Origin of the sequence: Congregibacter sp. (assembly GCF_965662665.1) — a bacterium.
Taxonomy (GTDB): domain Bacteria; phylum Pseudomonadota; class Gammaproteobacteria; order Pseudomonadales; family Halieaceae; genus Congregibacter.
Window position 1 is genome coordinate 1 of record NZ_CBFIIF010000016.1, and the last position, 56591, is coordinate 56591.

Genomic DNA, 56591 nt, shown 5'->3' on the forward strand with positions numbered 1-56591 from the left:
CATACTCAACGTGTGAGGTCGCAATCGTAATGCCGCGCTCTTTTTCTTCCGGTGCGTTATCGATACCGTCAAACGCTACCAGATCGCCGCCCCATACTTCTGAGCATACCCGTGTAAGCGCCGCCGTCAGCGTCGTCTTACCATGGTCAACGTGTCCAATCGTTCCCACGTTAACGTGGGGCTTATCGCGCTCAAATGCTGCTTTTGCCATTACAACTACTCTCCTTGCACCGGTGACGACTATCCGCCACGCATCATCTTTGATTCTTTTAAGGTGTCACGCGTAAATCGCGCCCACCACGCACAACTCTTACAACCAAGCCAAACCACTTACAGCTAACTACAACAACAGCTAAAGCAATGGAGCTCATAACCGGACTTGAACCGGTGACCTCTTCCTTACCAAGGAAGTGCTCTACCGACTGAGCTATATGAGCCTGTAGACTGCTTATGCACTACTTTGGCGTCCAAACTTTGTACGCCTACCGACTCCCGTCGGCCCCTGCCTACTGACTCACACTCACCCTCTCAAGCGAGCACATCGTCAGATGCCATTGCTGGAGCGGGTAGCGGGAATCGAACCCGCATCATCAGCTTGGAAGGCTGAGGTTCTACCTTTGAACTATACCCGCGGTATTTCTCTTGCCTTGCCAGCACAAGCCGCAGAGCGCCTAGCACGGCCACCTTTCCTGTGGTCGCGCGGCGCTCTTTTACGTCGACCCATGTTTATCGCCAACGCCTAATTTTCTTTCTTTTCAAATACTTATGGTGGAGGGAGGTGGATTCGAACCACCGAAGCTCGCGCGTCAGATTTACAGTCTGATCCCTTTGGCCACTCGGGAACCCCTCCGAAAGGCGGCACATTGTCCAGATGGGGCTTACTAATGTCAACTGATTTCTGGGTAGAAACAGCCACTTAGCGCAGTCTTATGCACACTCGGGCAGTCGGCCTTGCCAGGCGTCAGCACCGTGCGCCATTTCGGCGTCGATTTGTACGCACTGCGCGATAAAATTTGGCGTATTTATTTAACACAACGACACCGCGCCTGCGCTTGTCGAGCAAAATCCTGTGCTTGAGTATTCGGGAAGCACTTAACCCGAATTGAGAGACTGAAAAAGTGAGAAATGGAGCTGGCGAGAGGAATCGAACCCCCGACCGGCTGATTACAAATCAGCTGCTCTACCTACTGAGCTACGCCAGCCAAAAACGCGAGGGGCGCGAGTTTAGTCAAAAGGTGGGTTGCTTTCAATCACTCTAGGGGAAAGTGGTGTAAATAGTTTTCAGCCCGCCGACAATGCAGACAGAACGATGACATGGCGACACGTTCTGGGCCCTAGGTACTATTCCCAAACAACTGAACCTTGTCTCAGACGGCAAGCGCAGCTGCAGCTGCTGCCACTTGCTTACCGCGTTGATCGAGAGAACCCGCGGCCGCTGCGCCGTAGCGCTCCACGATGCCCTCGGCGGTATTGCCAGGTACTCCCCCAACAAACGGCGGCGCTGGATCGTATTCAAGGGCAAGCATCGTCAATGCGGCGGCATCGCGTCCCAGTACCTCATCGAGCACAGTAAAAGCAAAATCGATCCCCGCGGTGACTCCACCATTCGCAGCGGCTTAGGTAGCGACATTGATTACGAACTTACCTCTCTCACAGGCCTGAACTATCTTCCAATCAACGATAAGTAGCGCGCTGCGCTCCGTTTAAACGCAGAATATGCCGATGCAGACGGACTCCTTCCTCAATACGCTACTCCCGCCGTCGTACTGCGCGGTATCCCGGCAGCGCGCTATCAGGGTAATGCGGTCGCTGTTGTTGAGGGCGAAATTACCCGTCAGATTGATCCGCGCTGGTCGGTCAATGTTTTCGCGGGTGTCGGACGCGCCGACGGCGCATTCAGCGACCTATCAGATAGCTCGAGTCGAGTAACGCGGGGGGTCGGCTTTCGCTACCTAATCGCGCGGCGTTATGGTTTTGAAATGGGCGCTGACATAGCCAAAGGCCCCGAGGACTCCATCTTTTACATTCAGGCGGGGACATCCTGGTAAACCTGCCAGATCGCGGCGTAATCCAGCAGTTCGGGGCGCTCCAGTCCAGCCTGATGAAGCAGCCCCTCGAACACCAACCTTGATGCGTTCGTGTAGCCAAGCTCCAACGCCATGCCCAATTGGATCGCGCCACCCCCACAAAGAAGCAAATGAGGTAATTCACCCTGAGCCGTTGCGCGGGCCATCGCCAGATTTACCGCACCCGCCTGTGCGAGGAGCAAGCCATGACTCACGGCCTCGGCGGTAGAACGGCCGGGGGCCAGAGAACTGGCCGTAGCACTGTCACGTACCCGATCCGTATCCGCAAACAGCGCTCGCTCCATAAGCGCGGTTCCGGGAATGATATAGCCACCTTCGTGGTTGCCGTTAGCATCCACCAAATCAATCGTCAGTGCAGACCCGGCATCAACAACGCAGAGACGGCCCTCTACGCGATGTCGCGCAGCTAACATCGCCAACCAGCGATCCACCCCCATGCGTTCAGGATCTGCATAAGAGTTCGCGAGTCCATCCAGAGAACCCCGGGACTGAGCAAACCACAGAGAGCATGCGAGCGACTCCAGCTGTAAAGACAACTCTTGTTGACGATCTGGCGCCGCAACGCTGGACACCAGTACCACTGCATCTTGAATCTTGTCACGGAGTTTGGCGGCAATCGCTCCGCTCTCTACCCGGCCTTCATCAACAGAGCCGTGCTCAGTCAGGAACATCCACTTTGTCGAACTGTTACCAATATCCAAAAGCAAAGCGCGGCTCATGCGGTCGTCTCCCGAAGGCGCAAGGAAACTTCACCGCCATGAATACTTTGCAGCCCAAGGCTCGTTTTCAGCACAAGCGCCCCCCGTTCATCGACACCAGCGGCCTCCCCGGCCAGACGCTGGCCGTTGTTATCCACTACGACAGCGCGACCGGCAAAAGCGTCCAGAGCCTGCCAGCGCTCTCGCCACACCGCAAAGCCCTCTCGTTCATAAGTCGCCAACGTTGGGAGAATTCGATTTAGCAGCGCCGCCACCAAAAGACTGCGAGAAAAGTCGCCTGACGCTACGGTACGTAAGTCAGACCACGGTTGCTCGATAGCTTCGACCACAGAGTCAGGCAGCTGCACATTGATTCCAATTCCAATCACCACATCGCAGGGGCCCGAAAAGTCTCCGCTCATTTCCACAAGAATGCCGGCTAACTTCCGTCCGTGTAAATAGATATCGTTGGGCCACTTTAATGAAAGCCCTTCAACGCCAAGGCCCTCGAGCGCATCACAGACCATAACGCCCACAGCAAGGGACAGGCCCTCGAGTACTTCAGCACCACCGTGAAAGCGCCAAGCCGTTGAAAGATAGATACTGCTTGCAAAGGGACTCACCCAGGCTCGCCCTCGGCGACCGCGACCCGCGCTCTGACTTTCGGCCAAACAGACCGTCGCTCCCTCGGCCGTCGGAGTTTGCCGTCGAAGCTCTGCGTTAGTTGAATCAATACGATGATGAATATCCATCTGAGCCAGGTGACGTGCCGCGTTGCTCTCAAGGGATGCGCGAATCAACGATTCATCGAGCAAGTCCACGCCCCCTTCTATCTGATACCCCTGCCCACGCACACGCTGTACCTCCAGGCCCAGCTTTTCGAGGGAAGCCACCTGCTTCCAAATAGCTGTGCGACTAAGGCCATACTGTCGGGCAAGGTCCTCGCCAGAATGAAAGGCGCCATCAGCCAGCTGTGCTAATAAATCGGTAGCAGACATGGAATAAGAGACTTAACTGAAAACGGCTGCCGATCATAGCAAAGTCGCCTTTGGCGAACCGCTGGCTAGCGCTGTTACTTGGCTTTGACGCTACTCGCCTAAAAAACTTTACGTTAACGTAAACGTAAGCTATGCTTTTGTGATGACCAACTCTACGAAACAGTACAGCATCTCGGAGCTCTCTAAAGAGTTCGACATCTCGACGCGCACCATTCGCTTTTACGAAGAAAAAGGCTTTATCAAACCCCTTCGATCGGGCCAGCGCCGCATCTACACCTCCGCTGACCGGGCCCGTATCCGTCTGATTCTCCGTGGCAAGCGCATCGGACTGAGCCTCGCCGAGAGTGTAGAAATCATCGATATGTATAAGCCCAGTGAGAGTGATTCCTCACAGCTGGCGTCACTACTTTTACGCATCGGCAAGCGACGCGAGGCGCTAGAACAACAGCGCAAAGATCTCGATGACATGCTCTCGGCGCTGGATGAAGTCGAAGAACTATGCCGCAAAGCCCAACACAAGCACCCGACCGAACAATCACAAAAATCACTGACTGCATAAAGCGCAAGGAGCACAGCGTATGAACACCGGATACCCTACCCTCAATTTTGGGCTTGGCGAAGATATCGACATGCTCAGGGATGCGGTGCATCAAATGTGCGAGAAGGAAATCAAGCCTCGCGCTGCGCAGATAGATCAGGACAATGACTTCCCCGCAGACCTTTGGCCAAAGCTGGGCGCCATGGGTCTCCTGGGAATCACCGTCGATGAGGAATATGGCGGCAGCGGCATGGGCTATCTCGCCCACTCGATTGTGATGGAGGAGATCAGTCGTGCTTCTGGCTCAGTAGGGCTCTCCTATGGCGCTATGTCCAATCTCTGCCTAAATCAAATTCAACGCCACGGCAACGATGCACAACGCGCTCACTATCTACCCAAGCTCTGCACGGGAGAGCACGTCGGTGCGCTGGCGATGTCCGAAGCCAACGCCGGCTCTGATGTGGTGAGTATGAAACTCAATGCACGCCGCGAGGGCGATCACTACGTTCTCAACGGTACAAAGATGTGGATCACCAATGGCCCCGATGCTGATGTCTACGTCATCTACGCCAAAACCGATATACAGGCGGGCTCGCGCGGTATCACGGCCTTTATTGTTGAGCGAGACTATCCGGGATTTTCGCGCTCGCCAAAGCTCGACAAGCTCGGTATGCGAGGCTCCAACACCTGCGAACTGGTATTTGAGGACTGCAAGGTTCCCGCCGAAAACATCCTGCGCGAAGAAGGCAAAGGTGTAGAGATTCTCATGTCAGGTCTGGACTACGAGCGCACGGTACTCTCGGGCGGTCCTGTAGGGATCATGCAAGCCTGCATTGATGAGGTCCTCCCCTATCTGCACACGCGCCAGCAGTTTGGCCAGGCTATTGGCGAGTTCCAGCTCATGCAGGGCAAGCTCGCCGACATGTACGCGGACCTGAACGCCTGTCGCTCCTATCTCTATACGGTCGCAGCGGCCTGCGACCGCGGTGAGGAGACCCGTCAGGATTGCGCAGCGGTCATTCTTTATACCGCGGAAAAAGCGACCCAACTGGCATTGCAAACTATTCAAGCCCTCGGTGGTTATGGCTACACCAATGAAGCGAACGCGGGGCGCCTGCTGCGCGACGCCAAGCTTTATGAAATTGGTGCGGGAACTTCGGAAATTCGGCGTATGCTCATTGGCCGGGAACTGTTTAAGGCTTCGGCCTGAGTATTAAGTTATGACAATTCTTCAAACTCGATACAACGCGAACGACCCCGCAGCGCTCGAAAACCAGCGTGCGATGCGCGGACAGGTAAAAGCACTTCGGGAACTGGTCGCAAAAGTGAGTGAAGGTGGCGGCGAAGTGGCCCGGGAACGCCATGTATCCCGCGGCAAGTTGTTACCGCGACAGCGTCTCGACGCTCTCTTGGACCCGGGAACACCCTTTCTGGAGCTTTCCCAGCTGGCAGCTCACGACGTCTACGAAGATGACGTGCCCGGCGCCGGCATTATCACCGGCATAGGTCGCGTCAGCGGACACGAGTGCATGGTGTTCATCAACGATGCCACGGTCAAAGGCGGCACTTACTATCCGTTGACAGTCAAAAAACAGGCCCGCGCTCAAACTATTGCAGAGCAAAATCATTTGCCTTGCCTCTATCTTGTGGATTCGGGTGGCGCATTCTTACCGATGCAGGACGAGGTGTTTCCTGATCGCGAGCACTTCGGTCGCGCGTTCTACAACCAGGCGCGCATGTCTGCTCAGGGTATTCCACAGCTTGCCGCAGTCCTTGGCAGCTGTACCGCCGGGGGAGCTTACATCCCGGCCATGGCGGATGAATCCATCATCGTTCGCGAGCAGGGCACTATCTTTCTGGGCGGACCACCATTAGTGAAAGCCGCCACCGGCGAGGTTGTGACTGCCGAAGAACTCGGCGGCGCAGATGTTCACTGCCGCCAGTCAGGCGTTACCGATCACTATGCCAACGACGATCGCCACGCCATCGCCCTCCTTCGTCAGTCCGTCGCCAATCTCAATCGCGTCAAACATACCAACATCGAAATCCGGGAGCCCAAAGAACCCCGTTACCCGGCAAGCGACTTGTACGGCATCATTCCCGCGGACAGACGACAGCCCTTTGATGTGCGAGAAGTCATTGCACGCTTGGTGGACGACTCGGCATTTGACGAATTCAAGGCACTCTTTGGCGACACTTTGGTCTGTGGTTTTGCGCGACTTCACGGTTACCCCGTTGGCATCGTTGCCAACAATGGCATTCTGTTTTCTCAATCAGCGGTAAAGGGAGCGCACTTTGTCGAGCTCTGTGCCCAACGCAAGATTCCTCTTTTGTTTCTCCAGAACATCACCGGATTCATGGTGGGTCGCGACTACGAGGCAGAAGGCATAGCGAGGCATGGCGCCAAGATGGTTCACGCCGTGGCCTGTGCCGATGTCCCCAAGCTCACGGTCATTATTGGAGGCTCCTTTGGCGCAGGAAACTACGCCATGTGCGGTCGATCCTATGACCCCAGATTCATGTTCATGTGGCCCAATGCGCGTATCTCAGTGATGGGTGGCGAGCAGGCAGCGAGTGTTCTCGCTACGGTCAAACAAGATCAACTCGCCAGACGCAATGAAAATATGAGTGACGAGGAAGAGGCCGCGTTTAAGCAGCCTATTCTTGATCGCTATGAATCCCAGGGGCACCCCTTCTATGCCTCGGCACGCTTGTGGGATGACGGCGTTATCGACCCCATAGACACGCGTCAGGTATTGGCTCTGGCTTTGTCAGCGTCGCTCAACACGCCTGTTACGGAATCACGCTTTGGCGTGTTCCGAATGTAGGGAGAGCGCCTTATGAACCAGGACACCCAGCCCCTAGTAAGCTGCAGTATGGATGCCCAGGGCATTGCCCGGGTGAGTCTTAACCGCCCGGAAAAACATAACGCCTTTGACGACTCGATGATTGCACTCATGCAGTCGCATTTTGACGAGCTAGCGGGACGAGAGGACGTGCGCGTCGTCGTCTTACAGGCAGAGGGTAAAAGCTTTTCTGCGGGAGCCGACCTTGCCTACATGAAGCGCATGGCGGACTTTGACTACGGCCGCAATCTCGACGATGCCCGCGCTCTGGCGACCATGCTACAAACCCTAAAGACACTACCGCATCCCACGATTGCGCGCGTTCAGGGCAACGCTTTTGGGGGTGCTATCGGACTGATCAGCTGCTGCGACATTGCTATAGCCAGCGACACAGCGCTTTTTGGGCTTACCGAGACCCGTATCGGTCTCATTCCATCGACCATCGGCCCGCACGTCATCGAGGCTATCGGAGCCCGGTGGGCACGACGCCTGTTCCTCAGCGCCGAGCGTTTTGACGCGGCTCGCGCCGAAGAAATACAGCTTATTCACCAACACTGCGATGCCAGCGCGCTGGATGCACAGGTCGATCAGATCGTGGCAACGCTATTGCAAAATGGGCCAGAGGCCATGCGAGCGGCGAAAGTACTTGTCTGCGACATTGCGGGCAAAGCTGTTGACGCACAGATGATTGACGACACCAGCGCGCGCATTGCCCATCTTCGCGTTTCCAGCGAGGGGCAGGAAGGCTTGCAGGCATTTCTCCAAAAGCGTCCACCGAGCTGGACCCCAGGGAGCAACAACTAATGTTTAACCGAATCCTTATTGCCAACCGCGGAGAAATAGCCTGTCGCGTGATTCACACAGCCAGAGCGCTGGGTATACGCACCGTTGCGGTCTACTCCGATGCGGATCGCAATGCGCTGCATGTTCAGCTCGCGGATCAAGCAGTGCACATCGGTGAATCCGCGGCCACGTTGTCCTATCTGGATCAGGACAAAATTCTCAAAGCGGCGCAAGAGACAGCCAGCGAGGCAATCCACCCCGGATATGGTTTCCTTTCAGAAAACGCTGGCTTTGCACGCGCCTGCGAAGCGGCGGGCATCGTCTTCATCGGACCCAGCGCAGCCGCCATCGAATCCATGGGGTCGAAGTCCCAGGCCAAGAGCATCATGGCAGATGCCGGGGTTCCTCTGATTCCCGGCTATCACGGCGATGACCAAAGTGACGAAGTTCTTCGTCAGCGAGCCGATGCAATGGACTATCCCGTGTTACTGAAGGCGACGGCAGGCGGCGGTGGCAAAGGGATGCGCGCCGTTCATGCGGCCGAAGAATTCGACGAGGCCCTGGCCGCTGCACGGCGCGAGTCAAGCGCCAGCTTCGGTGATGACCGCATGCTCATCGAAAAACTCATTCAACGCCCCCGACATGTAGAAGTGCAGGTTTTTTGCGACAGCCAGGGCAACGGTGTCTATTTGGCCGAACGAGACTGCTCCATCCAGCGCCGCCACCAAAAAGTCATTGAAGAAGCACCCGCACCGGGACTGAGCGATGAGCTTCGTCGCGCCATGGGTGAAGCGGCTGTCGAGGCCGCGCGCGCCATCAACTATCTTGGCGCGGGTACGGTGGAGTTTCTGCTGGATGCTTCTCAGCAGTTCTTCTTTATGGAGATGAACACGCGTTTGCAAGTGGAACATCCGGTAACCGAGATGGTTACCGGGCAAGACCTGGTCGAGTGGCAGCTCCGCGTGGCGGCAGGCGAGCCACTTCCCCTCAGTCAGCAAGAAATTCGCGTGGATGGCCATGCGATGGAAGCACGGATCTACGCAGAAGACACAGAGCAGGACTTCCTGCCATCGACCGGCGTTATCAACTATCTGCGATTACCGCCGGAAGGCCCCTCTCTGCGTATCGATACGGGGGTCATCGAGGGCAGCGAAATCAGTCCCTACTACGATCCGATGATCGCCAAGCTGATTGTCCACGGCGACTCTCGCGAAGAGGCCCGCCGTAGACTCACCAGTGCACTGAGCGCATTTCGCGTTGCCGGCCCGGCCAGCAATATCGCCTTTCTTTACAACATCGCTTCGCTCCCGGCTTTTGCGCACTGCGATCTGGATACGCACTTTATCGAGCGGTACAACGAAGACCTGTTCCGCGCGCCCCCCGCGCAAAAGAACCGAGATCTCGCTGCTGCAGCTCTGGCGCTCCTTTCCTTGCGTCGACGAGCGAACCAAAGTCCAGGCAATGATCGATTCTCTCCCTGGGCGGACAGTCGAGGCTGGCGTATGAACACGCCGCACAGCCAGCGCTTTGATGTGCTGTGCCACGGTGAGGAGTGTCTCGTAGAGCTGGTGGACCGCGGGGATTACCTCGAACTGCTTCTGGACGATGAAACCGCCACCATCCGCGGAGACTTGCAGGATGATGTCCTCATGCTGGAACTGGACGGCCACCGTTACAGGGGTAGTTTTGCAAGGGAAGACGGCGAATTCACCGTGTTCTGGGACGACGGTGCGTTTCACTTCGCTGAAAAACAACTTAGCGTTTCGAACTCCAACACCGCAGCCGCCGGCGACAGTGAATTCGGTGCTCCTATGCATGGCACCGTTGTCGCGCTGCTCGTAGAGCCGGGCACCGATGTAAGCGCGGGCGACCCCGTTGTGGTTATCGAAGCCATGAAGATGGAGCAGACCCTCCGCGCCCCGTCCGCAGGCAGGGTTCAGGGATACCGCTTTAATCCGGGTGATCTTGTAGATCGCGGCGCAAGTCTTGTGGACTTTGAATCCCAGAGTACCCAGTGACAAGTTCGTTTAATTATCCAAAGGCTGTCTCCCTCGTCGAGGTGGGGCCTCGCGATGGCCTGCAAAACGAGAGCACTCCACTCTCGACCACAGATAAGGTAGCGCTTGTCGAGGGATTGGCTGATGCAGGACTCAGATATATAGAGACTGGCAGTTTTGTAAACCCTCGCTGGATACCCCAGATGGCCGACAGCGGCGACGTGTTTGCGCAAATCAGCCGCTCATCCGATGTTACCTATGCGGCACTGACACCAAATCTCAAAGGCTTTGAGCGGGCGATGGAAGCGGGTGCCAATGAAGTAGCGGTGTTCGCTGCAGCCTCGGAATCCTTCTCCCAGCGCAACATTAATTGCTCCATCAGCGAAAGTATTGAGCGATTTCAGCCCGTCATGAAAGCCGCCGCCGATGCGGGCATTGCGGTTCGAGGCTATGTCTCCTGCGTTTTAGGTTGCCCTTATGAGGGCCACATTCAGCCGGACGCTGTGCTCGCTGTATCTAAGGCGCTCTTGGATCTTGGCTGTTACGAAGTCTCTTTGGGAGACACCATAGGCACAGGCACTCCCGGCTCCATGGACAAACTGCTCAACACCCTGATCCCCAAGCTCGGCGCTGAAAAACTCGCTCTGCACTGCCACGACAGCTACGGTCAGGCCCTGGCTAACATTCTGGTAGGCCTGCAACATGGCATTGCGCGCATCGATAGCTCAGTTGCCGGGCTCGGTGGCTGCCCGTATGCCACAGGCGCAAGCGGAAATGTCGCAACAGAAGACGTGGTGTACATGCTTCAGGGCCTGGGGATAGAGACAGGGGTTAACCTTGATGCATTGGTCGCGGTGGGGGCATCCAGCTGCGAGAAACTGGGTCGTGAAACGCAGTCCGCGGTGGCCAAAGCGCGAAGCGACTAGTCGCAGAAATACTGCTTCTTCACCTCTCTGTGGTAACGTTTCCTCTGTGATCAAACACCCTGACACAGACCCGCTAAAGCTCCGCAATCTTGCGGCAATACTCGCGACGCTCTCTGGCGCCGGCCAGTGTCTCTCGCTTTGGCTACTGCCCACCACCAGCACGCTGTTACTGACCGCGCTTGTGGGCACGTTTTATTTAGTTCTTGGCCTTGGCCTGTTTGGAATCTCTCGTTTTTCGCTGTTTTTGGCCATCACGATACCGCCCTTACGCGGATGGTTTGGGGTCTATCCCTTAGATATTTCTGCCTGGGAGCTGCTGCGGGTCGCCGCTGATCTGACGATCGCCCTGCTCTGCATCTCACCCCTGTGGGCATCGCTGCATCCCGAGCATCAAAAAATAGAGCCGGGACTGCGACAAACAGCGACAACACTTACAGACGGAGATACACCCGAACTTGGAGCGGACAATGCCTGATCCACTGCTCATCATAGTCGCTCTGCTGTGCGGCATGGCAAGCCGTGCCATTGGCATGCCAGCGCTCATAGGGTATCTGGCCGCGGGTTTTGTATTGCACGAACTAAATACAGGCGGCGGCGAAATGCTGGCGACACTGTCAGAGATGGGCATCACGCTGCTGCTATTCAGCATTGGCCTAAAACTGCAGATACGTGACCTGTTGATGCCGCGTATTTGGGGCACAACGGTGCTGCATATGCTGGTCACACAGTTAGCGGTACTCGCGATCCTTAGCGTTGCCGGACAGTTGATGCCGGAACTGGGTTTATCGGTGAGCACGAACCTGGTCATCGGTTTTGCGTTCAGCTTTTCGAGCACGGTGTTTGTCATTCAAATCATGCAAGAGCGGGGAGAAATGGCGTCTCGTCACGCCAACCTCGCCATTGGCGTGCTGATTATTCAGGATCTTGCAGCCGTTCTGTTTCTTGCCGCCTCAACCGGAAAAATGCCTGAGCTATCTGCGCTCTGGCTGCTGCTGCTGATACCAGCGCGGCGGCCTATCCTGCGTATGCTCAGTCTTGCCGGTCACGGAGAACTCTTCACTCTCGCTGGATTTGCCCTGGCTATTCTGGGAGCCCAGCTGTTTGACAGCTTGGGTATTAAAGGCGACCTGGGCGCATTGTTAATCGGCGCTCTACTCGCGGGAGAGCAAAAAGCCAAAGAACTCGCGCGCAACCTTTTGTATTTCAAGGATCTCTTTCTGGTGGGCTTCTTTTTGTCTATCGGACTGGGGGGCTGGCCCCCAACAAGTCTGATGATCCTGGCGCTCCTGATCGGAGGGATGGCTTTGCTAAAGCCGCTTCTATACTTCCCGCTGTTTACAAGATTTCACGTGGCCCCGCGCACAGCCTTGCTCGCATCCAACAGTCTGGCGAATCACAGTGAATTTGGCCTTATAGTCATCGCTGTTGCGGCAACACAGGGCTGGGTTGATCCGGACTGGAGCGGTGCAATGTCCATCGCAATTGCAACAAGCTTCGTCGTGGCGTCTCCCCTTAACCGCCTGTCGCACTCACTGTACCGTCGTCATCGGATGCACTTCCTGCGCCACGAATCGTCCATGGTTCGTGCCCAACGACCTGACACCGGAGACGTGCGCGTACTGATATTGGGGATGGGTAATATAGGAACCGGTGCCTATGAAGCCATAGCGCGCAGCTATGGTCGTGAAGTGCTGGGTATTGATGACAATGACCGCAAACTCGCCCAGCATCTTGCCATGCATCGTCGTGTGGCCGCCGCCGATGCGAGCGACCCGGACTTTTGGCACCGCATCGCCCTGGATGACCTGGAGCTGGTGATGCTCGCGCTCACCAACCATCAGGAAAACATGCTGGTAGCCGATCTTCTCCACCAAATGGGCTACAAAGGCCGCATCGCTGCCGTTGTGCGATTTGAGGAAGAAGCCGACGCCCTAAAAGCCAAAGGTATCTCAGCTTTCAATCTCTATGCCCAAGCGGGCGAGGGGTTTGCAGCACACGCGGCGCGAGGCCTAAGGGAGCGCAGACGTGACGACGACCCCGAGGAAACGCCGCAAGCTCGCGACTAAACCGTGCTGAAGGTCTCCTCTAGCTCAACAGGGCTTTGGTTACGATCGAGCCAAAACAGTGCCGCAACAAACAGCGCATTCACAACAAGGTAGATAAACGCAACGCTAGTGAAGCTGCCCATTGAGGGCGCCGCGAAAAGCCCCAGCGCGAACACTCCAAGCCTCAGACCGTCCAGACCAACACTCAGCGCAAGCGATTGGGCTTCCATCCATAACGCAGTAGTAATCGTGGTCCACAGCATAGCGAGCACCAGAACGCTCGCTGATGTGTAACTATCAATGACACCGGCTTGCAGGTATCCCAGTAGTGCGACCACCGCTACCAACTGAAACATTGCATAGGCGCGCAGGGTCGGGCTCATGGGAGGATCAAAACGCTCAAAGTCATCCAGAGCTGGTTTAGAGCGAGGATCCACCGCCTCCACATCGGTAGGCCGCCAGCCGTTGGGGGCCACCCAGACGTACAATTTGTCGCGCCAACGCGCGGCCCGCCAGCTATCCCGAATCATATCCGTATAGATATGCGTCAAGGCACGGAGCGGATTAAAACTGCGCAGTGGCCCTCGAATTCCGTAAATTGGGGGATCAGACTCCAACTCCTCCTGAAAGGTGCCAAAGAGGCGATCCCAGAGGATAAACAAGCCCCCATAGTTGCGGTCAAGATAACGTTCGTTTTGTGCGTGGTGAACGCGGTGATTTGAGGGCGTTACAAATATCCACTCGTACCAGCCTAATTTTCCGACATGCTCTGTGTGCACCCAGAATTGATAGATGAGATTGATTGATCCCACGGTCACAACAACTTCTGCAGGCACACCCAGAGCAAACATAGGGATATAAAAAATCCAGCCCAAGAGAAATCCGGTACTGGTTTGTCGCAGGGCGGTGGAAAGGTTGTAGTCCTCGCTCTGGTGATGTGCAACATGTGCCGCCCATAAAATTGTTCGCTCATGGCCCAAGCGATGAAGCCAGTAGTAACAAAAATCATAGAGCACCGTCGCCAGAATCCAGGTCCAGACACTCTGGGCGCTCATTAGGGGCAAAGAGAAATACTCAGTAGTGAGATAGTAGAAGTAGCCACCCACCCCAAGGGTGATGAATTTTCGCCCCTGACTGAGCGTTCCTAGGAAAAGACTACTCACGGCGTCATTGACCCGATAAGTATTGCGGCCCACACGCAGGCCCCAGATCAGCTCGAGGATCATGGCGAGAATAAAAAACGGGACTGCGTAAACAACAAGATCCATAACGTTACAACCGAATCAACAAAAACGCCTAAGCGTCCAGGTCCGGAATCATGTCATCCTTAAGAAGAGCAATAGTGTCTTTCAGGCGCAGCTTTTCTTTCTTTAAACGCTGCAAAAGTATCTGGTTCTGATAAGGATAAAGCTGCATTTCGGTAATTCGCGTATCCAGTGCCCGGTGGCGTGTTTGTAGCTGAAGCAGACGCATAGCTGGCGTCAAAACCTCGTTTGCGGCCTCAGCGTCAGTACCTGGTTCTTTGTCCGGTGGCCAGTTCATTTACAGGGACTCTCGCCTTCGGTCACTTTGTAAGAAGATAAGCAACGATAACCGTGCCCTCGCTCCCAGACAAGGCCTCTATGACAGGCTGGCGGGCTCAGCTCAGACACTGTAATAAGTCACTCCACAGCGAAGCTGAACCATCGCCCACGGCGACGAAGTGGGGACTGAGTAGATTGTCCCGGGCATTGTACTGGAGGGGCTCGCCATCAAGACCGTAAATCGCGCCCCCGGCGGCCGCTACCAAAGCATCACCTGCGGCGACGTCCCATTCGCTACAGAGTGAAAAACGGGGATAGCAATCGCCGCGTCCTGCCGCCAAGTCGCAAAACTTTAAGGCGCTCCCGCTATTCAGGCGCGACAACTCACGCTTGGAGCCCAAAAAGGACAAACAGCTATCCAATCGAGGATTGCTGTGCCGTTTACTGGCTAACACCACCAGACTCTCTTCAGGCAATCTGCGGGTACTTAGCGGCTGTGACTGCCAGATGCCAGAGTCTCGCTGCACTTGCCAGGCACCCTCACCCACAACCCCAAGGCTTCCCGTCTCTGACATCGGCATATAGATCAGCCCAAGAGTAGGCCGCTGCTTTTCTATGAGAGCGATGTTAATTGTGAACTCGCCGGTTCTCTCAAGAAACTCACGAGTGCCATCCAGGGGATCAACCATCCAAAACACGTCCCACTCATGCCGCCCAGCGATTTCGCTTTCACTGCACTCTTCAGACAGCACGGGTATTTCTGGTCGCAAGGCTCTCAAGCCCGCACTCAGAATTTCATGGGACTCGAGATCGGCTTGAGTCAGGGGGGTTCGATCTTCTTTACTTCGCAAGAGACCGGCACTCGCGGCGTCGTTGTAATGCGCGAGTATGCTCTGTGACGCTTCATGGCAAAGATTCAGGAGTGCCCAAATGTCTTTTGAGGATAAGATTGGGTGCCCACAGAATTGCATAGGCGCTACTATAACACCCAGCGATGATTGACTGGCCTAACATTCGCACGGTGCTGTTAGATATGGACGGCACCCTGCTGGACCTCCATTACGATAACCATTTTTGGATGGAGTATCTTCCGCGCGCCTATGCGGCTAAACGGGATATTCCAGAGGCTGACGCCATCGCGCAGATTCATGGCGGCTTTGCATCAGTTCGCGGCTCTCTACCCTGGTACTGTCTGGACCACTGGTCTCGGGAACTGGAGATGGACATTCCACAGCTCAAGCGGGAACTCAAGCACATGATCCGCATGAGGCCTTACTCGCTGGACTTTCTGCGCTGGCTGCACACCCAACCCATGGACGTGCTCTTGGTGACCAATGCTCATCGAGAGACCCTGAACATTAAAATGGCCGAAGTCGATATTACGGAATGGTTTGATCATATTGTGGTGTCCCACGACCTTGATGCGCCAAAGGAACATCAGGTTTTCTGGGAGCGCTTACAAAAGCTGCACCCCTTCGATCCAGAAACCACGCTGTTTATTGATGATACCGAGTCGGTCCTCGACGCTGCCAAAACCTACGGCATAAGACACCTACTCACGCTGCTGCAGCCTGATAGCTCACAACAAAAGCGCATGGATACGCGCTTTCCGGGCATTCATCACTTTGACGAAATAATGCCTCCCGCACTGTCATGAACAGCAAAGCTATAGACAAACTGCGAGTGGACAAATGGCTCTGGGCGGCGCGTTTTTTTAAGACGCGAAGCCTGGCAAAGGCGGCCATCGAGGGAGGCAAGGTGCAGCTCGAAGGGCAACGGGTCAAAGTGTCCCGCGAGATCGCTGTGGGTGACCAGCTTCGTATTCGGCAAGGTTGGGATGAGCGAGATGTAGTGATACGAGTGCTCAGTGACCAGCGTCGCGGAGCGCCAGAAGCCCAGGCACTCTATGTCGAGACTGAAGAAAGTATCGCCCGACGGGAGCAATCAGCGCAGGCACGAAAACTCGCAGGGGGCATGGTCGGGCGCCCTGCGGGCAAACCTGACAAGCGCGCTCGGCGGCAGATTCATCGGTTTCAGAATATGAATGATGGCTAGCTAAGTTTTTTGAGCGAAGCAGCAATACGCAGCGCGCGAAGCGGTCTATGCGGTGCCGCAAATTCACCAGACGCTAAGGCGCGGACCCTTGTCCTAAGAGAAGGCGAGCCCACGCAATGGAGATATTCGTCCAGCTGATAAGGATGTTGGATACCACGCTCGCTAAGGCGCTCCCGCAGGCTCTCCAAAGCAATCAAGTTTGAGTGCAAGACTCGGCGTTGGCGCGAGAGGAGCTGCCGCACACTTCCCAATTGGCGTAGTGGCCTATACGCCCCCACGACATTAGCGTCGTGTTGCCGATAGTTAACTAAGGCCTGGTCATCACAAAACAAGGGGCCTTCGCATAGCGCGCATAAGGCAATCCACCAATCATGATTTTGAAGATTCTCTGGAAAAGGCAGCGCTAACTCCAGCACTGCAGGCGTCATAGCGAGCGTACAACCCACCACAGGATTCTGCGCGAGCAATGAACTAATCCCCGGTTCCTTATCCGCGTTCAACTGGCTAAGCAGTTGAATTCCTAGGGGCTCCCCAGCCGCATTGGTCAGCGTGGGATTACTACAACACGCCCGAGCGTTTTCGAGTTGGGCTCGCTGCAGCGCGACTTTATCCGGTCGCCAAACATCATCTTGATCACAGAGCATCACAAAATCAGCATCACCGCTCATTGCCTCGCTCAAAAGATACTCAAAATTGGCTACAACGCCTGGCTCCGAGTCCCGTTGCTTCAACAATGTTATCCGTGAATCTCGCTCCGCATACTCGCGAACAATCTCAGCTGTGCCATCAGTGGATCCGTCATCGCTAACCAGTAGTCGCCAGTTTTCGTCTGTCTGTTTCAGAAGGCTATCAATTTGCTCCCCAAGCCAGCGAGCCCCGTTGTAGGTTGCCATGCAGATAATTGCAGTCATGAACTCTGTATCGCCTCAGCTATCTCTAATTTGGCCGAAACAATCGCCGCAGCAAGCCTCTCTCTGATCACCGTGTTTCCAAGATTTTCATCGTACAAGATGCGGGGGCGAGGAGCCCATCCATCACGAAGCCGAGCAGCTGTGTCTTCAATCAGGGCTGCTAGCGCTATCGGATCTCCGGGAGGGCACAAGATCAAACCCTGCCTCTCACTGCCGAGTGATGCCATCGCAGGCCCTTCTCGCGTGATAGTCGGTCGTCCCGATGCGAGTGATTGATGCACCTTGTAGGGGATAACTGAGGCCGACTTCGCTGACTCGCCAAAGATACCCAAGACTATATGTGCGTTGGTAACGGCCTCTCTAAGCGTGGCTGTATCCACCAATCGTCGCTCCCATCTCAAGGAACGTAGCATCGACTCGGAAAGCATCGAGCTGATCTTCTGCGCCTCCTGCCCATCACCGATGAGCTGAAAGTCCACATCAACGCCTCTGCTTTCCAGAATACGTGCAGCAGCGACGATGTGCTCGACGCCGTGTAGAGGGATAAAAGTACCCCAAAAAAGAACACTTAGGCGATCGGTAACATCTGGGCATGGAATCTCGGTCCAAATAGATTCATCAATACCTACGGGAACCGCCGCCACATGGGTGCCCGTACCTGACAACTGCTTACTCATCAAAGCGGCCTGCTCCGAGGTATCGATGAGCACAAGATCAGCCTTCCCCAGAGTGAATTTCTGGAAACTCTTGAGTAGCCGCGCGCGCAGCGATCTCGATGGAATGAGTTTTCGATCTTCAACAACAGTGCTGTGTAGCTCCAGAAACGCATCTACGATCACCAGCTTCTCACGAGAGTAACCGGAGACCCAAAGCGCGAGAACGTCTAGATACGCGGGATAAGGAACAAAAACCGTATCGCAATTTCGCAGCAAGGACCGTTGCTTCCACAGCGCGAAGACATCACTCAGGATTTCCTTTAACCGGGTGAAAGCGCTCTTGCCAGAAGAGAACCCGTGACCAGATCCCTGACTTGCCGGGCGTAGGTAAATCGTCTCTTGACTAAGTTCGGCGAAAATTTTGACTAGAGTGCGATTACGCTGATAGAGATCGTCATCGCTGTAAGCACCAAAAACGGCAAGGCGTCGCGGCATGTTCCGCGTTTCAGTCAACTGTCACACCACAGCGATTTTGTCTCGTCCATCTCGCTTTGCCTCGTAGAGCGCGGCGTCAGCCCTGTCTACAAGCACTCCAGGGTCCACATCTTCATCAGGCATTATTGAAAGAACACCCTGGGATATGCTGATGCGATCCGATACATCGGATGCGCTATGAGGAATATTCTCCTCTGATACCAATCGCTGGAGACGCTCGGCCGTGCGAATCGCATCTGCAGCTTTAGCGCCCGGTAAAACCAAAATAAACTCCTCTCCTCCGTAACGCGCAGCAACCTCACCCGCTCTCGCGGTCGCTCGCTGCATAATGTCACCTATGCGACGCAGCACCTCGTCGCCGGCGGGATGCCCATAGGTATCGTTGTATTTTTTGAAAAAATCGACATCGATAAGAATCACAGACAGCCAGCCGTGACTACGCCTTGCCCGGTTAACCTCCTCGCGTAAGGTTTGATTCACGAGTCGCCGATTACCCAAACCGGTCAGCTCGTCGATATTAGCGAGATCAGTCAACTGCCGCCGTGCCTCCTGAAGCTGCACGTTGCGATCGCGCAAGGAATTTGTAATCTGACCTAACTCGCGGGCCATCGCTTCCTGCTGCCAGTTAAGACTAAGCATGTGGCGAAAAGTGTCGTGAATCCCGTTGCTCGCTGCCACTAGCAATCCGGTCAGTGCAAGCAGCAACAAGCCCAGCAGTAAGTTGTGGGGCTGATCCCAGAAATGCGCAAGGCACCACCAGGCGATAGGCCAGAGCGCAGAGAATACAAAAACCAAAAAATACTCCCTGACAACGACCATTACAGCCAGAGAGATCGCAGCAATCATTACAACAATAAGAAGGAGTAGATACTGGAGCGTCACCGGCAAATGGGGACCCACAAATATGTAGGTCCCTGACCACACAAAACCAGTGGCAGCTGAACCCAAAAGAAGCAGCCAAAACACGCGCTTTGGTCGCCTGATGTACCGCCGATCGGCCAAGGCACCACTCATGTAGAGGGAGCGCAGTAGCAACAAAATCATCAGCCCGAATCCCCACAGCAACAGGACCTGGGTATCAAAGTACGGCCACAGCAGCGCCATAGCCGCTACAGCACCGATAAGATTGGCCATCATCGATGCGACGCGCCCATGCTGCATGAGGAGCTCAAGCTGGGCCGAAAACAGCTCCTCTTCCGGTATGTTACGAAGATATATCATGAGCAAAAGTGTACACCCAGCAGCTGTTACGGGTAAGCAGTTATGCGTGGGTTGAGATGTTGGTTACAGGGTCTCGTATGGGTCATTGCCCCGAATCACCGGCTAAGACACACTTAGTCGCGAATAAGGGGGTACTCAATGTATCAATGGACTACTTTAAGGACTGTGGCGGGGCTCTTGCTCTGCCTGCCCATTATTCACTTTACCTTCCTCCTATCGAGGGATTTGACCCGGTATTTTGATCCATCTCCTATGGTTTGGAATAAAGAGATTGCTGAGCTGGCGCGCAGTGATCTGGATGCCAAAATACCCAAAGATCCGATTGTGGTCATCGGAGGCCACCGTGTCCGGCTTTGGAAGAATTTGCCCGCAAGCCTATTGCCCAGGGAGACCCTGCTGCGTCCTTTGGGTGACGCCACTCTAGAAGATCTCACATACCACTACGACCGCCTGGCGGCTTTCTATCGTCCGGATATTCTCGTTGTTTTTCCAGGATACGCGGACCTTCACCTGCGCGATGAGAAGTCGCCGGAAGACTTTGAGGCTAGCACGCGCGCTCTTTTAAACCTTAATGAGGAGTACGGCGCCAGCAGTTGGCGTTATGTGATTGCGCCGGTTCAAATGCCCCTGCACCCCGATGACAATGCGCGTATCAGAAGAATTGGTGAAGTACTGAGCACCATGGCTGCTGACATTCCGGATCTCACCATCATTAACCCCAATCCAACGCTGAAGGGTCTAGACGGCCTTCCCAATCCCGAGTACTACCGAGGTGACGGCGTCAATCTAAGTCCAGCTGGCTACGCACGGATTTCCCTGCTTCTGGCTACCGAAATTAAGGCTCGCGACAATTTATTGCCCTAAACAGCCGCACACAAGAGCCACCAAAAGCCCCTGATTTAAGCTACACTTTCGCGATGTTCAACGAACTTCCCACAGCGCGCCCCCCTACCCCTGCACTCGACAAGATTGATCAGGGACTCAAGCTGTCAGACCTCTCCGAAGTAGAGTTACAGGCACTTCCCGATGAATTGCGGGCATATCTGCTATTCAGCGCAGGACAATCCGGCGGTCACTTTGGTGCCGGCCTCGGTGTAGTTGAATTAACAATTGCTCTACATAAAGTCTTCGATACGCCGCGAGATAGAGTGGTTTGGGATGTAGGACATCAGGCCTACCCGCATAAAATCCTCACTGGGCGTATGCAACGAATGCATACCATACGACAGGCAGGCGGATTGGCCGGATTTCCAAAGCGCAGCGAAAGCGACTACGACACCTTTGGCGTCGGACATTCATCAACCAGTATCTCGGCGGCCATGGGCATGGCGCTGGCAGCCGCGCGCGAGGATGACCCCCGTCGAGTAGTAGCGGTAATTGGCGACGGCGCAATTACCGGAGGCATGGCCTTCGAGGCATTGGCGCATGCGGGCGATGTGCGGCCCAACATGCTTGTCGTTCTCAACGACAATCAGATGTCTATTGGAAGGAACACCGGTGGTCTGGCCAAGTATTTTGCAAAAATCTGGGCCAGTAAAACCTATATCAGCATGCGCGAAGGCGGTAAGCGCGCACTTAAAAAGATTAAGCCCGCTTGGGACCTGGCCAAGCGTACAGAGGAACACATGAAGGGCATGGTCGCGCCGGGCACGCTATTTGAAGAGCTCGGCTGGCACTATATTGGCCCCATTGACGGACACGACCTTCCCCAACTTGTACAAACTCTAGAGAACATGCGCGATCTGGAGGGCCCTCAGTTTTTGCATGTACTTACCATGAAAGGTAAAGGCTACTCCCCTGCTGAAGCGGACCCCATTGGCTTTCACGCTATCAATAAACTGGAAGTAAAACCGAATACGGAAGCGGGAGATCCGCCGCCTGCGGCACCGCAACCCACCCTTAAGAAGGTCAAGTACCAAGACGTTTTCGGGCAGTGGCTGTGCGATATGGCCGCTGCTGACGATAGGCTGATGGCGATCACACCGGCGATGTGCGAAGGCTCAGGAATGGTGCCCTACGCCGCACAATACCCGGATCGTTTTTTTGACGTGGCCATCGCCGAACAACATGCTGTGACGCTTGCTGCAGGTATGGCCTGCGAAGGTGCAAAACCCGTTGTCGCCATCTACTCAACTTTTTTACAGCGCGCATACGATCAGCTTGTGCACGATGTCGCACTTCAAAAGCTAGATGTCACCTTCGCCATTGATCGCGCCGGCCTTGTAGGCCAGGACGGCCCCACTCATCATGGTGCCTTCGATATCAGCTATCTTCGCTGTATCCCCAATATGGTGATCGGTGCACCATCCGATGAGAACGAGTGTCGCCAGATGCTGTATACCGCCTACCGGCACCCAGGACCAGCCGCTATTCGCTATCCCAGAGGGACGGGACCTGGGTCTCTGATTGAAGAATCGATGACCGAAGTACCTATTGGCAAAGCAGTGTTGGTACGGCCAGGACAAGGTTTAGCAATTCTGAATTTTGGCGCGCTCTTTGGTGAAGCCATGAAAGCCGGAGAAGAATTGGACGCGACTGTGGTCGATATGCGCTGGGTAAAACCACTGGATGAAGATCTCATTCTGGAGCTCGCAGATAGTCACGACCTTTTAATCACCCTTGAGGAGAACGCTACAACTGGCGGAGCGGGATCTGCGGTGCTGGAACTACTTTCCTCGCATTCAAAGAGTGTAGATGTTCAAGTCATAGGAATCGACGATCAGTGGGTGGAACATGGGGAGCAATCGCTGCTTAGAGACAGCAGTGGACTAACAGCGGGCGCAATTATTGATCGCGCACACACGTTTGCTAGAGGGAAGCATTCTGAGACAGCGCAAGAGAGCGCCTTTAAGGTTAAGACCCTAACTTCTTTTACTGGTTAAACTCGGAGAAGCGTTGATAGCTCGGGTAAAGGTAAGCAATCGCACTGAGCATCGCACATGAACTCAGAGAGTCTCTCCGCTCGCATCTTAAGACGTTATAAAAAAGTCGGCGCGATAGGCCTGTTCGGGTCGCTAAAACGACTAGCTGCCCCGCAACGTGCGTCTTGCGCCCAACGGCTCAGGACATTGCTGAAGGGGCATAACAGTCTTGAAGTTGGGGGCCCTAGCTCGGTATTCGACCGCCGAGGTATTCTTCCCGTATATCAGTCGTTGAAATCTGTCGACAACGCAAACTTTGCTTCGGAAACTGTCTGGCAGAAAGAGATTGATCCGGCGCTCCGATACCGACCGGATAGGAATAACCAAACGGGCTCGGTCTATTTATGCGACGCGGTAGATATGTCTGTGATTGGGGACGCAAAATATGACGTCGTACTGAGCAGTCATGTACTGGAACACCTCGCCAACCCAATAAAGGCACTAAATGAGTGGGGAAGAGTGTTGCGCGACGGTGGCCTGCTTGTTTTGTTGACGCCCCGAAAAGAAGCAACGTTTGACCATCGTCGACTGACAACATCGCTGGAACACCTCTTACGCGACTATAAACAGGATGTGTCAGAAGCAGATCTGACACATCTCGATGAAATACTTGAGCTGCATGACATTGAAATGGACGCTGGAGTCGCTAGCTTTGAGGAGTTCGAACGACGCTCCCAAGACAACGTTGAGCATCGATGCCTGCATCATCACGTGTTTGATCTGCCGCTTCTAGCGGCGTTATTCGAGCATTTAAATTGGGAGGTGCTGGAGCTGGAAAGCTGTGAGCCGGCACACTCTATTGTCGTGGCCCGTAAACCCTCAAATCCCTGACTGATGTCTCCCAAACCTCTCGCCAGCGCCGCGCTGCCCGACAATTCGGCAACACGCAGCAGGCGAGCCTGTGTATTCACACATTTTGATCAAGACGAGGGCGTTGACGAGTACGTCTATTGGTACCTTAACGAAGTCCTGACTGGATGCGACCGCCTGGTATTCATCACCGTATCGAAAATTTCTACAGGGGAGCAATAGCGCCTGGGTGTGTTGGGCATCAATGTCCTCGTTTGTGAGACCTTCGGCTACGACTTTATGAGCTATCGTCTTGGCATAGAACAACTGTTCTTGGCGGCGTTTGACGAGCTTTTGCTCTGCAACGACAGTGTGTATGGTCCGGTCTACACGCTGCGCCAATTGTTTTAGTTAATGCATCAGCGATCAGCTGATTTCTCGGGGGCCACTAACAGCTAAGAGTTCTAATATCACTTACAGAGTTTCTTTCTGGCTTTCCGGGCGTCGGCCCTGAATTCACTCGCATTCATTCAATTCTGGCGTAAGGTAAGCAACGTACTCTTTCGTGGACACTCCGTCGCCGTAAGCAGTATGCGTAATGAGTGGAAAGCATTGCCACTGGAGCACCGAGTCCCTTTTCTGAAAGTAGCGCTCTTGAGAGAAAACCCGCGGGGCTTGCGCCCGGAAACAGCAGATGCGTCGTCTGCCCTGACGCTGGTTGGGACATATCCAATGGAGCTGATCCATCGGCATCAACAAAGGGTAAGACACAGTTGATTTTTCACCTACAATAGCGCGAACCCGAGTTCAGTGATTTTATGGGTCGCAGAGCAAGCTCGTCGTTTCGGGAACACCCATCACAAAGGAAGGAAAGCCGTGCACAATGAGTAAGAAAGCTCCAGCCGCCGCAGAAAAAGACAGTAATCTGCGAATTACGGATATCAGCGCCAAAATTGATGCCATCGTGTCACGCATGGAAAGCGACGACGTGAGCATTGAACAGAGCATCGAACTCTTTGAGGAAGGAATGGCCTTAACCAGTAAGGCGCAAAAACTGCTGCAAGAAGCCGAGCAGCGAGTCGCCACTCTAAGTGCATCGGCAGGGTCTCCTGCGTCAAAAGACGGTGATCAATAGAGTGCTGGCACAGCTGTCATTGTCCAATCATCGGCCTTCGCGCCGATTGCACTTCGCATGCTAAGCAGTGCTCTATCGTATCTCTCTGCCTCGCGAGGCAAACGCCTCCGCCCCCAACTCCTCCAGGCTGCCGCGCGCGCAACGGGAGGTGATGCCGCCGATACGCTAGCTAGTTCCTCCGCGGAAGCCATCGAGCTGATACACACCTACTCGCTGATTCACGATGACCTCCCCGCCATGGATGACGACGACCTTCGGCGCGGTCGCCCTACTCTGCACGTGGCCTTCGATGAGGCCACCGCGATTTTGGTAGGTGACGGACTGCAGGCCAAGGCATTTGAACTCATCGGCAGCGATGATCAGTTAAGCGCCGAACAACGAGTAGGTCTCGTCACATGTCTTGCCAAAGCATCGGGCTTCGACGGCATGGTCGGAGGGCAGGGCCTGGACATAGAGGCCACAGAAAAGACGCTCACTCTCGATCAGTTAAAAGAAATCCATGCGCTCAAGACCGGTGCCCTCATTACAGCTGCATTGGTCATGGGCGGGATCGTAGGCTTAGCAAACCCAACGCAGAAAAACACTTTGGAAGCGGTGGGCGAAAAAATTGGTCTCGCTTTTCAAATTATCGATGACGTTATCGATGTGCGCAGCGACAGCGCAACACTGGGTAAGACAGCGGGCAAAGACGCCGCCGCGGGAAAATCCACCTACGTTGGCCTGATGGGTCTCGAAGCTGCCGAAGCCACCGCAATGGGTCTTTATGAAGAGGCTTTAGGCTTACTCACCGACTGGGGCAGCGATGCCGATGCCCTTCGCCAGCTCTTGGCAAAAATGGTAAAGCGCGATCGCTAAGCAGTGACCTTGAAGGGCAATCAAGAAAGAGCGTTACCGTTCCTCGAGCATATGCCCGAGCTTGGCCCCTTTAGTCTGTAGATACTTTTCGTTGTGGGGGTTGCTATCGCATTGCAGGGCAACACGCTCCGTGACTTCAATCCCCAATTCCGAGAGAGCACTCACCTTGCGAGGATTGTTAGTCATGAGGCGCACTCGACTGATCTGCAGGTGTTCGAACATGGGACGCACAATCGAATAATCACGCATATCTGCGCCAAAGCCCAGCTGCTCATTCGCTTCAACGGTATCCGCACCTTCATCCTGCAGTTTGTAAGCCTTAATTTTATTCAGCAGACCAATACCTCGGCCTTCCTGACGCAAATAAAGGAGTGCGCCCCGGCCTTCGTGGGCGATGGCTCGCAGAGCAGCCTGCAACTGATTACCGCAGTCACATCGAAGACTAAAAAGAGTATCACCCGTCAAACACTCGGAATGCACTCGCGTGAGCACAGGCTCTTCACCAGAAACATCGCCCAGCGTCAGAACCAGGTGCTCCTTGTTGGCCTCCACATCCTCGAAGCCGTGCATCGTAAACACGGCCCAGTCGGTCGGCAAACGAGAAGCCTCAACAAATCTTACTGACACACAACCATCCAGCAACTACGGGGGCGCGCTAGTCTAACAGAGCGAAGGGGCCTCAAGAACTGTTAAAAACCTGATCTCAGCTGCCCTTACCAACGTGCTTTCAGGGTGAGAATGCCGCCCTCCTCCTGTATATCGACATGCTGTAGATAGCTCATGCCCAGCAGTGCAACCGAGGGCTGGTCACCGTCAATTACCGTCGCTGTCACACTGTCGATACGAATGCCGCCTACTGTCACGCTATCAAGAAGAACGCGCCTTGCTGGCACGATAGAGCCTGCCGTTTGAACCCTGGCTGCCACACCCTCGTTTTCGCCAATCCCCACAGCGCGCGCATCTCGGCTATTGAGGGCAATAATGTTTGCTCCCGTATCGACAATCATCGCGAGACGGACATCATTGACCTCAACATTGGTCACATATTGCATTTGATCATTGCGAGGGATCGCGATACTGCGCTCTTCAGGTTCGCGGAACTGCCCGCTGATTCGCTGTGACACGCGCAAGCGCTGCTGCTGCCCCGCAACTTCCACAAGAGCGGACTGCGCATCGGCTGCAATGAGCAAAACGCCATTTTCGCTCTGCCCGTCGCGCAAAGTAACGCGGCGACCATCAATTTTCAGCACCGCCAATCCCGGTAGCAGGGCCTCGACAAGAATTTCTGCGTGCAAGGAGGAAGCAAAGGCAAGAGCCAGAACCAGCAGCAAAGCTCTCATAAACCACCGCCAAACGTGAGTGCCAGATGCAAAGTGAGGCAGGCCAAAACACCTGCCACGATGTCGTCAATCATGATGCCAAAGCCTCCTCGCGCGTGCTGGTCGAGCCAACCAATAGGCCAGGGTTTTACGATATCGAACACACGAAACACCAAAAACCCTGCAACAATCCACAGCGGCTCTGCCGGCACTGCCCAAAGCGCAATCCAGACACCCACAAACTCATCCCAAACAATCCCCGGATGATCATGAACCTTGAGGGCAGCGCTCGCTCGGTCGCAAATCCAGATACCCAGTAAAGCAGCAGCAATGACAATCAGGCTATAAATCCACAAAGGCTGGGAAGCCATCAGCCAGTAAAGTGGTAGCGCTGCCAGGGTACCCACGGTACCGGGCGCTTTGGGAGCAAGCCCCGAGCCAAATCCAAAGGCCAGCAGTTGCACCGGGTCGGTCAATTTCGGGCTGGGGTGAGCGCTCATAGCCGGCACCATGAACGCGCTGACACCCAAACCTCTCTCGAGCTAAAAATGGCGATATCCATCACTGCCTCCTGCTGAGTCACAGCGTACACCCGAGCCGCTCTCGACGCAGCCTATAGGAATGCAGCCATCGGGAGCGTTCACCGTCTCCGGCAGAGTGAAGCACAGCCGGTAATCCTCGCCTCCCCGAAGCGCCCAGGCTAGAGCTTGCTCGGCGGGCACGATAGACGACAGCGTAGCTGAAACCGGTATACGCGCGGTATCGACAAACATGCCTACCTTACTGGCCTGTGCGATATGACCCAGGTCAGCAAGAAGACCGTCGGAGACGTCGATCGCGGCTGTGGCCTTATCCCGAAGCGATACGCCTAATTCAAGTTCAGGACTGGGGCGCCAGAAGCGTGCCCGAAGTGTCTGTGTAACTTTGTCTTCACACCTAAGACGCCCTTCGATAACTGCCAGCCCCGCAGCTGAGTCACCGAGAGAGCCACTTACGTACACAATATCTCCGGGATTAGCGCCATCGCGTCGGATAGCCCGGCCTGCGGGAACAGCCCCGAGAACCTGCACGCTGAGTGTGAGTGGGCCTCGCGTCAGATCTCCGCCCACCAGCGGCAAAGAAAAATCGGCAACAGCTTCACTGAGGCCTGAGCGAATTCCTTCTAACCAAGGGTCCTCTGCACTAGGCAAACTAAGCGCAAGGGTCATCGCTACAGGTCGCGCGCCCATGGCCGCGAGATCACTGGTCGCAGCCGCGACGGCTCGATAAGCCAGCTCTATGGGAGGAGATTTAGGAGGAAAATGCACGCCCTCGAGCATGCTATCCGCCGATACAACCAGCTCTTCGCCCGGTGCTAAACGCAGAACCGCGGCATCATCGCCATTACCAAGAACGACGTCCGGGCCTTTATCAAGCTGCTGGAAGTATCGCGCAATGACGCTGAACTCGTCGCGCGGCTGACTAGCGTCCGGCACTAACCTCGGGACCGCGCAGTTGGCGGGCTAATTTGTCCAGCACGCCATTAATGTATTTGTAGCTCTCTGCAGCGCCAAACTTCTTGGCAAGGGCTACGGACTCGTTAATCACGACGCGATAAGGCACATCAATGCGATCGCGAAGCTCAAAGCCGCCCATGCGCAGCAGGGAGCGCTCAATGGGATCCAGCTCCCGTAGCTCACGATCCAGCAAGGGCTCGAGAAGGCCATCGAGCTCGTCTACCAAGGGAGGGACGCCGTGTATCAAGGCCTGAAAGTACTCCAGGTCCACGACAGCAAAGTCATAGTCAGTGCGAAACTCAGCCTCGATATCCGAAGACGTCGCACCCGCCATATGCCACTGGTACAACGCCTGCAACGCATAGTGTCGGGCTTTTCGCCGACGGGCGACGAGTTCCTGTTGAGCCTGCTTTGTCACCTCAGCCTAACTGACCCAGCAAGCTGACCATTTCCAGCGCGGACAGGGCTGCTTCTACACCCTTATTGCCGGCCTTGGTACCGGAACGCTCAATCGCCTGCTCAATACTGTCGACAGTAAGAACGCCAAAGGCGATGGGTATATCGTGACTGAGACTGACCTGAGCAACACCCTTGGTGCACTCTCCTGCCACGTGTTCAAAGTGTGGCGTCCCGCCGCGAATAACGGCACCTAGTGCGACAATCGCGTCGTAATTTCCGGTTTTTGCGACACGCTGACAAGCCAGCGGAATCTCAAACGCGCCGGGAACGCGGATGACCGTGATCTGCTCTTCGGCGACGCCATGGCGCTTGAGCGTATCAATCGCTCCCTCAAGGAGATGCTCCACGACAAAACTGTTCCAACGACCCACCAACAGGGCATAACGTCCCGTCGTATGTGTCATCACTCCTTCGATGGTATTCACACTACTCATGATTTTCTCTACTCACTATCGTTACTGTCCCCAACGGCTGCCCTTGCCTGCCGCTTCTCGACATTTCCTTCAACACTTCATGCAAATTCGGGAGGCTCAAGATAATCAATCACCTCCAGCCCGAATCCGGAGATAGCATTGTACTTGATAGGTGCTCCCATCAGGCGAATCTTGCCTACACCCAACTCGCGCAAAATCTGCGACCCCACACCCACCGTGTTGTAGCTATCACCGGCTTTGGCATCTCGCAGCGCCACAGCACCGAGGGCCTGATCAACACTGTGAAGTAATTGTTCATCGGTCTCACTGCGACTCAAGAGCACCAGTACGCCCGATCCGTCTTTGGCTATTGCCTCAAGACTTCGCTGCACGCTCCAACCAGTCTGCCCTTGCGCATCACAGCCCAACAAATCGCGCAGAGTGGAACTCGCATGAACCCGCACCAGCGTCGGGGTATCTGCGCTGATCTCGCCGACACTCAGGGCTATGTGCAGGCCGCCATGCGTTCGATCGCGATAAGTGGCCATTTGAAACTTGCCATAGCGAGTATCGAGATCGCCCTCGCGAACTCGTTCGATGGTCTGCTCGTTGGCTATGCGGTAATGAATGAGATCCGCCACGGAACCGAGCTTCAGGTCATGAGTCTCGGCAAACGCAATAAGAGCGGGTCCATCGGCTAGTTCGCCCTGGTCATCCAATACGTCTGCAATAACGGCCGCTGGTGTCAGTCCCGCGATGCGGGTGTAGTCCACTGCGGTCTCGGTATGTCCGGCGCGCGTTAAAACACCGCCGGGTTGCGCAGCGAGAGGAAAAATATGTCCCGGCTGCACAATATCGCCCGGTACTGCCTGGGATGCCACAGCCACCTGCACGGTATGAGCCCTGTCCGCCGCTGAGATTCCCGTATCAATGCCCTGCGCAGCTTCAATGGACAGGGTGAAGTGAGAGGTATCACTCTCCTTGCCCGCGACCATGGGCGGTAGATCCAACTGCTCGCAGCGCTCCTGAGTCAGGGCCAAACACACAAGCCCGCGCGCTTTACGCGCCATAAATGTCACATGATCAGCCGTGCAGTGCTCCGCCGCGACCATGACCACACCTTCGTTATTTTGTTCGTCACGCTCATCCAGGATGACGACCATGCGGCCGTGTCGGAGGTCATCGAGTAACTCACCTACACTGTTGACACTTACGTCGTTCATGTCCGGGCATCCAGGTAACCATTGTCAGCCAGCGTCTGGTAATCGATACCGCCCCCCGGCTTTGCTGCCTCGGAGCCTTGCAGCAAGCGCTCCAGATATCGGGCGATGACATCAACTTCGAGATTAACGCGACTCCCGGGGCTGTAATGCGTAAACACGGTTTCCGCCATAGTTTGCGGAATGATGTTGAGGTCAAAATTTGCACCATCCACGGCGTTAACCGTGAGACTTGTACCATCGATACAAATGCTGCCCTTGTGTGCAATGTACTTTGCGAGCTCATCGGGGGCTCTCACTACAACCCGCCATGACCGAGCATCCTCCTCCATACTGACGATCTCACCAAGACCATCCACGTGACCGCTGACAATGTGCCCGCCCAGGCGACTCTCAGGGGTGAGGGATTTTTCCAGATTAACGGTGGAGCCCTGAGATAGATCACCCAAAGTGGTGAGATTAAGGGTCTCTATAGAAACATCGGCCCAGAACCCGTCACCTGGTAACTCCGTTACCGTCAGACAAACACCATTCGTCGCTATGCTGTCGCCGATTCCCACATCATCAAGAGACAGCTTGCCTGTGTGGATGCGCAAGCGCATATCGCCGCCGCTGGGCTGCTGCGCCGCGACCGTTCCTACCGCTTGAATAATTCCCGTGAACATTCGGTTTCCTGACTACTTTGTGATTGCTTTACTGCGTTTTATTCAGCGCGACCCTGAGGTTCAAAGATAAAACGATGATCGACACCCAACTGTCGACGATCGACGAGCTTCAGCCTGTAAGCTTCGGCCATTCGATCAAGCGGCAACTCCATTAACGGTCGCGCCCGGCTTCCCAGAAGAACAGGAGCCATGTACACGACGAGTTGATCAATCAGACCGCTCTCGAGCATCGTCCCTGCTAAACGGGGACCGGATTCTAACAGAATCTCATTGCACTCCATTGCTCCAAGCGCAGTCATGATTTCCTCGGGTAGCAAGCGCGCGCCCGCGCTGGGCACTGCTAGGCGATCAATACTGGATGGGATCTCGTCGCAATTTGCGTCTGCAGCGTGAATCAGAAGGCTGGGCTGCTCTCCCTGTAACACCGCCGCATGAAATGGTGTGCGTAGGTAGGTATCCGCCACCACACGGAGTGCCCGACGCGCGGGAGGTGGCAATAGCTCATCGCCAAAACTGGCGTCTCGCACCGTAAGAGCACAATCATCAGCCAGTACCGTACCCACGCCCGTCAGGATTCCGCAGCTCTCTGCGCGCAGCTTTTGCACGTCCAAGCGGGCATCCGGTCCCGTAATCCACTGACTTTCTCCCGACGCCATAGCCGTGCGTCCGTCGAGGGACATGGCGAGCTTTGCGCGCAGTCTCGGTCTACCTCGCCGCTGCCTCATCAAGAAGCCCGCTAACTGGGATTCCACCTGCTCGCCCATCAATCCTTCGGCAACTGCTATCCCAGCAGCCGAGAGGTCACGCATACCCCCACCGTCTACCTGAGGATTCGGATCTCTTAGACCCACGATCACGCGCGCAACGCCGGCAGAAATCAAAGCCTGGGAACAAGGGGGCGTGCGGCCCACATGGGCACAGGGTTCCAAGGTAACGTAGGCGGTACTTCCCCGCGCCGCGTCACCGGCCGCCTTTAAAGCAACGACTTCAGCGTGATCATCCCCCGCAGGCTGGGTAAAGCCCTCCCCGACAACAGCAGAATCGTTAACCAGAACACAGCCAACGTGAGGATTCGGACGCGCCCAGTATTTACCACGCTCGGCTAAACGCAGCGCGTGGCCCATAAACTGATGGTCTTGTGCTGAGAACATCAAACAGGCGACGCCTTAGGCGTCGCTGTCCGCTTCGGGGCTTAGAGGAGTACCGATTCGCGATTCGGGCTCAGCCTGGAGGCGTTCGATCGCGGCTTGAAATTCGGCAATATCCTCAAAGCTTCGATACACCGAGGCAAATCGCACGTAAGCGACCTTATCGAGTTCCTTGAGGCTATCCATTACCAACTCACCAAAAACGCGGGAGTTCACTTCGCGCTCCCCGGTGGCGCGAAGCTTTTGCTTAATGTGACTGATCTCCGCCTCAATCAATTCCACAGATACGGGCCGTTTTTCTAGTGCGCGCAAAAACCCCGCTCTCAGCTTATCCTCATTAAACGGTTCACGACTGCCGTTTTGCTTAATCACCCTGGGCATCACCAGTTCGGCTGCCTCATAGGTGGTAAAACGCTCCTTACACGACAGACACTCACGTCGACGACGAACCTGAGCGCCGTCTGTTACCAAACGTGAATCGATAACCTTGGTGTCGTCATCCGAGCAAAAAGGGCAATGCATCAGTGGCTCCGCCTGTAGCTGCGTGAATCGTTTCTGGCTACTGCTCCAGACTCAGGCGGCAACCGCTGAGCCCGCGGCGGGACGCTCTCCGTAAACCGGAAAGCGCCCACAGATGGCCAGAACTTTGGTTTTCACGGTAGCGATGGTCGCCTCCGCGTCGCCAGACTCCAGAGCCTCAAGTACATCACACATCCAGTTGGTGAGCTCCCGTGTTTCTGCTTCGCCAAAGCCGCGGGTGGTAATAGCCGGGGTACCCACACGCAGTCCCGAGGTGATAAACGGCGACCGTGGATCGTTTGGTACGGCATTCTTGTTCACGGTGATGTTGGCAGCGCCCAGGGCGGCATCCGCGTCCTTACCGGTGTATGGCTTGCCGATAAGGTCCACCAGCATTAAGTGGTTGTCCGTACCACCAGAAACAATATTAATGCCACGCTCCATAAAGGTTGCGGCCATTGCACGAGCATTAGCCACCACTTGCTCCTGATACGCCACAAACTCCGGTTGCTGTGCCTCCAAAAAGCTGACCGCTTTAGCCGCAATAACATGCATCAGAGGTCCGCCCTGGCCACCGGGGAATACCGCCGACTGAAACTTCTTCTCAAGCTCCTCATTCGCTTTGGCCAGGATAATACCGCCCCGGGGGCCGCGAAGCGTTTTGTGCGTGGTTGATGTCACGACATCGGCAAAGGGTACGGGATTGGGGTAGACGCCCGCGGCAACCAGACCCGCCACGTGCGCCATATCGACGAGGAGGTAGGCACCCACCTCATCAGCGATAGACCGATAGCGAGCCCAATCCACCACGCGACTGTAGGCGGAGAAACCACCAATAATCATCGCTGGCTTGTGCTCCCGGGCCAGCCTGTCGATCTCATCGTAGTCTATCTCGCCCGTATCGTTGTTCAGGCCGTATTGAATCGCGTTGTAGTGCTTCCCGGAGAAATTGGGTTTAGCGCCGTGGGTGAGATGCCCACCATCCGCCAAACTCATACCCAGACTCGTATCCCCGGGTTTTACCAAGGCCTGAAACACCGCGGAGTTCGCTTGAGAACCGGAGTGCGGCTGCACATTCGCGTAATCGGCGCCAAACAGGGCTTTTGCCCGCTCGACCGCGAGTTCTTCAGCTTTGTCTACGTACTCACAACCGCCGTAGTAGCGTTTGCCGGGATAGCCTTCAGCGTATTTGTTAGTGAGCACTGAACCCTGAGCCTGAAGCACCCTCGGACTTGCATAGTTTTCCGAGGCGATAAGCTCAATATGTTCTTCCTGACGGCTCTCCTCATCGCAGATGGCGGAAAACAGGGCGTCATCGAAGCCCTCAATAGACATGGCATCGTCAAACATTGCGATCTCTCCTGATGCGCGAAAAAGATGGGAAAGGTGAGATTTTAACCGAAAGCCGGACTCGGGCCTATCTCGACTATGCTGGCGATGGTTTTGCTAGAATCCGCGCCACAAAACACAGGAAGACTACAGCACCATGACACAGTACGTTTACAGCATGAATCGCGTGGGCAAAGTTGTACCGCCCAAAAAGACTATCCTTGAAAATATCTCCCTCTCGTTTTTTCCCGGCGCAAAGATTGGCGTACTCGGACTCAACGGCTCGGGCAAGTCAACGCTGCTGAAAATCATGGCCGGCCTGGACACAGACATACTTGGCGAGGCGCGCCCCCAGCCAGACCTCAATATCGGTTATTTGCCTCAGGAGCCCCAGCTGGACCCGGAAAAAGACGTACGGGGCAATGTCGAAGAGGGACTCAGCGTCGCTTTAAACGCCCTCGCAGGTCTTGAAAAGGTCTACGCTGATTACGCAGAGCCGGATGCCGACTTTGATGCCCTCGCCAAAGAGCAAGCTCGCTTGGAAGACGTCATACAAGCCACAGACGCGCATAACATTGATCATCGTCTGGAAGTAGCCGCCGACGCCCTGCGCTTACCGGCCTGGGATGCGGACGTCACAACGCTGTCAGGCGGTGAGCGACGCCGTGTGGCACTGTGCCGCCTGCTGCTGTCCGGTCCGGATATGCTGCTGCTGGACGAACCCACCAACCATCTCGATGCCGAGAGCGTTGCCTGGTTGGAACGTTTTCTGGAGGACTTCCCCGGCACCGTGGTAGCAATCACCCACGATCGCTATTTTCTCGACAACGCCGCCGGATGGATTCTGGAGCTGGATCGGGGTCGCGGCATTCCCTACGAAGGCAATTACTCGGATTGGCTCAACGCCAAGGAGCAGCGACTCGAGCAGGAGCAGCGTCAGGAAGCATCCCACCAAAAAGCCATCAAAGCCGAGCTGGAATGGGTGCGCAGCAATCCCAAAGGACGCCAGGCCAAGAGCAAAGCCCGCCTCGCACGATTCGAGGAGCTTCAGTCTCAGGAATTTCAGAGCCGCAACGAAACCAACGAAATTTACATTCCCCCGGGGCCCCGACTCGGTGACAAGGTTATCGAAATACAGAACCTTCGCAAAACCTACGACGATCGCCTGCTCTTTGATGATCTGACGTTGTCAGTGCCCAAAGGCAGCATCGTGGGCATCATTGGCGCCAACGGCATGGGTAAGTCAACGCTGTTTAGACTCATCAATGGCGAAGAACAGCCCGATGCCGGAACAATTGAGCTGGGTGAAACCGTCAAGCTGGCCTACGTGGATCAATCCAGAGACGATCTGGCCGGTGACAAAACCGTGTGGGAAGAAGTGTCTGATGGTCTGGATATCATGAATATCGGCGGTTACGAGGTTAACTCGCGCTCCTATGTGGGTCGCTTCAATTTCAAAGGCTCAGATCAGCAAAAGTTCGTCAAAGATCTGTCCGGCGGTGAGCGGAACCGCCTGCATCTCGCAAAACTGCTCAAGCAGGGCGCTAACGTTCTGCTGCTGGACGAGCCGACCAACGATCTGGACGTCGAAACCCTCCGCGCTCTGGAGGAGGCGATTCTTGCGTTTCCCGGTTCTGCAATGATTATCTCTCACGACCGCTGGTTCCTGGACCGGGTGGCGACGCACATCCTCGCCTACGAGGACGATGGTGGCGTTGTTTTCCATGAGGGTAACTACAGCGACTATGAGGAAGATCGTAGAGCGCGCATGGGGGCAGCAGCGGATCAACCGCACAGGCTGCGTTATCGCAAATTAAAATAGGCGGTCGGAGGCATTTGCAGCTGCAAGTGCCTGTGATTCAATGCACGCAGGCTTCGGAATCAGGTGGTACAGCATGAGTGATTTTCCCGGTGAGCGCCGTCACTTTACCCGCGCAAAGGTCGACCTCCCCGTAGAGGTTCATCAGGGTGGTAGCGTCTGGAATCAGCGACTGATCGATATTTCCGTAGCGGGTATCTCTACTGATCAGCCCGATGTCTGGGATGCTCAGTACAACGAGCCTTTTACACTGATCATTGACGCAGGACGCTTTGGAGTTCTTGAACTGCACGCCTATCTGCAACATGTCGAGGCAGGCAGATTGGGCTTTGCGGTACAGCATGTTGATCGTAACAACGTCGAACCATTACGCGCTCTGCTGTCTGAGCACGTGTCCGACCCCCTCGCGCTGGAAGCAGATATCGACAAACTGGACAATCCCGAGTGACTGAGAGGGCCGACTCACCCAAAGGGAAGAACGTTTTTAAAGATCCACTCTTGCACTTCGCGGTCATCGGCGTGGCTTTCTTTTTGGGGTACTTTTTCCTCAACGGTACCGAATCAAGCACCGAGAGTATCGTAGTCAGTACGGCACAGCAGGAACAGCTTGTGGCCTCCTACTCTCGCGTCTGGCGACGTCCCCCAAATGCCGAGGAGCTGAAGGGCTTGCTTGATGACTGGGTACGCGAAGAAATTGCCAATCGCGAAGCCATGAATCTTGGGCTGGCCACCAATGATCTGGTGGTTCGCCGGCGACTGCGCCAGAAGTACGAATCTTTTATGGATCAAATCGCAGCCTCTGTGGAACCCACAGAAAGCGAACTTGAGGCGTGGTACGCGGAGCACGCTGATGGGTATCGGGAGGACGCGAGATACAGCCTGCGACAACGGTTTTTCAGCAGTGATCGGCGAGACGACGCTAATGCCGATGCTGCCGCTGCCTTGGCACAGCTCGATGTGAACAGTCCCGAGCTCACTGCTGAACTGGGCGACGCCCTGGCCATGCCTCAACACTTTGAAAACAATAGAGAAACTGAACTAACTAATCGCTTTGGGCAGGCGTTCACCGAGCGCCTCCCGGATCTGCCCATAGCCCAATGGTCGGGGCCGGTCCCATCTGCCTACGGCTTCCATCTCGTCTTCATTGAGAGTGCCGACAGCCAGAGGCAGCCGCCCCTGGAGGATGTGCGCGATGCAGTGCTTCGCGATTGGCGGGCCGAGCAGATTGATACAGCGCGTGACGCGCTCTACGCAGGATTGCTGAAACGCTATAAGGTTGAAATTCAAACAGTCCCCGAGTCAGCAGACAGCTAGAACGCTATAAATCGAGCGCAAGCGCCTCGGCCAAGCTAGCAACCGCATGAACCTGCATACCGGTTGGAGACGTTTTGGGCGCATTTCCCCGCGGCACAATAGCGCGGGCAAAACCATGTTTTGCGGCCTCAGCCAGGCGCTCTTGCCCCGAAGGTACCGGCCTGATCTCTCCCGCTAAACCCACTTCGCCAAACACCACCAGATCCCGCGGCAGGGGTCGGTCTCGAAAACTCGAAACAATCGCCAATAGCAATGCCAGGTCAACACTGGTCTCCAGCACCCTCACGCCGCCCACCACGTTGGCAAACACATCCTGGTCACCCACTTGCAAGCCCCCATGACGGTGCAGAATAGCCAGCAACATGGCCAGTCGATTTTGCTCAAGGCCTACAGCCAGACGCCGAGGGTTGCCCAATGGGCTGTCGTCTACCAACGCCTGTATTTCTACCAGCAGAGGCCGCGTGCCTTCCCAGACAACCATCACCACACTGCCGGAAGATTGCTTCTCGCCACGCTCCAAAAATATGGCTGAAGGGTTACGAACCTCCCGCAGTCCCTGCTCGGTCATAGCGAAAATCCCCAGCTCGTTCACCGCTCCGAAACGGTTTTTCTGTCCTCGCAAGGTCCTGAAACGCTGGTCGTCGGAGCTCTCCAGAAGTACCGAGCAGTCAATCATATGCTCCAGCACTTTGGGCCCAGCGAGACTTCCATCTTTTGTGACATGGCCGACCAGCAACAACACAATACCGCGCTGCTTCGCCGCGCGAGTCAAGGTTGCGGCGCAATCGCGGACCTGCGATACGCTTCCCGGTGCAGAGCTCAGCTCCTCGCTGTAAACAACCTGAATAGAATCAACCACCAGCAGCTTCGGCTGATGGGTATCCAGTGCGGCAAGTATGGCTTCGACATTGGTCTCCGCCATCAGTTTTAACTGATCAAGAGGCAAGGAGAGCCGCTGTGCGCGCATCGCGATTTGTTGCGGGCTCTCCTCTCCCGTGACGTAGAGCGCGGACATTTGACTCGCCAGTCCACAACAGGCCTGCAACAGCAGCGTGCTTTTTCCCGCTCCAGGGTTGCCGCCCAACAAAATAGCCGACCCTGGCACCAGCCCACCGCCCAAGACACGATCGAACTCTGTCATGCCCGTGGGAATGCGCTGCACCTCGGAGACATCAATCTCGCTGAGCACCCGTGCAGGCGCGAGCTCTCCCGCAAAACCCTGCGCCCGCCCCGGTGTCGATCGACCGGCGCCCTTGGAACTCGCCAAACGTATCTCACTGAGCGTGTTCCAGGCTCCGCAATCACTGCACTGCCCCTGCCACTTGTGATAATCCGAGCCGCAATCACTACACACGAAGGCTGTCTTTGCCTTGGCCATTTACATTTCCACGTGAAAACTCAGCAGCGATGCTACAACTAATGTCGCAAGCTGGGTATGCTGTGCGGCCGCTCTCTTTAAGCAATAGTGTGCATGGCCTCTCGTCCTCTCATTCCCGACTCCCAAATGGTGTTCTCCGCTGAGCTTGCGGCTGTCGTGGGATTGGCGGAGGCGGTGTTGCTGCAGCAGATCAAAGGGCTCTACCATCATCAGCCCGCTACGCGCCGTGACGGCCTTGCGTGGTTACACGTCAGTCGTGCTTATTTACAGCAACTATTGCCTTTTTGGAGTCTCGACGAACTTCAGGGTGTCTGCGACTCGCTGGAGGCTCTCGGGCTTCTGCGCATTGACCGACAGACTGCGGCGCAGGACAGCCTGCTACTGGCTATCAACGAGGGATCCGGGGTCGAGCATACCCCTGTTACCAAGGCAGCCTCGCCACAAAGCCCCAGCACCAGAACCAGTCCACCCGCAGCGACGTCTGGGGTGCCGGCCTCAAGCATCGAGAGCAAAGAGAAAGCACCCCGTGGTGTAATGCCCAGACCGGGAAAACGCACGGGAGAGCCACTGCCTCCGGATTTTCAGCCCAGCGAGGACATGCTTGAATTACTCGAACGTTTTCACGGTGTTCCCCGGGCATTTGCGCTGCAGCAGATAGAGGACTTCACGCTTTACTGGCGCGAGCGAGGAAGCGCGGGACATGCCTGGCAAAATCGTTTCAAACAGCATGTACAATTCCAGTGGGCAAGACAGCAACAAGAAACAACGGGAGTCGATCATGCAGGACAGCGAGGAACTGGCACAACGCGTCGAACGCGAGATAGCAGCCTCGAAAGCGACCTCACCGATACCTCCTGGGCAGAGTGATTCGAGACACAAGCCGGATCCGGCACTCGTCGAGGCCATCAATCAGGTCTTTGCGCTCTTTAGACTCAATTATCACAACCAGTACTACGCCGCCTTCAGCGAAGCCGAGCAGCTGAGGCAGATCAAAAAGCTATGGCTGGACTCTTTGAGAGACGTTCCTGCCGCGCAGATTCTCCAGGGTGCCAAGCTGGCGATCGAGAACAGTGAATACCTGCCCACCCTCAATCGTATGCACAAGTGCTGCGAAGAGAGCCTGCCGGCCTTGGGGCTACCCGCGCCGCGGGCGGCGTATATAGAGGCCTGTAACGCAGGCTCACCTCCCGAACTCAAACACTGGTCTCACCCCGCTGTTTACTGGGCGGGGCGTGATAGCGGATGGCAAAAACTCGCCGCAAATCCCGAGACGCAAAGCTGGCCTTTGTTTAACCGCCATTACCAAACTCGTTGCGCGACACTACTCAATGGCGACGAAGTACCACCGGTACCCGAACCTCCGAAGGACCGATTGCCGTCGAAAGCACTGGACAGCGATGCCGCCCTCGAACAACTTCAAAGACTCAAGGCCGATAACGACCTCTAGGGACTTCTTATGCTGCAACATCAACATGGCTCTCGCCTGAGCAAAATCCTAAGCGCGCTGTGCTTGAGCGCTTTTATCAGCCTGGCCGGCACAGGGGCCTATGCGCAATTAGCGCCAGGGGCAGAAGACCCCTCCACCCCATGGAACTGGTCTGACATGACTGTCTTCGATGCGGTGAATCAGGTTCGCGCAGGCCGCGACCTCACCCCAGAGACCTGGCCCGGCAACGCACGAGTCGCAGTGCTACTGTCCTACGATGTAGATAATGAAACTGTCATGGGACTGCGCACCGGTGAAGTCAGCATCGGCCCCCTCTCCCAGGGACAATATGGCCATCGTGTCGCGCTTCCACGGATCGTCAAGCTCATGGAAGAAGAGGCCATTCCATCGACCTTTTTCTTTCCCGCCTGGAGTCTGAAGATCGCTCCCGAACAGGCCGCATTAATCAATGCCTCAGGACGTCATGAGATCGCGGTGCATGGCTGGATTCATGAACGAAACACCAACCTCGATGCAGCCACCGAGGAACGCGTTCTTCGTCAGGCTATGGATACTATCGAGGAGATCAGCGGTAAACGGCCCGTGGGCTATCGTGCGCCGTCATGGAACCACAGCCCGGCCACGCTCAGCATTGTGCGTGAGATCGGCTTTCTCTACGAAAGCTCGCTGATGCATGACGATCGCCCCTACGAGCTTGTACAAAACGGCGAGCCCACCGACCTGGTCGAACTCCCCGTGGACTGGATTCTTGATGACGCGCCCCTCATGAACCCGCTGGGGAACCGCTATATGAATCCCCGGGACATCATGCAGGTATGGATCGATGAGTTTGATAAAGCCTGGGAAGAAGGCACGCTCTTTTTGCTAACTCTTCACCCCCATGTGAGTGGACACCGGTCCCGTATCGTTGCCCTGGAGGGATTAATCGAACACATCAAAGCGAAAGGGGATGTCTGGTTTGCGACGCACGAAGAGGCGGCACGCTACGTGCGGTCCCAGGCGCAAATGGATTAGCTGTTTGCCGTTGGTGTTCGAGCTATTGGTGTTCGAGCTATTGGTGTCGGAGCTGCGAAGGAATCAGGTGAAAAGTCCGCGTTAGTACCCGTCTGAGTAACCGCCAGATGAACCGCGAGCGAGGTTTTCAAAGCGCGTGTACTCCCCAAAGAAGGCGAGTCGACAGGTACCAATAGGTCCGTTTCGTTGCTTACCGATAATAATTTCGGCCGTGCCCTTATCCGCCGAATCCGGGTTGTAGACCTCATCGCGATAGATAAACATGATGACGTCGGCGTCCTGCTCAATAGCGCCCGATTCTCGGAGATCTGAATTGACAGGCCGTTTGTTAGGCCGTTGCTCCAAAGACCGATTGAGCTGAGAGAGTGCTACCACTGGGCAACGAAACTCTTTGGCTATGGCCTTTAAGCTTCGCGAGATTTCGGAGATTTCTGCCGTACGACCTTCGGAGGCTCCCGCAACCTGCATGAGCTGCATGTAGTCGATCATGATCATGGCGATATTGCCGTGCTCACGCTTTACCCGACGAGCGCGACTACGCACTTCCGTGGGGGTGAGCGCCGGGGTGTCATCAATAAGCAATCCGGTATTTTTCAGCTTACCCACCGCCCCCGACAGACTCTCCCAGCCTGCCTGATCAAGACGCCCGGTGCGTACCAGGGTCTGATCAATGCGCCCGATAGATGACAGCAGACGCATCATCAGGGCCTCGGCGGGCATTTCCATGGAAAACACCAGCACCGGGTCCGGTTGATGCAGGATGGCATTCTCTACCAGATTCATGGCGAAGGCGGTCTTACCCATTGACGGACGACCCGCCACGATCACCAAGTCGGACTTTTGAAGACCCGAGGTGTACTTATCGAGATCGATATAACCGGTGGTTAACCCTGTGATATCCCCACCGCTGTTACACAGCTCTTCGATGCGCTGCACAGTCTCGGTAAGGAGCAATCCAACATCCTGAGGCCCACCGGCTTTGGGACCTTGCTCACCAATCTGCATGATGAGTCGTTCGGCCTCATCAATGAGTTCAGCCGAACTGCGGCCCTGGGGCGTAAACCCACTGTCAGCTATCTCCTGGGCAGCCTCAATCAGCCGTCGCAGCGCAGAACGCTCGCGAACCACCTGTGCATAGGCACGAATGTTTGAGGCGCTGGGCGTGTTCTCAGCAAGCTCAGAGAGGTAGGCATGTCCACCGGCAGCATCGAGCTCTCCAGCAAGTTGCAGCTGATCAGCCAGAGTCACCACGTCGACGGGATGTGCGGCTTCGGCAAGATGCCGAATCTGGCGGAAAATCAAACGGTGGTCCGGACGGTAAAAGTCCTCGGGGGTCACCATTTCTGCGACGCTATCCCAGGCATCCTGGGAAATCATGAGCCCGCCGATAACAGACTGCTCGGCTTCTACCGATTGAGGTTGGAGCTTTATACGCGCGACGTCACCGTCATAGGGACGGTTGGATTGGGAACGTTGTGGGCTAACTTCTGCCATCAGCGGGCCTTTCCGGCGCAGGGCCGTCCAGAGTAGCCCATATTTGGAGAGGGAAAAAGCAAACGCGACCCGAAAGCCGCGTTAAAGTCTGTAAATCGAATGACTACGTGTCGTCATTCGGGGACTGTTACTCGGGAACAACCGCCAGAGTAACGTCTGTCATCACATCAGGGTGAACCTGAATCGCAATGCTGTACTCGCCAAGCTCACGAAGAGCGCCTTCCGGGAGTCGAACCTCAGACTTATCGATTTCACAGCCCGCTGCACAGACTGCTTCGGCGATATCGCGGGTGCCGATAGAACCGAACAGCTTGCCTTCTTCCCCAGCGTTCGCCTCGATAGTCAACACATCCAGCGCTGAAAGAGCCTCTGCACGGCCTTGAGCCGCCGTCAAAGCTTCGGCTGCAGCACGCTCAAGATCAGCTCGACGCGCTTCAAACTCTGCAACATTCGCATCTGTTGCAGGGACTGCTTTGCCCTGAGGGATCAGGTAATTCCGGCCGTAACCCGCTTTAACAGTGACTTTGTCACCCAGGCCACCGAGGTTGCCGATATTTTCCAGCAGAATAATTTCCATGGTTTGGTCCTCTGTATCAGTACCCACAGGTACTGTTATTTCAGTATTACGAATTAACTTTTGGGTTCGTCCGGATCATCGTCATCCGAAACGTCCTCTCTGTCCTCTGCATCGCTGTCAGAACCAGACACCTCGTCAGGGGGTGTCGCGGACTGCCATCGACTGCGAAAATTCATCATGGTGTCTGCCAGCACAAGCCCGACAAGCCCCAGTTTGGCGGCGTCAAACACCAACCATGCGACATAAATGCCGCTCATCCAAAAACTACTCTGCCCTCTGTGCCGGGCTCTCGCGTGTAACAGCGCGAATCCGGCGATGGTCAAGGGCAACAACATCGCCGCTCCCCAACTGCGAAACGCCAACCCTGCAGCGGTAAAACCAAGGGCTACCATAGCCAATCCCCACACCAGGGTCTTGGGTAACTGCAGGTCTCGAAACTCGCTGCCAAACCCTCCAGGGTTGTACAGCGCGGCCTGCCAGTATCGCGCCAGAGCCAAACACAAAAAGCTCAGGACGCCATTCGCCGTTCCCATCATGCCCGCCAGCTGCGCCAGCGTCGGTGGCTGCAGACCCAGAGCCTCTCCCCCGGCTTCGAGGGTTTGGCTCTCGAGCGCCGCAAAAAACTGTGCGAACAATCCCGCCAACTCCGTGAGCATCGACTGACCAAAGGCCAACAAAGCCACACCCGTAGCCAGCGCGACGCCAGCGCTGGCAAAGGCCGTCAGCGCTAAACTCACTGACGTTCTCAAAACTAAGGCAAGTATCGCCGTTCCCAACAACATCGCCAGGGTACTGCTGTCTCCGGTTATCCGGGTCACCAGCAGCGCCGGCAGCGATGCCCAGAGCACCAACCACAGGCCTTCTCGACTGCCCTTGCGAAGCGTCACTAAAGCAACGACGCCAGCGCCAATCCAGGCAAATAACAAACTTCCGGAACTCGCGACCGCAAGCAAAAGCGCGCGATAGCGCCCGCTCATTGCGAATCGGGCAAGTCCCTGCATGCCGTTTAACTAATCACTGAAGTATGGAACATCGGGATATTCATCCTCGAAGTCCCAAACGATCAACGGTGGCCGTCGGTATAAGGCAGCAGTGCGAGGAAACGTGCGCGCTTAACAGCTGTAGATAGCTGGCGCTGATACTTCGCTTTGGTGCCCGTGATACGGCTTGGAACGATCTTGCCGGTCTCAGAGATGTAAGCCTTGAGCGTATCGAGATCCTTGTAATCGATCTCTTTAACGCCTTCAGCGGTGAAACGGCAAAACTTACGACGACGGAAAAAACGTGCCATCTGTTAATACTCCTTTTTGATTCGCGCCTTAAGCCTCAGCTTCAGCAGCTGGTGCTTCTTCGGTGGTCTCGTCAGAAGCGCTGTCGTTCTCACGACGCGGCTTCTCGCTACCCTGACGGTCCTCATAGCGGGACTTGCGCTCGCGGCTCTCTTTCTCCGCCTTCATGATTGACGACTCTTCCAGATCCGGCGCATCGCGACGAATCACGAGATTACGGATAACCGCGTCGTTGTATCGGAAAGTCGTTGTCAGCTCGTCCATGGCTTCGTTGGAAGCCTCGACATTCATCAGAATATAGTGAGCTTTGTGAACCTTGGAAATCGGGAATGCCAGCTGGCGGCGGCCCCAATCTTCCAGACGGTGTACAGATCCACCATCTTTGGTGATGGTATTGGTGTAGCGTTCAATCATGCCGGGGACCTGTTCAGACTGGTCCGGATGCACCATGAACACGATTTCGTAGTGTCGCATCAACGAGCTCCTTACGGGTTTTAGTCACCGGATTACGTAGATCGCAGGCCGTATGACAAGGAGAAACGGCCAAAGTTGACCGTCCAAATTTTGAGGCGCGGATTCTACAGTCCGGAAGCGCCGTCTGCAAGAAGTCTTTGGCGGCGTATTTCGAACAAACACACCCCCGTCGCTACCGACACATTGAGGCTACTCACAGCACCTGCCATAGGAAGACTGATCAAAAAGTCACAACGCTCCCGGGTGAGGCGCCGCATACCCGCCCCTTCTGCGCCCATCACCAGCGCTACAGGGCCGCTGAACTCCGTCGAATACAAACTCACTCCGACTTCACCGGCCGTTCCATAGATCCACACCCCGGCGGCCTTTAAAGTATCCAGGCTTCGCGCAAGGTTGGTCACTCGTACCAGTGGCACGGTCTCAGTGGCGCCGCAGGCAACTTTTCGAACAACAGCGGTGATGTCAGCGGCATTGTCCTTGGGCACGATAACTGCGGTAACCCCTGCGGCGTCAGCACTCCTCAGGCAGGCGCCCAGGTTATGCGGGTCCGTAACGCCATCCAGCACAAGCACAAGCGCCTGCGGTTCGTCCGACAGGGCTTGCTGGAGCTGAGCCTCACTCCATCTAAGATCACTCTGTCCCGCGGTGTTCTCGCCCAGCTCTGCGACTACGCCCTGATGCCGCCCGGAAACCAGCTCATCGAGCTTCCCCCTCGGGAGGCGACTAATCGGTACATCCGCGTTGGACGCGAGAACGAGCAGTGCCTGCATACGGCCATCATCTCGGCCCTTTTGCAGCCAAAGGCGGCTTACGGATTTAGGCTGCCTGCGCAGGAGCTCTTCTACCGCGTGAAGGCCAAAAGCATACTCAGTTGCCACCGCTATCTACCTATCTACCTTTGGACTTCCGCTTGGGGCTACTCTTAGCGCCGCCCTTTGCCGGCCCTTTACCGTTTTTTGCGCGATTAGTACTGGGGGCCTGCTTCGACGCACTACCGCTGCCACCACTACCACGATTGCGCCCACCCGGCTTCGCCTTAGACTTTGTTGGCGGCTTTCCTTTTCCGCGCGCACCAGCACCTTGGCCTGGCGTAGACGATGGCTTTGATGAACTGCCAGCACCTTTACCCGCACCAGAACCTTTGCGTTTTCGAGAGTCAGGGAGGGCGACAGGCTCAAGATCAATCTTGCGTTCATCCAAGTTGACGGCTGCCACCAACACCTCAATCGCTGCTCCCAGCTGAAAACTGCGGCCGGTTCGCTCGCCGACCAGTCGCTGCTGCGCCGCGTCAAAACGGTAGTAGTCGCCGGGAAGCGATGTAACGTGTACCAGTCCTTCGATATAAAGGTCGTTTAACTCCACAAACAGGCCAAAGTTGGTTACCGCGCTAACCACACCGCCAAATTCGGTACCCACGTGCTCGCGAAGATACTCACACTTAAGCCAGGACTGAACTTCGCGCGTAGCCTCGTCGGCCCTCCGCTCGGTGAGGGAGCATCGCGTCCCAAAGGCGGCCATCGCCGCGTCGTCGTAGGGGTAAATCTGCGCCTTGTTTAGCTCCGACGCCCCCCGTACGCGCTGCACCAACTTGCTGCGCTCTTTCGAGCGGATAACACTGCGAATAGCACGGTGCACCAACAAGTCGGGATAACGACGAATGGGCGATGTGAAGTGCGCATAACCAGGATAGTTAAGACCGAAGTGTCCAAGATTTTCTGCTTGGTAAACCGCTTGGCTCAAAGAACGGAGAAGCATGGTTTGGACAATGCTCGCATCATCACGTGTAGCGATTTGCTCGATGAGCAGCTGATAGTCTTCGGGGGTGGGTTTTAAACCTCCGCGCAAACCCAGGCCAAGCTCACCCAGAAATGCCCGCAGATTTTCAAGCTTCTGCTCACCCGGACCTTCGTGCACACGATAGAGCACGGGAAGCTCATGACGCTCGAAGAAGCGCGCTGCTGCGACGTTAGCGCAGAGCATGCACTCCTCAATAAGCTTATGCGCGTCGTTTCGCTGCACAGGCACAATGGCGTCAATTTTCCGCTCGTCGTTAAAAATGATGCGAGTTTCGACGGTCTCAAAATCAATGGCTCCGCGCTCTTCCCTCGCCTGCCTCAGTATTTTGTAAAGAGCATGCAGTTGCTCAAGGTGGGGCACTAACTTCTGAGGCACCGCGCTGCTAGCGCCAGTCTCCAACACCTCTGCCACCTGGGTATAGGTGAGCCGGGCATGGGAATGAATCACCGCTTCACAGAACCGAAACAGCTTAAGCTCTCCAGTATTGGTGATCTCCATTTCGACTGCCAAGGCAAGACGATCGACTTTCGGCTTTAAGGAGCACAAGCCATTGGACAAGACTTCCGGAAGCATAGGCACCACGCGCTCCGGAAAGTACACAGAATTGCCGCGCTCAATGGCTTCCTTATCCAGAGCACTCGTTACGCCCACATAGTGAGAGACGTCGGCGATAGCGACCCAAAGGCGCCAGCCCCCTAATCGGCGTTTTTCGCAGTAAACGGCATCGTCAAAGTCTCGCGCATCTTCACCATCAATGGTGACAAAAGGCTTATTACGCAGGTCTATTCGGTGCTTTTTATCTTCCTCTTCAGGCTCTTCGCTCAGCGCTGCCGCTTCATCGAGCACCGCCTCCGGCCACTCGTAAGGAATCGCATGAGAACGGATAGCAATGTCGATCTCGAGACCCGGATCCAGATGCTCACCTAGGACCTCGACGATCTTTCCCTTCGCACCCAACCGGTTCTCCGGATAGTGCGTGATCTCTGCCGTAACGATCTGCCCGTTTTGAGCATCGCCCTTAAGCTTGGGCGGAATGAGAATCTCCTGATGGATTCGCGCATTGTCGGGGAGTACGACACCAATACCGCTTTCTTCCTGGTAGCGCCCCACAACCCGGCTAACGCCACGCTCAAGCACTTCGACAACTTTACCTTCGGAGCGACCGCGAGAATCAACACCGGTGACAGCAACAAGTACCGTATCGCCGTCAAACAAGCTGCGCATATGCCGCGCACTCAGATACAGGTCTTCTTCGCCGTTTTCGGGTTGGGCAAAACCATAGCCATCACGATGCCCCTGGACACGACAGCGCAACAAATTTAAGGCTTCAACCAGACCGTAGGCACCGCGCCGGTCAATGTGTAATTGCCCATCCCGTTGCATGGCGCGTAGACGCCTACGCAAGGCCTCCAGATCACGTTCGTCTGACAGCGCAAGAGTCTGAGCTATCCGGTCACTCGTCAAAGGTCCGTCAGCTTCACGGAGCAGTTCCATGATGGCTTCTCGGGACGCAATGGGATGGTCGTAGCGCTCGGCCTCACGGTGAGCATGGGGGTCTGAAGGTTTGCTTCGTGACTGTCGTTGTTCTTGAGGCTTTTGCGGCTTGCGCTGCTTTGACATAGGTTTTCCGGTGAGAGTGCGAGATCAAAAATCGCAGATTGCGTTAGTATACGTGATGATTGACAAAACCGGGGACGAACCGTAATCTTCGCGCCCTCATTGAGCTCCGTCTCTTTGAAGCCCAGGTGGTGAAATTGGTAGACACGCTAGCTTCAGGTGCTAGTGCTCGCAAGGGCGTGGAGGTTCAAGTCCTCTCCTGGGCACCATTCAGTTTTAACTTGTAGTACTTCGCTCTCGGTCGATCCCATCGTCATGCTCCCCGCCTACTACAAGGCGCAAAGCTTGACGGCTTCGGGTCTGTAAGACTTGAGATTACAGACTAGGCTTCGACAGCCTGCACTTTGTCAGAAGGTTCCTTCTTAGGGCTAAACAGCCTTCGAATATCCTGGCCTACGTAGTACAGGGTTGGAATCAAAAAGAGTGTGACAGCCGTCGAAAAGAAAATTCCAAAGGCAACCGACGTTGCCATCGGCTTTACAAACTGCGCCTGAATGGAAGTCTCTAGCTGAATCGGCAAGAGGCCAATGAAGGTCGTAAGTGAGGTCAAAATCACCGCCCGGAATCGGGAAGGCCCCGCCTCCAATACGGCGGACTTCCAGTCATGGCCCTCTTCGATGTAGTGATTGATAAAATCGACCATAACCAGACTGTCATTCACAACAACACCAACAAGCCCGATGATTCCGATGGCCGACAATATGCTGACGTCCATACCCAGAATCAGGTGCCCCAGCAGTGCCCCCGTTACCCCAAAGGGGATGATGGACATGATGAGCAAGGGCTCCAGATAGCTCTTCAGTGGAATAGCCAGCGCAGCGTAGATCATGATCAAGACCAATATGCCCCCGTAAAGAAGGCCGTCGGATGTTTGCCGTTGCTCGTCGACTTCACCTGCTACGGAGTAGCGAACCAGAGGATGATTTGCCAAGATCTCCGGGAGCATACTGCTCTCCACCAGATTCATGACATCGCTGGACGAGGTGAGTGACTTATCAACATCCGCCTGCACATTGACCACGCGAGAAAGATCGATGCGGTTGATAATGCTCAGGCTGGTTTGTTCGCTAGCGCGACCCACCACAGAAAACGGGGCGCGCCCGCCACCGGGTAGGCTAATCCACAGTGACTGTAGAGAGTCGATGTCGCTGCGATCGTCCTCGGGCAAGCGCACGTAGACGCGAACTTCGTCCCGTCCGCGTTGCACACGTTGCACCTCAGCACCAAAGAAGGCCTGACGGATTTGCCGTGCCAGTTCAACATCACCAAGACCCAGAGCCTCTCCCTCAGGAGTGACACTAATATCCAGCTCTCGCCCTCCGGCATTAAAGCTGTCGCGAATATCCCGGACGCCGTCTACCTGAGCCAGGCTGAGTTTCAGCTCGCTGGCCGCCTGACGAAGTTGCTCCAGGTCAAAACCTTCCAACTGAACATCGATGGGAGAGCCACCGGGGCCAGCCGCGGCATCTATCCGCAGGGAACGAACTCCAGGAAGTGTTCCCAATTCTTCGCGCATCCAGGCCCCGAGCACTACGGAATCGATCTCCCGCTCTTCACTCACAATGAGGTCAACGATGACTCGCGCCTGGGTATCGCTCTCCGAAAGAACCTGCAGCGTGCGAATGACATCACGGCCCTGTGCATCCTGAGCCTTAAAGCGATCGCTCATGGCCCGCGCCGCACTCTCTATGCGCCGGGCATAATCGTGGGTCTTTTGCCAGGGCGTGCCCTGCGGCATCTCAAGGGTGACGCCGATACTGTCCGAAGGCACTGATGGGAAGAAGGTGACCCGCAATATACCCGATGGAATGAGCGCGAGGCATACGATGAGACCCGCAAAAAATACAGCGAGAGTGGTATAGCGGTAACTGACAGCCAGTCCCAGCATTCGCCGATAGGGACCCTGGGCAAAATTAATCAAACTCTGAGCAATGCGCTGCTGAACTCTGCGAAACAAACCGATCTCATCGCCAGGCTTGGGCACCTGAATATGTCGAAGATGCGCCGGCAACACCAATTTCGTCTCGATCAACGAGAAAATGACGCAAAGAATCACCACCCAGCCGATGTGCGACATGATCCGCGCAAAACCTTCGGTGAGAAACAAACTCGGGCCGAAGGCTACAACCGTAGTCAGTGCTCCGAACACCGTCGCTGTCGCCACCCGGTGAACACCTCCCACGACACTCTTCAAGCCATCCCCATCACGCTCCAGACGGGCATAGGCGCTCTCTGCTGTGACGATGGCATCGTCTACGAGAAGACCGAGCACCAAAATAAAGCCAAACACCGACAACACGTTTATCGATACCGGCAGTCCGAAGATTTCCAGGGTCGCCAGACACCCCAGCACCGCAAAAGGGAGTCCCAGGACAACCCAAAAAGCGAGGGACAGGTCCAGGAAAAGAGCCAGCGCTATAATCACGAGAATTCCGCCCTGAGCTGCATTTCGTAGCATCAGATCGATGCGCCCGCGCAAAATTCGACTGGCATCCCCCCACGCCTGCAAGCGCACACCCTCAGGCAGCTCCGCCTGCTTCCGTTCGGTGTACTCACGAATCATGGAGGTGATTTCCAAGACGTTTTGATCGCCTACTCTATCGATGGTGAATGTCAGCGCCGGTTTACCATCGACAAGACTCAACACCGGTTGCTCTGCAAAGCCATCACGCACAGTCGCAACATCACCCACACGGATTCGAGTACCGTCCGCGCGACTGATAAGCGTCAACTGCTCGAAGTCCCGTCCCCGGTAAGCCTGAGAGCTCGACCTCAGAGTGATGGCACCGCTATCCGTGCGCAGTAGGCCTCCGGGCAGATCCTGTGAGCTTGCCTGCACCGCCGCGACCACGGTGTCAAAGGTCAAACCATAGCGGCGCAGTTTCTCGTCCGACAGTTCGATGGAAATCTCGTAATCCCGTTCACCTTCGATGGTCATTTCACTGATGCCGCCGAGGGCAAGAATGTCCTCTCGCACCTGCTCGCTAAGCTCCTTGAATTTTCGCGGCTCAATGTCGCCGAACAGGCTGAGGCGAATTGCCCGGCTGGAGGACTCAATTTCTTCGACGATGGGTTTTTCTGAATCACCGGGAAACGACGCGATGCCATCCACGCGCACTTTGGCAAGACCCACGGCCTTTGACATGTCGCTGCCGGGCTCCATGATCACCGTGACAATGCCAACTCCCTCACGAGCTTCGCTGCGTATTTCTTTAATACCCACAATATCGCGAACGGCTTCTTCGACCCGTAGTACGATCCCCCTTTCGACTTCCTCCGGGGAACTGCCTGGATAAGGCACGGTGACGGTAAATGTCTCTGTAGGAAAAGTAGGAAAGACTTCCTTGTCTAGCGATTTGATAGAGTAAAGCCCGGCAATGACGACAATCACCAGCAGCAGGTTCGCAGCCACGGGGTTCTGCGCCATCCACGCAATGGGCCCGCGCATGAGAGGATTGTTAGCGTCTTCAGACATCCGAAAGCGCCACGGCCATTCCCTCGAACATCAGGTCCAGGCGTGTCACGACTACCTGTTCACCGTCGGCAAGTCCTCCGGTGACGAGCACGCCCTCGGCACTCACTCTGGCCACCGTGACCTTGCGTCGCTGCAACGCCCCGTTACTAAACACGAAAACGTCGCTCTCTCCATGCACCGCGCTTTGGGGAAGGAGAATCGCAGACGCTACCGTGGCGCCGGTGATTTCAGCGCGCACAAATAGTCCGAAGCGCAAAGGCGCTGCGTGCAAATTCTCATCGAGGGGGTCATCGATTTCTGCCACCACCGGAAACGATCGCGTCTGCGGATCGATGCGCGCCTCTATACGTGCAAGGCGTCCTTCCCAACTCAGCTTGTCACCTGCGCTCTCGCTGTACAAAGTAACCTGAGCCACGTCGATATCCTGAATGAAGCGCACATCCTGAGGCGGTACGGGCAAGCGAACCTCTGCTCGGTTGGCGCCTAAAATTCTGCCAAGCCTGGTGCCCACGCTAATGAATTGCCCCAACTCAACGGTCTGCTCATCAATCACCGCGTGATAAGGCGCTGTGATTTCCGTGTTCTTGAGATCACGCTCGGCCCGAACGATTCGCGCCTCCGCTGCGGCCACCGCGGCCTCTGCTTCTTCTACCCGAGCCGCCTGGCGCAATGACTTAGCATCAGCCAAAGACAGCTTCGCGCTGCTAAGGGCTTGCCTGGCCTCCGCCAGTGCGAGTTCGTAATCCGTAGGGTCTATGCGCAGCAGGGGCTCGCCTTTCTCAACCATTACCCCCGGCTCAAAGAGCGGAGACTGCCACCGCACTCTTCCCCCAACCTGGGCGGTGAGCTCCAGCTGCCGCCACGCGGTCACGTTGCCATAGGCCACAACGCTGACGGGCTGCTCAGCTTTCGCGACGGTCTGCACAGCCACAACAGGCAGCGGTATGCTCACGCTTCTGGCCTCAAGTTCAGGGCGACTTTTGACCATAAACACAGCGAGTAAGAGAGCAACCGCGAGAATTGCCAGCGGTCGCATAAGAGATATCAGTCGGGACATAAAAGGAAGCGTTCCAAGTCGTTAAAGTATTTTACGCTGATTCCCTGCTCGCGTATCAATTTCGCTGCCGCGATTGCGACAAGCTAAAAGATCCTGCGAGACAGCCGCGCAGGGCCTTTGTGCTCTCTACGTCACATTTGCGCAAGACTTTTACGCGCGTATGCGCCAGTATCTGTTTATGGGAAACCTATACGGTGGTAATATTTTAAGTGGCTGTCACTTTGAGGGTGGCAATCCGGAAGGATCGCACCGACTTGTACAGCGACCACCCTATTGGCCGCCGCTCATCAGTGGTGCGTCGCGCACCAGATTGACGCCGCAACGAGACATAGCCTAATGCCCAGTCAGCTCTCCCGACGTCAGCTTTTATCGCTCATAGGAAAAACCGGTGGATCCGCCGCGGTTTTGCACTCGGTGCGAGCATTAGAGCTGATGGCTGCACCGCCGGCACCGGCACACCATAGCCGCATACTGACGCCGCTCTCGGCCACCGCAAGTAAACGCCCCACCGTGGTGGTACTGGGGGCAGGAATGGGCGGCTTAAGCGCCGCCTTCGAACTCGAACAGGCCGGCTATGATGTTACGGTTCTTGAGGCCTCCCATCGCATAGGCGGTCGGAACTTCACCGTTCGCGCCGGCACTGTGATTGACGAACTGGGAAATCGCCAGATTTGCGATTTTGATGATGATCCCGGGCTTTACTTCAATGCAGGTCCCGCTCGTCTTCCCGCCATGCATCTTCGAATCATGAATTACTGCCGCGAGTTTTCCATAGAGCTGGAACCCTTCATCAACAGTAATTACAACGCCTGGGTTGTGGACGAAGCCATGAATCAAGGTCAGCGTCTTCGGCAGCGGGACGTTATTGCCGACGCCCGGGGCTTTATCGCCGAACTCGCAGCCAAAGGCGTAAGTAACCCCTCTCTCGACGCACCAGTCACCAACGTCGATATGGAAAAGCTACAAGACTATGTCGCCGGCTTTGGAGATCTCAACCCGGAACTTATGCGCTACGAGGGTTCCATCCGCGCGGGATTGACGACCGATGGCATGCTCGACCCCATCACGCTCAAACCCTTCGGGTCTCTCAAAGAATTGGTGGAGAGTCAGTTCGCGAACGTCGGGATGCTGTTTGCCGAAAACGAATACCAGGCACCCTCGATGATGCAGCCCCGCGGCGGCATGGACCGCATCGTAGATGCATTTGTCGATCGACTCAGCAGACCTCCCACTACACGGGCAAGAGTTATCGAAATCGTTAATGGCGACGACGGTGTCACGGTGCATTACGAGAGGGATGACAAGATACAAACGTTGCGCGCCGACTACTGCCTGAACTCGATCCCAGGCCATCTCATGTCCGGAATCAAGCACAATCTGTCGAAGGACTACACGCAGTTACTGGGACATGTTCAGCGGGGCATGCTCTCCAAGGTGGGCTTTCAAATGTCCCGCAGGTTCTGGGAAGACGAAGGCATCTATGGTGGTATCAGTTGGACTGACAGATCCACGCTTCAGGTTTGGTATCCCAGTCACGGCAGTCAGCGCGCCAAGGGAGTCGTGCTGGGGGCTTACATTTTCAACCCGAACCACAACGCTGAGTTTGGCCGACTGTCCCACAAGGAACGTCTGGAATACGCCACCGTTTCCGGAGAAGCCCTGCACCCCGGGCAGTACCGCGCGCACATTGAGTCTGGTGTCTCGGTCGTTTGGCACCGCATGAATCACCTTCTCGGTTGCGGCGGCGGTGTAGGCGACATCGACGATTTATTCAATACCGAATCCGACAAGATTCGCGCTGGTTTGCTTGCCGGTGACGGTCGACACTTCATGCTTGGTGACCAAATCAGCAAGCATCCCGGCTGGCAGGAAGGTGCGCTGGCCGCTACGGAACGGGTGTTACAGACGATCCAACGCCTTGAGTCATCACGTCAGATGAGGTCGGCCTCATGAGATTTAACTGCAAGGTCAAAACTCTGGGTCTGGCGCTGCTCTGTCTGTCCCTGAGTGCACAGAGTACTGAACCGGATACTACATTTGACGCCAAGGACTACGAATATTGTCTGGTCTGTCATGGAAGCGTGGGGCAAGGGAATCCGGCAGTGGACGCTCCGGTACTTGCCGGAATGGAAGACTGGTCACTCCGCAATCAGCTCCAAGCCTTCCGTGAGGGCTGGCGCGGCAGTCATGCCCTCGATCTCGTGGGTATGGAGATGCGACCAGCGGCGCTCGCTTTGGAAGAGTCCGAACTTCGTCCGGTAGGGCGCTACATCGAAGCGCTCCCGGCACAAAGTGCGCCGACGACTGGCCAGGGCGATCGGGACGCTGGTAGAGCTGTCTATCAAGCCTGCGCTGCCTGCCATGGCACCGCTGCAGAGGGTGATGAGGAGCTACAGGCGCCGGCTTTAGCGTATCAGGACGATAGCTACCTTGAGCGCCAGCTTAAGAATTTCCGGGATGGGATCAGAGGTAGTCACCCGGAGGATCTACGCGGGGCACGCATGGCCGACTCCGCGCGAGACTTGGACGACGCGGCAATCGCCAACGTCGTCAGTTACATACGATCGATGTCGCCCTAGGGAGCGCGGGCAGCCACCACTTCGATTTCAACGAACCATCCGGCTCGCGCCAAGCCCGCTATCTGAAATGCCGACCGGGAGGGTAAGTTAGGCTGCGCTTCGGTACCGAAAAACTGGGTGTAGCCGCGCATAAACCCGGAGAAATCCATGCGACCATCGGTCTCAGGAGTCCCCACCAAATACGCACGCATCATCACCACGTCGCCCATATCCAACCCCAGACGCTGAAGTCGGCTCTGCACCTCTTTGAGGACACTCACAGTTTGTATCTCGGTATCGCCATAGGTGGCGGGATCATTGGGGTCACCCCCTTCGACAATCGGTTTGGGCACGGCGCCACTGACAAAAATCATCTCCGACGCCCCGGGCACCTGAACAGACTGGGCTATGGGAAAATCTGAGCCCGGCGTCTTGTTCCGGGTAATCTCTTCAGCGGTCGCAGACAAGCTACCCAAAGTAACAAGGCTACCCAAGAATATTGAAACGAATGACAAACGGTTCATAACGCAAAACTCCTTTGTATTGCAGAGAAAGATGTGGCACAGATAAACCAGATCGATTTACAACAGCCCTCATGTAGAGAGATAGTGTAAGCACACTTAATCATAGGCGAAGGCTCGTCGACAATAGCTCTAGCGCGCATAAGCAACAAAACGCTGGAGTATCAGAAACAACAGCAAGCTCGACGCTGAGGTCAGCATGAATTCGAAAGACCACAACCCTCCCTATCCTGCCGACACGCTTGGTATGGATGCAGATGAAATGCGACGCTTGGGTTATGCGGCGGTGGATGCGGTCATTGAGCATCTAGAAAACAAACACAGTGAAGCCGCAATAGCCTGTGAAGACCCCGAGTCCTTGCTCGCTGCACTGGGAGGTGCTCTACCGGAAAATCCGCAGCCTTCAGAAGCCTCCTTTGATCTATTGATGCACTCTGCGCTTCGCAACCAGCAACACGGCGATCATCCCCGCTATTTTGCCAGGGTCCCCGGCCCCAGTTCTTTCGCGGCCATTATCGGTGAGTGGCTCGGAGTTGGATTCAATACCATTGCTGCGTCCTGGCCTGGCGGTGCCGGTCCGTCTGCCGTCGAGCTTGTCGTAATCGACTGGCTCCGGCAGCTTATGGACTTGCCTGAGGATACCGAAGGCATTTTGGTGAGCGGCGGCTCACAGGCCAGCCTGACGGCCATTGCAGCCGTACGCGCTTGTCGAG

At 55.7% G+C, this 56591-nt stretch carries 57 protein-coding genes and 5 tRNA genes (1 of these 62 running past the window's edge); 26 read left to right on the plus strand and 36 right to left on the minus strand.

Annotated features, from left to right (window positions below; translation table 11 throughout):
* The 8 genes from ACTG39_RS08325 to birA all read right to left on the minus strand — a co-directional run.
* Positions 1–211, minus strand: a 211-nt coding sequence (locus ACTG39_RS08325; RefSeq protein ID WP_439107083.1) for a GTP-binding protein, incomplete at its 3' end; no start/stop codon positions are given.
* A gap of 150 nt (positions 212–361) precedes the next feature.
* A tRNA-Thr gene (locus tag ACTG39_RS08330) sits at positions 362–437 on the minus strand.
* A gap of 121 nt (positions 438–558) precedes the next feature.
* Positions 559–632 (minus strand) — tRNA-Gly (locus ACTG39_RS08335).
* Positions 633–766: 134 nt separating this feature from the next.
* Positions 767–850: transfer RNA gene (locus ACTG39_RS08340), tRNA-Tyr, on the minus strand.
* A gap of 276 nt (positions 851–1126) precedes the next feature.
* Positions 1127–1202: transfer RNA gene (locus ACTG39_RS08345), tRNA-Thr, on the minus strand.
* Between the two features lie 165 nt (positions 1203–1367).
* Complete coding sequence (locus ACTG39_RS08350) at positions 1368–1568, minus strand: hypothetical protein (protein WP_439107084.1); 201 nt, start codon at positions 1566–1568, stop codon at positions 1368–1370.
* A 458-nt stretch (positions 1569–2026) separates the two neighbouring features.
* Complete coding sequence (locus ACTG39_RS08355) at positions 2027–2806, minus strand: type III pantothenate kinase (protein WP_439107085.1); 780 nt, start codon at positions 2804–2806, stop codon at positions 2027–2029.
* A complete protein-coding gene (birA, locus tag ACTG39_RS08360) occupies positions 2803–3783 on the minus strand; it encodes a bifunctional biotin--[acetyl-CoA-carboxylase] ligase/biotin operon repressor BirA (RefSeq protein ID WP_439107086.1) in 981 nt (326 codons plus the stop codon). The genes ACTG39_RS08355 and birA overlap by 4 nt, the downstream gene beginning before the upstream one ends.
* Positions 3784–3925: 142 nt before the next feature.
* Between birA and ACTG39_RS08365 the strand changes: the two genes are divergently transcribed.
* From ACTG39_RS08365 to ACTG39_RS08400, 8 genes are read left to right on the plus strand one after another with little or no spacing between them, the layout of a single operon-like run.
* Positions 3926–4342, plus strand: coding sequence for a MerR family transcriptional regulator (locus ACTG39_RS08365; protein ID WP_439107087.1), 417 nt, complete (start codon positions 3926–3928; stop codon positions 4340–4342).
* Between the two features lie 19 nt (positions 4343–4361).
* Entirely contained in the window at positions 4362–5531 is a 1170-nt protein-coding gene (locus ACTG39_RS08370) for an isovaleryl-CoA dehydrogenase (protein WP_439107088.1), read from the plus strand.
* Positions 5532–5541: 10 nt separating this feature from the next.
* The gene (locus tag ACTG39_RS08375; protein WP_439107089.1) at positions 5542–7149 is read left to right on the plus strand and encodes a carboxyl transferase domain-containing protein; all 1608 of its coding nucleotides are present in this window, start codon (positions 5542–5544) and stop codon (positions 7147–7149) included.
* Between the two features lie 12 nt (positions 7150–7161).
* Positions 7162–7971, plus strand: coding sequence for an enoyl-CoA hydratase/isomerase family protein (locus tag ACTG39_RS08380; protein WP_439107090.1), 810 nt, complete (start codon positions 7162–7164; stop codon positions 7969–7971).
* Positions 7971–9968 carry an acetyl-CoA carboxylase biotin carboxylase subunit gene (locus ACTG39_RS08385; RefSeq protein ID WP_439107091.1) on the plus strand — a complete coding sequence of 666 codons (1998 nt, stop codon included), beginning with the start codon at positions 7971–7973 and terminating at the stop codon, positions 9966–9968. The genes ACTG39_RS08380 and ACTG39_RS08385 overlap by 1 nt, the downstream gene beginning before the upstream one ends.
* Complete coding sequence (locus ACTG39_RS08390; protein ID WP_439107092.1) at positions 9965–10873, plus strand: hydroxymethylglutaryl-CoA lyase; 909 nt, start codon at positions 9965–9967, stop codon at positions 10871–10873. The genes ACTG39_RS08385 and ACTG39_RS08390 overlap by 4 nt, the downstream gene beginning before the upstream one ends.
* Positions 10874–10919: 46 nt before the next feature.
* Positions 10920–11348, plus strand: coding sequence for a hypothetical protein (locus tag ACTG39_RS08395; RefSeq protein ID WP_439107093.1), 429 nt, complete (start codon positions 10920–10922; stop codon positions 11346–11348).
* Positions 11341–12939, plus strand: coding sequence for a cation:proton antiporter domain-containing protein (locus ACTG39_RS08400; protein ID WP_439107094.1), 1599 nt, complete (start codon positions 11341–11343; stop codon positions 12937–12939). Before ACTG39_RS08395 ends, ACTG39_RS08400 begins: the two co-directional genes overlap by 8 nt.
* On the opposite strand, the gene ACTG39_RS08405 is transcribed toward ACTG39_RS08400, so the two are convergent.
* From ACTG39_RS08405 to cysQ, 3 genes are all read right to left on the minus strand, one after another.
* The gene (locus ACTG39_RS08405) at positions 12936–14186 is read right to left on the minus strand and encodes a sterol desaturase family protein (protein WP_439107095.1); all 1251 of its coding nucleotides are present in this window, start codon (positions 14184–14186) and stop codon (positions 12936–12938) included. The genes ACTG39_RS08400 and ACTG39_RS08405 overlap by 4 nt on opposite strands.
* 28 nt (positions 14187–14214) lie before the next feature.
* Entirely contained in the window at positions 14215–14460 is a 246-nt protein-coding gene (locus ACTG39_RS08410; RefSeq protein ID WP_439107096.1) for a YdcH family protein, read from the minus strand.
* A gap of 97 nt (positions 14461–14557) precedes the next feature.
* Complete coding sequence (gene cysQ, locus ACTG39_RS08415; protein WP_439107097.1) at positions 14558–15412, minus strand: 3'(2'),5'-bisphosphate nucleotidase CysQ; 855 nt, start codon at positions 15410–15412, stop codon at positions 14558–14560.
* A gap of 23 nt (positions 15413–15435) precedes the next feature.
* Between cysQ and yrfG the strand changes: the two genes are divergently transcribed.
* Together yrfG and ACTG39_RS08425 are read left to right on the plus strand one after the other, a co-directional pair.
* Complete coding sequence (gene yrfG, locus ACTG39_RS08420) at positions 15436–16098, plus strand: GMP/IMP nucleotidase (protein WP_439107098.1); 663 nt, start codon at positions 15436–15438, stop codon at positions 16096–16098.
* Positions 16095–16496, plus strand: coding sequence for an RNA-binding S4 domain-containing protein (locus ACTG39_RS08425; protein WP_439107099.1), 402 nt, complete (start codon positions 16095–16097; stop codon positions 16494–16496). The genes yrfG and ACTG39_RS08425 overlap by 4 nt, the downstream gene beginning before the upstream one ends.
* Here ACTG39_RS08425 and ACTG39_RS08430 read toward each other — a convergent pair.
* Genes ACTG39_RS08430 through ACTG39_RS08440 form a run of 3 tightly spaced genes read right to left on the minus strand, consistent with a single transcriptional unit; the run spans position 16493 to position 19779 of the window.
* The gene (locus ACTG39_RS08430; RefSeq protein WP_439107100.1) at positions 16493–17407 is read right to left on the minus strand and encodes a glycosyltransferase family 2 protein; all 915 of its coding nucleotides are present in this window, start codon (positions 17405–17407) and stop codon (positions 16493–16495) included. The two genes, ACTG39_RS08425 and ACTG39_RS08430, sit on opposite strands and share 4 nt — an antisense overlap.
* The gene (locus ACTG39_RS08435; protein ID WP_439107101.1) at positions 17404–18576 is read right to left on the minus strand and encodes a glycosyltransferase; all 1173 of its coding nucleotides are present in this window, start codon (positions 18574–18576) and stop codon (positions 17404–17406) included. The genes ACTG39_RS08430 and ACTG39_RS08435 overlap by 4 nt, the downstream gene beginning before the upstream one ends.
* 3 nt (positions 18577–18579) lie before the next feature.
* A complete protein-coding gene (locus ACTG39_RS08440) occupies positions 18580–19779 on the minus strand; it encodes a GGDEF domain-containing protein (protein WP_439107102.1) in 1200 nt (399 codons plus the stop codon).
* 252 nt (positions 19780–20031) lie between these two features.
* Here ACTG39_RS08440 and ACTG39_RS08445 point away from each other — a divergent pair, with 252 nt between their 5' ends.
* The 6 genes from ACTG39_RS08445 to ACTG39_RS08470 all read left to right on the plus strand — a co-directional run bounded on the left by ACTG39_RS08445 (position 20032) and on the right by ACTG39_RS08470 (position 25479).
* A complete protein-coding gene (locus tag ACTG39_RS08445) occupies positions 20032–20643 on the plus strand; it encodes a hypothetical protein (protein WP_439107103.1) in 612 nt (203 codons plus the stop codon).
* A gap of 53 nt (positions 20644–20696) precedes the next feature.
* Entirely contained in the window at positions 20697–22661 is a 1965-nt protein-coding gene (dxs, locus tag ACTG39_RS08450; RefSeq protein WP_439107104.1) for a 1-deoxy-D-xylulose-5-phosphate synthase, read from the plus strand.
* A gap of 57 nt (positions 22662–22718) precedes the next feature.
* Complete coding sequence (locus ACTG39_RS08455; protein WP_439107105.1) at positions 22719–23531, plus strand: methyltransferase domain-containing protein; 813 nt, start codon at positions 22719–22721, stop codon at positions 23529–23531.
* A gap of 210 nt (positions 23532–23741) precedes the next feature.
* Positions 23742–23900 carry a rhamnan synthesis F family protein gene (locus ACTG39_RS08460; RefSeq protein ID WP_439107106.1) on the plus strand — a complete coding sequence of 53 codons (159 nt, stop codon included), beginning with the start codon at positions 23742–23744 and terminating at the stop codon, positions 23898–23900.
* Positions 23901–24372: 472 nt separating this feature from the next.
* Positions 24373–24624 carry an exodeoxyribonuclease VII small subunit gene (gene xseB, locus ACTG39_RS08465; protein ID WP_439107107.1) on the plus strand — a complete coding sequence of 84 codons (252 nt, stop codon included), beginning with the start codon at positions 24373–24375 and terminating at the stop codon, positions 24622–24624.
* A 57-nt stretch (positions 24625–24681) separates the two neighbouring features.
* Entirely contained in the window at positions 24682–25479 is a 798-nt protein-coding gene (locus ACTG39_RS08470) for a polyprenyl synthetase family protein (RefSeq protein WP_439107108.1), read from the plus strand.
* A gap of 33 nt (positions 25480–25512) precedes the next feature.
* On the opposite strand, the gene ribA is transcribed toward ACTG39_RS08470, so the two are convergent.
* From ribA to glyA, 11 genes are all read right to left on the minus strand, one after another.
* A complete protein-coding gene (gene ribA, locus ACTG39_RS08475; RefSeq protein ID WP_439107109.1) occupies positions 25513–26106 on the minus strand; it encodes a GTP cyclohydrolase II in 594 nt (197 codons plus the stop codon).
* Positions 26107–26192: 86 nt separating this feature from the next.
* Entirely contained in the window at positions 26193–26819 is a 627-nt protein-coding gene (locus ACTG39_RS08480; protein WP_439107110.1) for a retropepsin-like aspartic protease family protein, read from the minus strand.
* A complete protein-coding gene (locus ACTG39_RS08485) occupies positions 26816–27298 on the minus strand; it encodes a phosphatidylglycerophosphatase A family protein (RefSeq protein ID WP_439107111.1) in 483 nt (160 codons plus the stop codon). Before ACTG39_RS08485 ends, ACTG39_RS08480 begins: the two co-directional genes overlap by 4 nt.
* 42 nt (positions 27299–27340) lie before the next feature.
* A complete protein-coding gene (gene thiL / locus ACTG39_RS08490; RefSeq protein ID WP_439107112.1) occupies positions 27341–28273 on the minus strand; it encodes a thiamine-phosphate kinase in 933 nt (310 codons plus the stop codon).
* Positions 28260–28712 (minus strand): transcription antitermination factor NusB, encoded by a 453-nt coding sequence (nusB, locus tag ACTG39_RS08495; protein ID WP_439107113.1) that lies wholly within the window; start codon positions 28710–28712, stop codon positions 28260–28262. Before nusB ends, thiL begins: the two co-directional genes overlap by 14 nt.
* Before the next feature lies 1 nt (position 28713).
* Positions 28714–29187, minus strand: coding sequence for a 6,7-dimethyl-8-ribityllumazine synthase (gene ribH, locus ACTG39_RS08500; protein WP_439107114.1), 474 nt, complete (start codon positions 29185–29187; stop codon positions 28714–28716).
* Positions 29188–29264: 77 nt separating this feature from the next.
* Complete coding sequence (ribB, locus tag ACTG39_RS08505; protein WP_439107115.1) at positions 29265–30389, minus strand: 3,4-dihydroxy-2-butanone-4-phosphate synthase; 1125 nt, start codon at positions 30387–30389, stop codon at positions 29265–29267.
* Positions 30386–31051 (minus strand): riboflavin synthase, encoded by a 666-nt coding sequence (locus tag ACTG39_RS08510; RefSeq protein WP_439107116.1) that lies wholly within the window; start codon positions 31049–31051, stop codon positions 30386–30388. Before ACTG39_RS08510 ends, ribB begins: the two co-directional genes overlap by 4 nt.
* A 38-nt stretch (positions 31052–31089) precedes the next feature.
* Entirely contained in the window at positions 31090–32202 is a 1113-nt protein-coding gene (ribD, locus tag ACTG39_RS08515) for a bifunctional diaminohydroxyphosphoribosylaminopyrimidine deaminase/5-amino-6-(5-phosphoribosylamino)uracil reductase RibD (protein WP_439107117.1), read from the minus strand.
* A gap of 15 nt (positions 32203–32217) precedes the next feature.
* Positions 32218–32721: a transcriptional regulator NrdR gene (gene nrdR / locus ACTG39_RS08520; protein ID WP_439107118.1), complete on the minus strand. Its 504-nt coding sequence runs from the start codon at positions 32719–32721 to the stop codon at positions 32218–32220.
* A 51-nt stretch (positions 32722–32772) separates the two neighbouring features.
* On the minus strand, positions 32773–34068 hold the full coding sequence (gene glyA / locus ACTG39_RS08525) for a serine hydroxymethyltransferase (protein WP_439107119.1): 1296 nt from the start codon (positions 34066–34068) through the stop codon (positions 32773–32775).
* 136 nt (positions 34069–34204) lie between these two features.
* Here glyA and ettA point away from each other — a divergent pair, with 136 nt between their 5' ends.
* The 3 genes from ettA to ACTG39_RS08540 all read left to right on the plus strand — a co-directional run bounded on the left by ettA (position 34205) and on the right by ACTG39_RS08540 (position 37180).
* Positions 34205–35869 (plus strand): energy-dependent translational throttle protein EttA, encoded by a 1665-nt coding sequence (gene ettA / locus ACTG39_RS08530; protein WP_439107120.1) that lies wholly within the window; start codon positions 34205–34207, stop codon positions 35867–35869.
* Between the two features lie 73 nt (positions 35870–35942).
* A complete protein-coding gene (locus tag ACTG39_RS08535; protein ID WP_439107121.1) occupies positions 35943–36314 on the plus strand; it encodes a PilZ domain-containing protein in 372 nt (123 codons plus the stop codon).
* Positions 36311–37180, plus strand: a complete 870-nt coding sequence (locus ACTG39_RS08540) for a peptidyl-prolyl cis-trans isomerase (RefSeq protein ID WP_439107122.1) — start codon at positions 36311–36313, stop codon at positions 37178–37180. Before ACTG39_RS08535 ends, ACTG39_RS08540 begins: the two co-directional genes overlap by 4 nt.
* Positions 37181–37184: 4 nt before the next feature.
* Here the strand turns inward: ACTG39_RS08540 and radA are convergent, their stop codons facing one another.
* Entirely contained in the window at positions 37185–38558 is a 1374-nt protein-coding gene (radA, locus tag ACTG39_RS08545; RefSeq protein WP_439107123.1) for a DNA repair protein RadA, read from the minus strand.
* A gap of 93 nt (positions 38559–38651) precedes the next feature.
* Here radA and ACTG39_RS08550 point away from each other — a divergent pair, with 93 nt between their 5' ends.
* Genes ACTG39_RS08550 through ACTG39_RS08560 form a run of 3 tightly spaced genes read left to right on the plus strand, consistent with a single transcriptional unit; the run spans position 38652 to position 41019 of the window.
* Positions 38652–39425: a DnaT-like ssDNA-binding domain-containing protein gene (locus ACTG39_RS08550; RefSeq protein ID WP_439107124.1), complete on the plus strand. Its 774-nt coding sequence runs from the start codon at positions 38652–38654 to the stop codon at positions 39423–39425.
* Positions 39337–40005, plus strand: a complete 669-nt coding sequence (locus ACTG39_RS08555) for a replication protein P (protein ID WP_439107125.1) — start codon at positions 39337–39339, stop codon at positions 40003–40005. Before ACTG39_RS08550 ends, ACTG39_RS08555 begins: the two co-directional genes overlap by 89 nt.
* 9 nt (positions 40006–40014) lie before the next feature.
* A complete protein-coding gene (locus ACTG39_RS08560) occupies positions 40015–41019 on the plus strand; it encodes a polysaccharide deacetylase family protein (RefSeq protein ID WP_439107126.1) in 1005 nt (334 codons plus the stop codon).
* An 81-nt stretch (positions 41020–41100) separates the two neighbouring features.
* Here ACTG39_RS08560 and dnaB read toward each other — a convergent pair whose 3' ends face one another.
* The 7 genes from dnaB to rnr all read right to left on the minus strand — a co-directional run bounded on the left by dnaB (position 41101) and on the right by rnr (position 48270).
* Complete coding sequence (gene dnaB / locus ACTG39_RS08565; RefSeq protein ID WP_439107127.1) at positions 41101–42513, minus strand: replicative DNA helicase; 1413 nt, start codon at positions 42511–42513, stop codon at positions 41101–41103.
* Positions 42514–42640: 127 nt separating this feature from the next.
* On the minus strand, positions 42641–43090 hold the full coding sequence (rplI, locus tag ACTG39_RS08570) for a 50S ribosomal protein L9 (protein WP_439107128.1): 450 nt from the start codon (positions 43088–43090) through the stop codon (positions 42641–42643).
* Positions 43091–43143: 53 nt separating this feature from the next.
* A complete protein-coding gene (locus ACTG39_RS08575; protein WP_439107129.1) occupies positions 43144–44091 on the minus strand; it encodes a hypothetical protein in 948 nt (315 codons plus the stop codon).
* A 62-nt stretch (positions 44092–44153) separates the two neighbouring features.
* A complete protein-coding gene (gene rpsR / locus ACTG39_RS08580) occupies positions 44154–44381 on the minus strand; it encodes a 30S ribosomal protein S18 (protein WP_008292688.1) in 228 nt (75 codons plus the stop codon).
* Positions 44382–44409: 28 nt separating this feature from the next.
* Positions 44410–44853 carry a 30S ribosomal protein S6 gene (gene rpsF, locus ACTG39_RS08585; protein ID WP_439107130.1) on the minus strand — a complete coding sequence of 148 codons (444 nt, stop codon included), beginning with the start codon at positions 44851–44853 and terminating at the stop codon, positions 44410–44412.
* Between the two features lie 104 nt (positions 44854–44957).
* Positions 44958–45731, minus strand: a complete 774-nt coding sequence (rlmB, locus tag ACTG39_RS08590) for a 23S rRNA (guanosine(2251)-2'-O)-methyltransferase RlmB (protein WP_439107131.1) — start codon at positions 45729–45731, stop codon at positions 44958–44960.
* Between the two features lie 10 nt (positions 45732–45741).
* Positions 45742–48270: a ribonuclease R gene (gene rnr / locus ACTG39_RS08595; RefSeq protein WP_439107132.1), complete on the minus strand. Its 2529-nt coding sequence runs from the start codon at positions 48268–48270 to the stop codon at positions 45742–45744.
* A gap of 119 nt (positions 48271–48389) precedes the next feature.
* Here rnr and ACTG39_RS08600 point away from each other — a divergent pair.
* A tRNA-Leu gene (locus ACTG39_RS08600) sits at positions 48390–48476 on the plus strand.
* Between the two features lie 113 nt (positions 48477–48589).
* Here ACTG39_RS08600 and ACTG39_RS08605 read toward each other — a convergent pair.
* Complete coding sequence (locus ACTG39_RS08605; protein ID WP_439107133.1) at positions 48590–51742, minus strand: efflux RND transporter permease subunit; 3153 nt, start codon at positions 51740–51742, stop codon at positions 48590–48592.
* On the minus strand, positions 51735–52799 hold the full coding sequence (locus tag ACTG39_RS08610) for an efflux RND transporter periplasmic adaptor subunit (protein ID WP_439107134.1): 1065 nt from the start codon (positions 52797–52799) through the stop codon (positions 51735–51737). The genes ACTG39_RS08605 and ACTG39_RS08610 overlap by 8 nt, the downstream gene beginning before the upstream one ends.
* 336 nt (positions 52800–53135) lie before the next feature.
* Between ACTG39_RS08610 and ACTG39_RS08615 the strand changes: the two genes are divergently transcribed.
* Positions 53136–54752 (plus strand): flavin monoamine oxidase family protein, encoded by a 1617-nt coding sequence (locus ACTG39_RS08615; protein ID WP_439107135.1) that lies wholly within the window; start codon positions 53136–53138, stop codon positions 54750–54752.
* Positions 54749–55378, plus strand: coding sequence for a c-type cytochrome (locus ACTG39_RS08620; protein WP_439107136.1), 630 nt, complete (start codon positions 54749–54751; stop codon positions 55376–55378). The genes ACTG39_RS08615 and ACTG39_RS08620 overlap by 4 nt, the downstream gene beginning before the upstream one ends.
* On the opposite strand, the gene ACTG39_RS08625 is transcribed toward ACTG39_RS08620, so the two are convergent.
* Positions 55375–55881 carry a RidA family protein gene (locus ACTG39_RS08625; RefSeq protein WP_439107137.1) on the minus strand — a complete coding sequence of 169 codons (507 nt, stop codon included), beginning with the start codon at positions 55879–55881 and terminating at the stop codon, positions 55375–55377. The genes ACTG39_RS08620 and ACTG39_RS08625 overlap by 4 nt on opposite strands.
* Before the next feature lie 196 nt (positions 55882–56077).
* Here ACTG39_RS08625 and ACTG39_RS08630 point away from each other — a divergent pair, with 196 nt between their 5' ends.
* On the plus strand, positions 56078–56591 hold the 5' end (the start) of the coding sequence (locus ACTG39_RS08630) for a pyridoxal phosphate-dependent decarboxylase family protein (RefSeq protein WP_439107138.1). It continues 878 nt past the right edge of the window; only the first 514 of its 1392 coding nucleotides appear in the window; it begins with the start codon at positions 56078–56080; its stop codon lies beyond the right edge, outside the window.

What these genes read in the sequence shown, in the direction of transcription:
- ACTG39_RS08355 (WP_439107085.1), bottom strand. Translation starts at nt 2,806, where the DNA reads ATGAGCCGCGCTTTGCTTTTGGATATTGGTAACAGTTCGACAAAGTGG.
- birA (WP_439107086.1), bottom strand. Translation starts at nt 3,783, where the DNA reads ATGTCTGCTACCGATTTATTAGCACAGCTGGCTGATGGCGCCTTTCAT.
- ACTG39_RS08365 (WP_439107087.1), top strand. Translation starts at nt 3,926, where the DNA reads ATGACCAACTCTACGAAACAGTACAGCATCTCGGAGCTCTCTAAAGAG.
- ACTG39_RS08370 (WP_439107088.1), top strand. Translation starts at nt 4,362, where the DNA reads ATGAACACCGGATACCCTACCCTCAATTTTGGGCTTGGCGAAGATATC.
- ACTG39_RS08375 (WP_439107089.1), top strand. Translation starts at nt 5,542, where the DNA reads ATGACAATTCTTCAAACTCGATACAACGCGAACGACCCCGCAGCGCTC.
- ACTG39_RS08380 (WP_439107090.1), top strand. Translation starts at nt 7,162, where the DNA reads ATGAACCAGGACACCCAGCCCCTAGTAAGCTGCAGTATGGATGCCCAG.
- ACTG39_RS08385 (WP_439107091.1), top strand. Translation starts at nt 7,971, where the DNA reads ATGTTTAACCGAATCCTTATTGCCAACCGCGGAGAAATAGCCTGTCGC.
- ACTG39_RS08400 (WP_439107094.1), top strand. Translation starts at nt 11,341, where the DNA reads ATGCCTGATCCACTGCTCATCATAGTCGCTCTGCTGTGCGGCATGGCA.
- ACTG39_RS08405 (WP_439107095.1), bottom strand. Translation starts at nt 14,186, where the DNA reads ATGGATCTTGTTGTTTACGCAGTCCCGTTTTTTATTCTCGCCATGATC.
- ACTG39_RS08410 (WP_439107096.1), bottom strand. Translation starts at nt 14,460, where the DNA reads ATGAACTGGCCACCGGACAAAGAACCAGGTACTGACGCTGAGGCCGCA.
- cysQ (WP_439107097.1), bottom strand. Translation starts at nt 15,412, where the DNA reads ATGCAATTCTGTGGGCACCCAATCTTATCCTCAAAAGACATTTGGGCA.
- yrfG (WP_439107098.1), top strand. Translation starts at nt 15,436, where the DNA reads ATGATTGACTGGCCTAACATTCGCACGGTGCTGTTAGATATGGACGGC.
- ACTG39_RS08425 (WP_439107099.1), top strand. Translation starts at nt 16,095, where the DNA reads ATGAACAGCAAAGCTATAGACAAACTGCGAGTGGACAAATGGCTCTGG.
- ACTG39_RS08430 (WP_439107100.1), bottom strand. Translation starts at nt 17,407, where the DNA reads ATGACTGCAATTATCTGCATGGCAACCTACAACGGGGCTCGCTGGCTT.
- ACTG39_RS08440 (WP_439107102.1), bottom strand. Translation starts at nt 19,779, where the DNA reads ATGATATATCTTCGTAACATACCGGAAGAGGAGCTGTTTTCGGCCCAG.
- ACTG39_RS08445 (WP_439107103.1), top strand. Translation starts at nt 20,032, where the DNA reads ATGGTTTGGAATAAAGAGATTGCTGAGCTGGCGCGCAGTGATCTGGAT.
- dxs (WP_439107104.1), top strand. Translation starts at nt 20,697, where the DNA reads ATGTTCAACGAACTTCCCACAGCGCGCCCCCCTACCCCTGCACTCGAC.
- ACTG39_RS08455 (WP_439107105.1), top strand. Translation starts at nt 22,719, where the DNA reads ATGAACTCAGAGAGTCTCTCCGCTCGCATCTTAAGACGTTATAAAAAA.
- xseB (WP_439107107.1), top strand. Translation starts at nt 24,373, where the DNA reads ATGAGTAAGAAAGCTCCAGCCGCCGCAGAAAAAGACAGTAATCTGCGA.
- ACTG39_RS08470 (WP_439107108.1), top strand. Translation starts at nt 24,682, where the DNA reads ATGCTAAGCAGTGCTCTATCGTATCTCTCTGCCTCGCGAGGCAAACGC.
- ACTG39_RS08480 (WP_439107110.1), bottom strand. Translation starts at nt 26,819, where the DNA reads ATGAGAGCTTTGCTGCTGGTTCTGGCTCTTGCCTTTGCTTCCTCCTTG.
- ACTG39_RS08485 (WP_439107111.1), bottom strand. Translation starts at nt 27,298, where the DNA reads ATGAGCGCTCACCCCAGCCCGAAATTGACCGACCCGGTGCAACTGCTG.
- ribH (WP_439107114.1), bottom strand. Translation starts at nt 29,187, where the DNA reads ATGAGTAGTGTGAATACCATCGAAGGAGTGATGACACATACGACGGGA.
- ribB (WP_439107115.1), bottom strand. Translation starts at nt 30,389, where the DNA reads ATGAACGACGTAAGTGTCAACAGTGTAGGTGAGTTACTCGATGACCTC.
- ACTG39_RS08510 (WP_439107116.1), bottom strand. Translation starts at nt 31,051, where the DNA reads ATGTTCACGGGAATTATTCAAGCGGTAGGAACGGTCGCGGCGCAGCAG.
- ribD (WP_439107117.1), bottom strand. Translation starts at nt 32,202, where the DNA reads ATGTTCTCAGCACAAGACCATCAGTTTATGGGCCACGCGCTGCGTTTA.
- nrdR (WP_439107118.1), bottom strand. Translation starts at nt 32,721, where the DNA reads ATGCATTGCCCTTTTTGCTCGGATGACGACACCAAGGTTATCGATTCA.
- glyA (WP_439107119.1), bottom strand. Translation starts at nt 34,068, where the DNA reads ATGTTTGACGATGCCATGTCTATTGAGGGCTTCGATGACGCCCTGTTT.
- ettA (WP_439107120.1), top strand. Translation starts at nt 34,205, where the DNA reads ATGACACAGTACGTTTACAGCATGAATCGCGTGGGCAAAGTTGTACCG.
- ACTG39_RS08535 (WP_439107121.1), top strand. Translation starts at nt 35,943, where the DNA reads ATGAGTGATTTTCCCGGTGAGCGCCGTCACTTTACCCGCGCAAAGGTC.
- radA (WP_439107123.1), bottom strand. Translation starts at nt 38,558, where the DNA reads ATGGCCAAGGCAAAGACAGCCTTCGTGTGTAGTGATTGCGGCTCGGAT.
- ACTG39_RS08550 (WP_439107124.1), top strand. Translation starts at nt 38,652, where the DNA reads ATGGCCTCTCGTCCTCTCATTCCCGACTCCCAAATGGTGTTCTCCGCT.
- ACTG39_RS08555 (WP_439107125.1), top strand. Translation starts at nt 39,337, where the DNA reads ATGCAGGACAGCGAGGAACTGGCACAACGCGTCGAACGCGAGATAGCA.
- ACTG39_RS08560 (WP_439107126.1), top strand. Translation starts at nt 40,015, where the DNA reads ATGCTGCAACATCAACATGGCTCTCGCCTGAGCAAAATCCTAAGCGCG.
- dnaB (WP_439107127.1), bottom strand. Translation starts at nt 42,513, where the DNA reads ATGGCAGAAGTTAGCCCACAACGTTCCCAATCCAACCGTCCCTATGAC.
- rplI (WP_439107128.1), bottom strand. Translation starts at nt 43,090, where the DNA reads ATGGAAATTATTCTGCTGGAAAATATCGGCAACCTCGGTGGCCTGGGT.
- ACTG39_RS08575 (WP_439107129.1), bottom strand. Translation starts at nt 44,091, where the DNA reads ATGCAGGGACTTGCCCGATTCGCAATGAGCGGGCGCTATCGCGCGCTT.
- rpsR (WP_008292688.1), bottom strand. Translation starts at nt 44,381, where the DNA reads ATGGCACGTTTTTTCCGTCGTCGTAAGTTTTGCCGTTTCACCGCTGAA.
- rpsF (WP_439107130.1), bottom strand. Translation starts at nt 44,853, where the DNA reads ATGCGACACTACGAAATCGTGTTCATGGTGCATCCGGACCAGTCTGAA.
- rnr (WP_439107132.1), bottom strand. Translation starts at nt 48,270, where the DNA reads ATGTCAAAGCAGCGCAAGCCGCAAAAGCCTCAAGAACAACGACAGTCA.
- ACTG39_RS08605 (WP_439107133.1), bottom strand. Translation starts at nt 51,742, where the DNA reads ATGTCTGAAGACGCTAACAATCCTCTCATGCGCGGGCCCATTGCGTGG.
- ACTG39_RS08610 (WP_439107134.1), bottom strand. Translation starts at nt 52,799, where the DNA reads ATGTCCCGACTGATATCTCTTATGCGACCGCTGGCAATTCTCGCGGTT.
- ACTG39_RS08615 (WP_439107135.1), top strand. Translation starts at nt 53,136, where the DNA reads ATGCCCAGTCAGCTCTCCCGACGTCAGCTTTTATCGCTCATAGGAAAA.
- ACTG39_RS08620 (WP_439107136.1), top strand. Translation starts at nt 54,749, where the DNA reads ATGAGATTTAACTGCAAGGTCAAAACTCTGGGTCTGGCGCTGCTCTGT.
- ACTG39_RS08625 (WP_439107137.1), bottom strand. Translation starts at nt 55,881, where the DNA reads ATGAACCGTTTGTCATTCGTTTCAATATTCTTGGGTAGCCTTGTTACT.